General features: G+C 68.9%; 32 protein-coding genes and 1 pseudogene. 11 read left to right on the plus strand and 22 right to left on the minus strand.

Going from position 1 to position 41,076, the window contains the following annotated elements:
* Positions 1-353 precede the first annotated feature (353 nt).
* The 3 genes from ACIBAF_RS43660 to ACIBAF_RS43670 form a co-directional block, all read right to left on the minus strand.
* On the minus strand, positions 354-2,132 hold the full coding sequence (locus ACIBAF_RS43660; protein ID WP_399471416.1) for a cation:proton antiporter: 1,779 nt from the start codon (positions 2,130-2,132) through the stop codon (positions 354-356).
* A 121-nt stretch (positions 2,133-2,253) separates the two neighbouring features.
* On the minus strand, positions 2,254-3,174 hold the full coding sequence (locus tag ACIBAF_RS43665) for an aldose 1-epimerase family protein (protein WP_399471418.1): 921 nt from the start codon (positions 3,172-3,174) through the stop codon (positions 2,254-2,256).
* A 228-nt stretch (positions 3,175-3,402) separates the two neighbouring features.
* Complete coding sequence (locus tag ACIBAF_RS43670) at positions 3,403-4,356, minus strand: DUF389 domain-containing protein (protein ID WP_399471420.1); 954 nt, start codon at positions 4,354-4,356, stop codon at positions 3,403-3,405.
* A 370-nt stretch (positions 4,357-4,726) separates the two neighbouring features.
* Here ACIBAF_RS43670 and ACIBAF_RS43675 point away from each other — a divergent pair, with 370 nt between their 5' ends.
* The 3 genes from ACIBAF_RS43675 (at position 4,727) to ACIBAF_RS43685 (ending at position 9,245) form a co-directional block, all read left to right on the plus strand.
* A complete protein-coding gene (locus ACIBAF_RS43675; RefSeq protein WP_399471422.1) occupies positions 4,727-6,547 on the plus strand; it encodes a glycoside hydrolase family 15 protein in 1,821 nt (606 codons plus the stop codon).
* Between the two features lie 3 nt (positions 6,548-6,550).
* Positions 6,551-7,495 (plus strand): cyclase family protein, encoded by a 945-nt coding sequence (locus tag ACIBAF_RS43680; RefSeq protein WP_399471424.1) that lies wholly within the window; start codon positions 6,551-6,553, stop codon positions 7,493-7,495.
* 169 nt (positions 7,496-7,664) lie between these two features.
* The gene (locus tag ACIBAF_RS43685; protein WP_399471426.1) at positions 7,665-9,245 is read left to right on the plus strand and encodes a GMC oxidoreductase; all 1,581 of its coding nucleotides are present in this window, start codon (positions 7,665-7,667) and stop codon (positions 9,243-9,245) included.
* A 37-nt stretch (positions 9,246-9,282) separates the two neighbouring features.
* Here the strand turns inward: ACIBAF_RS43685 and ACIBAF_RS43690 are convergent, their stop codons facing one another.
* The 9 genes from ACIBAF_RS43690 to ACIBAF_RS43730 form a co-directional block, all read right to left on the minus strand.
* Positions 9,283-10,323: a cytochrome d ubiquinol oxidase subunit II gene (locus tag ACIBAF_RS43690; RefSeq protein WP_399471428.1), complete on the minus strand. Its 1,041-nt coding sequence runs from the start codon at positions 10,321-10,323 to the stop codon at positions 9,283-9,285.
* Positions 10,323-11,810 carry a cytochrome ubiquinol oxidase subunit I gene (locus ACIBAF_RS43695; RefSeq protein WP_399471430.1) on the minus strand — a complete coding sequence of 496 codons (1,488 nt, stop codon included), beginning with the start codon at positions 11,808-11,810 and terminating at the stop codon, positions 10,323-10,325. The genes ACIBAF_RS43690 and ACIBAF_RS43695 overlap by 1 nt, the downstream gene beginning before the upstream one ends.
* A 117-nt stretch (positions 11,811-11,927) precedes the next feature.
* The gene (locus tag ACIBAF_RS43700) at positions 11,928-13,268 is read right to left on the minus strand and encodes an NAD(P)/FAD-dependent oxidoreductase (RefSeq protein WP_399471432.1); all 1,341 of its coding nucleotides are present in this window, start codon (positions 13,266-13,268) and stop codon (positions 11,928-11,930) included.
* Between the two features lie 6 nt (positions 13,269-13,274).
* On the minus strand, positions 13,275-14,114 hold the full coding sequence (locus tag ACIBAF_RS43705; protein WP_399471478.1) for an SDR family oxidoreductase: 840 nt from the start codon (positions 14,112-14,114) through the stop codon (positions 13,275-13,277).
* A 192-nt stretch (positions 14,115-14,306) separates the two neighbouring features.
* Positions 14,307-14,546 (minus strand): hypothetical protein, encoded by a 240-nt coding sequence (locus tag ACIBAF_RS43710; RefSeq protein WP_399471433.1) that lies wholly within the window; start codon positions 14,544-14,546, stop codon positions 14,307-14,309.
* 259 nt (positions 14,547-14,805) lie between these two features.
* Positions 14,806-15,420, minus strand: coding sequence for a GTP-binding protein (locus tag ACIBAF_RS43715; protein ID WP_399471435.1), 615 nt, complete (start codon positions 15,418-15,420; stop codon positions 14,806-14,808).
* Entirely contained in the window at positions 15,368-15,808 is a 441-nt protein-coding gene (locus ACIBAF_RS43720) for a DUF742 domain-containing protein (RefSeq protein ID WP_399471436.1), read from the minus strand. The genes ACIBAF_RS43715 and ACIBAF_RS43720 overlap by 53 nt, the downstream gene beginning before the upstream one ends.
* 48 nt (positions 15,809-15,856) lie before the next feature.
* Entirely contained in the window at positions 15,857-16,312 is a 456-nt protein-coding gene (locus tag ACIBAF_RS43725; RefSeq protein ID WP_399471438.1) for a roadblock/LC7 domain-containing protein, read from the minus strand.
* A gap of 1 nt (position 16,313) precedes the next feature.
* On the minus strand, positions 16,314-18,827 hold the full coding sequence (locus ACIBAF_RS43730) for an ATP-binding protein (RefSeq protein ID WP_399471441.1): 2,514 nt from the start codon (positions 18,825-18,827) through the stop codon (positions 16,314-16,316).
* 417 nt (positions 18,828-19,244) lie between these two features.
* On the opposite strand from ACIBAF_RS43730, the gene ACIBAF_RS43735 reads away from it, so the two are divergent.
* Complete coding sequence (locus ACIBAF_RS43735) at positions 19,245-20,420, plus strand: substrate-binding domain-containing protein (RefSeq protein ID WP_399471443.1); 1,176 nt, start codon at positions 19,245-19,247, stop codon at positions 20,418-20,420.
* Between the two features lie 2,099 nt (positions 20,421-22,519).
* On the opposite strand, the gene ACIBAF_RS43740 is transcribed toward ACIBAF_RS43735, so the two are convergent.
* Positions 22,520-23,542, minus strand: coding sequence for an NAD(P)/FAD-dependent oxidoreductase (locus tag ACIBAF_RS43740; protein ID WP_399471445.1), 1,023 nt, complete (start codon positions 23,540-23,542; stop codon positions 22,520-22,522).
* A gap of 441 nt (positions 23,543-23,983) precedes the next feature.
* On the opposite strand from ACIBAF_RS43740, the pseudogene ACIBAF_RS43745 reads away from it, so the two are divergent.
* Positions 23,984-24,307: pseudogene (locus ACIBAF_RS43745) on the plus strand (phosphotransferase); the annotation flags it as partial.
* A gap of 9 nt (positions 24,308-24,316) precedes the next feature.
* On the opposite strand, the gene ACIBAF_RS43750 reads toward ACIBAF_RS43745, so the two are convergent.
* The gene (locus ACIBAF_RS43750; protein ID WP_399471447.1) at positions 24,317-24,745 is read right to left on the minus strand and encodes an HIT family protein; all 429 of its coding nucleotides are present in this window, start codon (positions 24,743-24,745) and stop codon (positions 24,317-24,319) included.
* Positions 24,746-24,859: 114 nt separating this feature from the next.
* On the opposite strand from ACIBAF_RS43750, the gene ACIBAF_RS43755 reads away from it, so the two are divergent.
* Positions 24,860-25,384, plus strand: coding sequence for a hypothetical protein (locus ACIBAF_RS43755; protein ID WP_399471449.1), 525 nt, complete (start codon positions 24,860-24,862; stop codon positions 25,382-25,384).
* Between the two features lie 374 nt (positions 25,385-25,758).
* On the opposite strand, the gene ACIBAF_RS43760 is transcribed toward ACIBAF_RS43755, so the two are convergent.
* The 3 genes from ACIBAF_RS43760 to ACIBAF_RS43770 all read right to left on the minus strand — a co-directional run bounded on the left by ACIBAF_RS43760 (position 25,759) and on the right by ACIBAF_RS43770 (position 30,227).
* Positions 25,759-26,682, minus strand: a complete 924-nt coding sequence (locus ACIBAF_RS43760; RefSeq protein ID WP_399471452.1) for an aminoglycoside phosphotransferase family protein — start codon at positions 26,680-26,682, stop codon at positions 25,759-25,761.
* A 100-nt stretch (positions 26,683-26,782) separates the two neighbouring features.
* Positions 26,783-27,694, minus strand: coding sequence for an aminoglycoside phosphotransferase family protein (locus tag ACIBAF_RS43765; protein WP_399471454.1), 912 nt, complete (start codon positions 27,692-27,694; stop codon positions 26,783-26,785).
* Between the two features lie 346 nt (positions 27,695-28,040).
* Positions 28,041-30,227 (minus strand): glycogen debranching N-terminal domain-containing protein, encoded by a 2,187-nt coding sequence (locus tag ACIBAF_RS43770; protein WP_399471456.1) that lies wholly within the window; start codon positions 30,225-30,227, stop codon positions 28,041-28,043.
* A gap of 210 nt (positions 30,228-30,437) precedes the next feature.
* On the opposite strand from ACIBAF_RS43770, the gene ACIBAF_RS43775 reads away from it, so the two are divergent.
* The 5 genes from ACIBAF_RS43775 (at position 30,438) to ACIBAF_RS43795 (ending at position 36,932) form a co-directional block, all read left to right on the plus strand.
* The gene (locus tag ACIBAF_RS43775) at positions 30,438-31,472 is read left to right on the plus strand and encodes a LacI family DNA-binding transcriptional regulator (RefSeq protein ID WP_399471458.1); all 1,035 of its coding nucleotides are present in this window, start codon (positions 30,438-30,440) and stop codon (positions 31,470-31,472) included.
* Between the two features lie 158 nt (positions 31,473-31,630).
* Complete coding sequence (locus ACIBAF_RS43780) at positions 31,631-32,881, plus strand: extracellular solute-binding protein (RefSeq protein WP_399471460.1); 1,251 nt, start codon at positions 31,631-31,633, stop codon at positions 32,879-32,881.
* 41 nt (positions 32,882-32,922) lie between these two features.
* Entirely contained in the window at positions 32,923-34,191 is a 1,269-nt protein-coding gene (locus ACIBAF_RS43785; protein WP_399471462.1) for an ABC transporter permease subunit, read from the plus strand.
* 100 nt (positions 34,192-34,291) lie between these two features.
* Positions 34,292-35,203, plus strand: a complete 912-nt coding sequence (locus ACIBAF_RS43790; protein ID WP_399471464.1) for a carbohydrate ABC transporter permease — start codon at positions 34,292-34,294, stop codon at positions 35,201-35,203.
* 67 nt (positions 35,204-35,270) lie between these two features.
* On the plus strand, positions 35,271-36,932 hold the full coding sequence (locus tag ACIBAF_RS43795; protein WP_399471466.1) for a glycoside hydrolase family 13 protein: 1,662 nt from the start codon (positions 35,271-35,273) through the stop codon (positions 36,930-36,932).
* A 1,058-nt stretch (positions 36,933-37,990) separates the two neighbouring features.
* Here ACIBAF_RS43795 and ACIBAF_RS43800 read toward each other — a convergent pair.
* From ACIBAF_RS43800 to ACIBAF_RS43820, 5 genes are all read right to left on the minus strand, one after another.
* Entirely contained in the window at positions 37,991-38,599 is a 609-nt protein-coding gene (locus tag ACIBAF_RS43800; protein WP_399471468.1) for a hypothetical protein, read from the minus strand.
* 357 nt (positions 38,600-38,956) lie between these two features.
* Positions 38,957-39,376 (minus strand): Imm1 family immunity protein, encoded by a 420-nt coding sequence (locus ACIBAF_RS43805; RefSeq protein WP_399471470.1) that lies wholly within the window; start codon positions 39,374-39,376, stop codon positions 38,957-38,959.
* Between the two features lie 161 nt (positions 39,377-39,537).
* On the minus strand, positions 39,538-39,921 hold the full coding sequence (locus ACIBAF_RS43810) for an SUKH-4 family immunity protein (RefSeq protein WP_399471472.1): 384 nt from the start codon (positions 39,919-39,921) through the stop codon (positions 39,538-39,540).
* A 46-nt stretch (positions 39,922-39,967) separates the two neighbouring features.
* Positions 39,968-40,510: a hypothetical protein gene (locus ACIBAF_RS43815; protein ID WP_399471474.1), complete on the minus strand. Its 543-nt coding sequence runs from the start codon at positions 40,508-40,510 to the stop codon at positions 39,968-39,970.
* Between the two features lie 45 nt (positions 40,511-40,555).
* Positions 40,556-40,981 (minus strand): hypothetical protein, encoded by a 426-nt coding sequence (locus ACIBAF_RS43820; protein ID WP_399471476.1) that lies wholly within the window; start codon positions 40,979-40,981, stop codon positions 40,556-40,558.
* Positions 40,982-41,076: the final 95 nt, after the last annotated feature.

Genomic DNA, 41,076 nt, shown 5'->3' on the forward strand with positions numbered 1-41,076 from the left:
CGGGCATCTTGCCGTCCTTCACCCACCGCCACGCGGTCTGGTAGCTCACGCCCTGCTGGCGTGCCCACTCCGAAAGCTTCACGAGACCACAGTATTCGAAATGGATGACTAGAGGTGACTATGAATGACTAGAAAATCTGTAGCAGCTTTCACCCCCACGCCCCTCCCCGGTTCGCCTGACTTGCGGAGTGAACGTGCTGCGTCGGCCCGAATGCCGGTGGGCGTCGTGCCCCTGGGACTGTCCATGCGGGTGACGTGCGCGGGCACCGCGAGTCGGGTCGTGTGAGCCGCGGTCCCAGGTACGGCTCGCCGGGAACAACGGGATTCGGGCGGGCGGGAGCCGACGGCCCGGTCTACTCCGCCGGACTCTCGGTCCCCTGTCGGCCCGGGGCCAGCAGGACGGCCGTGTCCCCGGGCCGGGGACACGGCGTGCCGCCTCCCGTGACCGGATCGAGGCGGCCGTCCCTCCGCACGAGGAACAGCAGATCGCTGCCGGGCCGCGGGGCGTCGCCGGCGGGCTGCCTCACCACGGCTGCCCCGTCCTGGTACCTGCGGGAGAACGTCGGCCAGGTCAGATCCGGGCCGAACAGAACCTCGCCGCCGATGAACGGCCCCAGCGCACCGTGGCTGTCGGCCGGTGCGGTGAGGCGGTGGACCGTTCCCTCCACGCTGCCTCGCAGAATCACCGCCGCCAGTGCGTTGAAGTCGTCCTCGGCCGTGAGGAAGTACACCGCCGTGATGCCCTCCAACTCGGCGGCCCCACCCGTGGCGGCGCCCAGCAGCTCACCGGGCGCAAGCTCGATCCCGGCCCGCCGGATGCGTTCACGCTGTTCCTCTTCCCCTGCCCACATCAACACCTCCAGCCCTGCTGCCTTCAGGGCCACGCCCAGGTCGACCACCCAGGGGTCGCCGCCGACCAGCAGGGGCCGTGAGCGGGACGAGCGCACGACGCCCAGGCGCCGGGCGACGGGCGAGGCGGTCAGACCGTAGAGCGTCACGGTCGCGACGATGACCACGAACGTGGCCGGAAGGATCTTCGACGCGCCTCCGATCCCCTCGGCCACCAGGCCGCCCGAGAAGGTCGAAGCGGTGGCGGCCGCGACGATGCCGCGCGGCGCCATCCAGCCGATGAGGCCCCGCTCGCCGCGTGTCAGGTCGGTGCCGAGGGTGGACACAACGGCGACCAGCGGCCGGACGGCCAGCACCAGAAGGGCGGCGAGCCCGAGTGCGGGCAGCCATACATGGCGCAGCGAGTGCGGGGTGACGGTGGCCGAGATCGAGATGAAGAGCAGGCCGAGGATCAGGCTGACCAGGGTCTCGAAGAACGGCCGACGCGCGGGTACGTCCATGCCGGGGAGGTTGGCGACGGCCAGGCCCATCACCACGGCGGCGATGAGTCCCGTGTCGTCGCGCAGGACATCGCACAGCGCCGTCACACCGATCACCGCGGCAAGCTGCGCTGTGGTGCCGAGGACCTCGCCGAGGCGCAGCACCCGGAACAGCGTCCACAGCAGAGCCGCCCCGACCGCTCCTCCGGCGGCTCCGATTCCCATGCTGGCCAGGAATTGCGCCGTCCCACTGCCGAGGTGGTGGCCCGAGCTCGCGACGACCGCGTGGAAGACCAGGGCTCCCAGGACACCGCCGACCGGGTCGATGAGGGAGCCTTCCCAGATCAGGATGCGCTGGAGCCGGTCCTTCGGTCGCACGAAGCCGAGCAGCGGTCCGACCACCGTCGGCCCCGAGACCACGAGGATCGCGCCGAGCATGAGCGCCGCCCGTGCGGACATGCCCAGCAGCGGTGCGGCGAGAAGCGTGCCGAGCAGCCCGGTGATCAGGACGCCGATCCAGATCAGCCGGACCACGACGCGGCGGGTGTGTCCCTTCAGCCTCGCCAGGTCCAGTCCGAGGCCGGCGTCGTAGAGGATCACGGCGACGGCGAGCGACACCAGCGGGGAGAACGCCGCCCCCAGCAGCCGTTCGGGGTCGACGTCGTCGATCAGCGCGCCGGCGGCGAAGCCGACCGGCAGCAGGACGATGAGGGCGGGGATGCGCAGGCGACTGGCCAGGATCTGCGACCCGACGGCCAGGACCACGATCAGGCCCACGCCGATGAGTACCTGGTTCGTCGTCACGAGCGGCCCTTTCGATGGGTGGTGGCGGGACGGGCCGGTGCTCCTGCCGGTTGGCTGCGCGGCCGGGCGGGTCGGACCTCCGCTGAGTGCCGCGGGAATGTCGGGGACCGTGGCGGCGCCGTCACTCTTCCCACGGCGTGATCCCCCAGCGGACGGTGTGCTGCTCGCCGGGGCCGAGGCTGATGAGCCCGGCGCCGCTGCGGAAGGCGTCCGGCGGGCAGGTCATCGGCTCGATGGCGACCGCGCGACGGCGCTCCCCCGGCGGGAGGGTGTCGCCGGTGTAGAGCTGCACGTAGTCGGCGCCTTCACCCAGCCACACGTCCGTGCCGAACGCACCCGACGGGTGGGCCAGGCGCACCAGGGCGCGACCGTCCGCCTCCCGGTCGAGGTCACCGAAGGGCGTGTCCAGCCGGAGCGCACCGACAGCTTGTGGTGTGCGCAGGTCGTACTCGGTTCCGGCGACCGGCTCGGCGCCCACCGGCAGGCCGCGCTCATCGGTGCGCAGCCAGGTCCGTGCGGGGACGGTCAGCACCGCCTGGTCGACGACCGCGGTGCCCGCGGTGACGTAGGGGTGCTGGCCGAAGCCGTAGGGTGCGGCGCTCGCGTCCAGGTTGCGCGCGGTGACGGCGACGTGGAGCCCGCTCTCGCTCAGCGCGTACTCGGCGCGGACGTGGAGGTGGAACGGGTAGCCCGGCTGCGGCCACAGCGGAACCTCCAGGACGGCGCGGCTGTCGCTCGCCTCCACGACCCGCCACGCGACCCACCGGAGCAGCCCGTGGATGGCGTTGCCGCCGGCCGGTTCGGTGAGCGGCAGCTGCAGATCCTGTCCGTCCCACGGGTATCGGCCGTCGCGGATCCGGTTGGGCCACGGCACCAGGATCTGGCCACGCCCGCCGGTGATCCGGTCCTGTTCGGCGAATCCGTCGATCACGGTGCGCTCACCGGCCACGTATGACCGAAGAGCCGCGCCCAGTTCGACGATGACGGCACGGTGCGTGCCGTGACGGAGGGTCAGTTGCCGTCCGGTGCGGCTCTCCTGCACGCGTGGCCTCCTTGCGTCCCGTCCGGCGTCCTCGGACGCCGACGCGGTGGTGGCCTGCGGTGTCGGCCCCCTCGTGGGGAGCGTGTGACCCCGCATCGACCCGGTCAAGCGCAACACGTTCCCGCCGGCGGAATCGCCGGGCAGGTTCGCCTGCTGGGGCCACAGGCCGTAGCAGGCGACGGTCGGCGCACGGGCGCTCGTGATGTCTCCCGGACGGGGACGGCGGCGTCACCCGCTGCCCGAGCGCGCGCCGCGATTGCCGATGTACCGCCAGACAGCCCGTTGGAACCTGATCATCAGTACGCCCACCAGGATCAACAGCACGATGTTGAGCAGGAGTTGGACCAGGGATCCGCGCGCCTCGCTCCAGCTGGAGAACGCGCAGGAGACGCCGATGTCGGCGGCGGCCGGGATGGTGGTGACCGAGATGAAGACGCCGAGCAGCGCGCTCGTCCTGGCCTGGGTCAGGGACATGATCCCGACGATGCCGGCCAGCACCGCGACGACGACGGAGAAGACGTTGGGGGCGTCGATGAGCGTGGAGACCGGCCTGATGCCCAGCTCGAATGCCCTGGGTTGAAAGTCGAGAGCCCGGATCGCCCACGAGAACAGGAAGGTCACCAGGACGGCCAGCAGGAATCCCACGGTCAGCGCGAGCAGTCCCTGCCGGATCCTGGCGCCGTTGCCGCGGTCGATGCCCAGCGCGACGCTGGTAATGGCGCCGTACTCCGGTCCGACGACCATCGCCGCGACGATGAGGATCTGGGAGTTGGTGATGATGCCCACCGCTCCGATGACGCCTGCGATGGCCAGGTAGACGTAGAAGCTCGGCAGGTAGGTGCCCTCGGCGCGAATGCGCGCTTCGACCTCCTCCCAGACCGGCGCGTGCGCGAGCGCCCCGAGTTGCCGCCGCTCGGCTTCGGCCGCGGTGCCGGAGAAGGCCATCTCCACCGGCTCGATGACGATGGATCCACGGTGGTCGAGTTCCAGCTCGCGCAGACCGCGCAGCACGGTGTTGGCCGCACCCGCCAGGATGTCGCACTCGATCGCGTTGCCGTCGGGGTTGTGCGCCAGTTCGGCAAGGACGACCAGGTTGAAGACATAGCGGTCGTCGGTCAGCAGCCCGATCGTCCGGGGGGTGAGATCCGGGGGGCTCACCAGCCGGACGTGGATCATCTCCATGCACAACCTCCATCGCTCGGCCGACGGACCCACCCAGCCGCCACGGCGCCCGAGCGCCGGGCCCTCTCGTCTGTGACCGACCGACTCCGTTCAGTAACTCCCGATGGGCTGGGGTCGGCAAGCCGGGTGCGGTACTCGACTCCAGCGCCTCCGGTCGCCTCGATCGCCCGGCCGGGCCAGGACCCACGGCTGCGGCGGGCCTGTGACAGGTCACCGTCGCGCCGAAAGAGCGCTGGCGCCGGCCGGCGGACTGTCGTCACCGGCTGCCGTGGGCGAGCCGTCGTCGACCGCTTCCGACGAGCAAGGGCCACCCGGGTGGCCGATAGTGGAAGCAGGGGGCTCTTCCACTTCCCGAGGCTTCGGAGCTGCCATGGACCGCTACCCTCCCATCGCCGAACACGGTTTGGTGGGCGACCTGCAGACCGCCGCGCTCGTCTCGTCGCAGGGGGTCGTGGACTGGTTGGCGGCTCCCCGGTTCGACTCGCCCAGCGTCTTCGCCGCGCTGCTCGACCACGACGGCGGCGGGTACCTGCGGCTGGCCCCCGAGCACCCCGACGCGACCTGCAAGCAGCTCTACTACCCCGACACGGCCATTCTGGTGACCCGGTTCATGTCACCGGACGGGGTGGGCGAGGTGGTCGACTTCATGCCTCCGGACCGAACCCGCACCGCCACCGACCGGCACACCCTGATACGCCTCGTGCGTGCCGTGCGGGGGACCGTCGACTTCACGCTCGAGTGCCGGCCGCGCTTCGACTACGGCCGGGCCGAGCACCGGCTGGAGCTCGGCGAGAACACCGGCCTGTTCCGGTCCCCGGGCATGGACGCGCATCTGCAGGCCTCCTTCCCGCTGGAGAGGGACGGCCAGGACGTACGCGGCAGGGTGACGCTGCGGGCCGGCGAGTCGGGCGGCGCCGTGTTCACCGTCTGCGCGTCCGGCGGCGAGGCGCCTGCAGCCCTCACGGTCGACGGGCTCACCGCACAGCTCGACGACACCGGACTCTTCTGGCAGAACTGGTTGCGCCAGTCCCGCTATCGCGGACGCTGGCCCGAACTGGTGCACCGTTCGGTCATCACCCTCAAGCTCCTCACCTACGCCCCCACCGGCGCCCTCGTCGCGGCGGCCACCATGGGCCTGCCCGAGCAGATCGGCGGAGAGCGCAACTGGGACTACCGGTTCACCTGGGTACGCGACGGCGCGCTGTCCGTGCGGGCCATGCTGGACCTCGGCTTCGTCGAGGAGGCCACCGCCTTCGTCCACTGGCTCGTCGACAGGCTGCAGGAGCGCGAGGGCAAGGAGGGAGAGCCGCTCCAGACGATGTACCGGGTCGACGGCAACGCCGACCTGCCGGAGGAGACACTCGAACACTTCGAGGGCTACCGCGGCTCCTCCCCTGTCCGCATCGGCAACGGAGCCGCCGATCAGCTCCAGCTGGACATCTACGGCGAGGCCATCTACGCCGTGTCCCAGGGCCGCGAGATCGCGCAGCAGAACACGTACCGGGGATGGAAGACGACGGCCAGGCTGCTGGACTGGCTCGCCGACCACTGGGACCGGCCGGACGAGGGCATCTGGGAGACCCGAGGCGGCCGCCAGGACTTCACCTACAGCCGCGTGATGGGCTGGGTCGCCTTCGACCACGGGCTGAGCCTGGCCGAGGACTTCCGCAGGCCCGCCGACGTGGTGAAGTGGCGCAGCGCCAGGGACGCCGTCTTCGAACAGGTCATGGAACGCGGCTGGAGCGAGCGGGAGGGCGCCTTCGTCCAGCACTACGGCGGCGACGTCCTGGACGCTTCCCTGCTGCTCATGCCGAGGGTCCGGTTCATCGCCCCCAGGGACCCGGCCTGGCTCTCCACGCTCGACGCGATGGACCGCAAGCTGGTCTCCGACAGTCTCGTCTACCGCTACGACCCGGCGGCGTCGCCGGACGGGCTGCGCGGCTCGGAGGGCACCTTCAGTCTGTGCACCTTCCTCTACGTCGACGCGCTGGCCCGGGCGGGACGGCTGTCCCAGGCCCGCTACACCTTCGAGAAGATGCAGACCTACGCCAACCACGTCGGGCTCTTCGCCGAGGAGGTCGGTCCGACCGGGGAGCAACTGGGCAACTTCCCGCAGGCGTTCACCCATCTGTCACTCATCATGGCGGCCACCACCCTCGACGAGGCACTCGACGCGGAGAACGGGCGCTGACCCATGGTCACGCATGCCCGTCCGGCAGAACCGCCACGGCTGACCGAGGACGAGTTCGGCGTGCTGTACCGGCGTCTGCACTCGCGCTCCGCCTGGGCCGCGGGCGCCCGGGGCGCTCTGGACGCCCTCACACCCGCCCGGGTGCTGGCCGCCGCCCGCGAGGTGCGGACCGGCCGGACGGTGACGCTCGCCGCGCCGGTGGAGACGCGCGCCGGGCCGGACAATCCGGAGCCCGCGAAGCACCGGATGAGGGGGCAGCCGGGCGAAGTCGCCTCCAGCGGGCTCCACTTCGCGATGGACAGCTTCACGATGAACGTGCACGGTGACGCCGACAGTCACATCGACGCCCTGTGCCACGTGATCTACGACGGCGCCCTGCACGGCGGCGTGCCCGCGAGCAGCGTCACGGTGGACGGGGCCACGACGCTCTCCATCGAGGCGGCTCACGACGGGATCGTCGGACGCGGGGTGCTGCTGGACATCCCGCGGTTGCGTGGCGTGCCGTGGCTCGAACCGGGTGATCACGTGATGGCCGACGACCTCGCCGCGGCCGAGACGGCCCAGCACCTCCGCGTGAGCGAGGGCGACCTCCTCCTCGTCCGCGTCGGCCACCGCCGACGCCGCGCCGAACTCGGACCGTGGCAGGCGGCACGGGAGCGCGCCGGGCTCCACCCGTCCGCGCTGGAGTTCCTCGCCGACCGGCGGGTCTGCGTGCTGGGCGGCGACGGGAACAACGACACGGCCCCGAGTTCCACGGAGGGCGTCGACTTCCCCGTGCATGTCCTGGCGGTCCACGCGATGGGCCTTCACCTGCTGGACTACCTGCAGTTCGAGGATCTGGCGCCGGTCTGTGAGGCGGAGGGACGCTGGTCCTTCCTCTGCGTGATCGCTCCGCTGAGGCTGCCGGACGCCACCGGCTCGCCGGTCAACCCGATCGCCGTCCTGTGACCCCGGCGCCCGTGTTCGACTTGATCGGATCGCCGTCACACGACCCACCAGATAGTTTGGTAATTGGTGCCGAATGCCCCGATTGTCCGTCCGGAGCGGCACAGCCCGGCGGACCCCGGACGGACGTTACGGCCAGAACAGCCGACGACTCCTAGAACGGGACCCTCTCATGGCCGACGATCAGCACTACGACGTCATCGTCATCGGCACGGGTGCGGGCGGCGGTACGCTCGCCCACCGACTGGCCCCCAGCGGCAAGCGGGTCCTGATCCTGGAACGCGGCGGCTACCTGCCACGGGAGCGGGACAACTGGGACTCCACCGCCGTCTTCGTCAAGGGCAAATACCGTGCCCCGGAGTTCTGGTACGACAAGCACGGCAAACAGTTCCCGCCGGAGGTGAACTACTACGTCGGGGGGAACACCAAGTTCTACGGCGCCGCGCTCTTCCGGCTCCGGCCCGAGGACTTCGGCGAACTACGCCACCACGACGGCGTCTCCCCGGCCTGGCCGATCCGCTACGAGGACCTGGAGCCGTACTACACCCAGGCCGAACACCTCTATCTGGTGCACGGCCGGCACGGCGAGGACCCCACCGCAGGACCGACCAGCGCCCAGTACGCATACCCGCCGGTCGAGCACGAGGCGCGCATCCAGCAGCTCAGCGACGATCTGGGGAAGGCCGGCCTGCATCCCTTCCACCTGCCGATCGGCGTGAACCTCGCCCAGGACGAGCACGGCCGGGCCACCCATGACAGCGCCTGCATCCGCTGCGACCGGGTCGACGGCTTCCCCTGCCTGGTGGGCGCGAAGTCCGACGCACAGGTGATCTGCGTCGACCCGGCGCTCACGTACGACAACGTCACGATGGTGACCGACGCCCATGTGCGGCGCCTGGAGACCGACCCGACCGGACGCACCGTCACCAGGGTCGTCGCCGAGCTCAAGAACGGAGCGACCGAGGGATTCAGCGCCGACATCGTGGTGGTCGCCGCCGGCGCGGTCAACTCCGCCGTCCTGCTGCTGCGTTCGGCCAACGACAGGCACCCAGGGGGCCTCGCCAACAGCTCGGACGTGGTGGGTCGCCACTACATGCGTCACAACAACCTGGCGCTGATGGCGGTGTCGAAGGAACCCAACCCCACCAAGTTCCAGAAGACCCTGGCACTGAACGACTGGTACCTGGGCGCGGACGACTGGGAGTATCCGCTCGGCGGCATCCAGATGCTCGGCAAGTCGGACTCCGACCAGATCCACGGCGAGGCGCCGCGCTGGGCCGGCGCCGTCATGCCCGACATGCCCTTCGAGGTACTGGCGCACCACGCCGTCGACTTCTGGCTGTGCGGGGAGGACCTTCCGCTGCCCGAGAGCCGGGTCACCCTCGACAAGGACGACGCCATCCACCTGACCCTCGACGAGAAGAACAACATCGCCGGGCTGAAGCGCCTCCAGCACCAACTGAGGGGGATGCTCGGGCACCTGGGCATGCACGAGCACCACCTGCTGGATCACAGCATCTACCTGCACAAGGGCATGCCGATCGGCGCCACCGCGCACCAGGCAGGCACCGTGCGGTTCGGCGACGACCCGCGGAGTTCGGCCCTCGACGTCAACTGCAAGGCGCACGACCTCGACAACCTCTACGTCGTGGACACCAGCTTCTTCCCCAGCATCGGCGCCGTGAACCCGTCACTGACCGCCATCGCCAACGCCCTGCGGGTCGGCGACCACATCTCCGACCGGCTGAGGTGACGGGGACACCGTCGCCGCGCACAACGGCTGAACGCCGCTACAGGTTGTCGCCGGGCGTTCTGGCAGCCCGCGTGTCGGCGTCGGTGAGCTCCTCCAGCTCCCCCATCGTGTCGAGCCGGTAGAGCAGCACCAGTGCCGGGCCGACCAGGACGATCGCGATGGCCGTGACGATCACCAGCCAGCGCAGGGTGTGCGTGGCGCCGGCCGCTTCGGCCACCGTCAGCGAGGTGGGCAGCAGGTAGGGCCGCTGCGCGCAGCCCCAGGCGCCGACGACCAGGGCGACGCTCGCCACCGAGGTGTAGCGGGTCCAGCCGTGGGACCGGCGCAGCAGAAGCAGCACCGTGGCCAGTCCGCAGACTGCCGCCAGGATGATCAGCAGCAGGCCGAGGCCCCCGGTGAGGCCGTCCCAGACGTACCGGGCGTCGTTGTGGGTGACGGGCAGAGCGATGAGTGCGAGGACGACGATCGCGGCGAGGGCGATCAGCGCCCGCAGGCGGAAGTAGTCGGCGAGGTCGTCGGCGCCGTACCGCAGGGCGTCGGAGCAGAGGAAGACCGCCCCGAGGAACGCGGTGGCGGCGATGGCCAGCAGACCCACGAGGACGGAGGTTCCATTGGCCCAGACGTCCGCGGAGGCGGTCGTGCCGACCTTGACCCGCCCGGAGGCGATGCCGCCGAGCACGGCCCCGAGGAAGAACGGCGTGAGCAGCGACGAGACGGCGAACACCGCGCCGTAGATCCGTCGTTGGGCCAGGCGGCGGGTCGGCCTGCGCAGGGCGAACCCGGCGCCGCGGAGGACCAGGCCGACGGCGGCGAGGGCGAGCGGCAGCCACATCGCGGAGAAGACGGCCTGGAACATCGTCGGGAAACCGGTCCACATGACGACCAGGACGAAGATCAACCAGACGTTGTTGACCTCCCAGACCGGCGCCATGGCCTGGTCGATCAGCCAGCGGGGCCGCTTGCCACGCTCCGCACCGCCGGCCACCAGGTCCCAGAAGCCCGCGCCGTAGTCGGTGCCTCCGGCGCAGGCATAGGCGGCGATCGCGATCACCAGCACCCATGCGACGAAGTCGGCCATTACGACGCACCTCCGGGGGTGTGGCCGGACCCGCCACGGGGCGCGGACCCGGTGGCTGCAGGCTCGGGCTCGCTCGTGGGCCCGTAGGGGGTGTCGGCCTCCGGGGGCAGATCGCGGCGCGCTGTGAGCATGCCCTCGTCGGCGATGCGCCAGCGGGTGCGCATCTTCAGCACGACCGCGAGGAACGCGCCGAAGACGGCCACGTACACGGCCATGACGATGCCGAGCATCGCCCACAGCGATCCGGCGCGCGTGCTGGTCACCGCCTCCGAGACCTTCATGTGGTGGTAGACGATCCAGGGTTGGCGGCCGACCTCCGTGGTGATCCACCCGCACTCGACGGTGACCAGGCACGCGACTCCGGCGAGCGCGGCGCAGCGGTAGAACCAGCGGCTGCCGGGGTTGTCGCGATGCCGCCACCAGGACCAGGCGTACCAGAGCGCGAGCAGGATCAGCACGCTGCCGATGGTGACCATGATGTCGAAGGCCCAGTGCGCGATCGTGGCCTGGACGACGGTGGGGCGGTCGGAGGCCGGCACCGACGTCAGCCCGGTCACCTGGGTGCTGGGCTTGAAGCCGGCGAGGATCGAGTCCAGTTGGGGGATCTTCAGTCCGCCGGAGATCGTCCCGTCACTGTTCAGCCGTCCGAACATGTACTCCGGTACGTGGGTGTCGGTCTTCCAGACGATCTCCATGGCGGCGAACTTGATCGGCTGCTTGTGGAAGACGGCGCGGGCGGCGGAGTCGCCGAGCATGAACTGGACCGGAGTGAGGACCGCGGCAACCGTGAACGGCACGGTGAAGCCCAGCCGGTGGTAGCGGTCGCGGCGCCCACGCAGCCAGCCGACCGCGTACACGCCGGCGACCACGTAGCCGGCGGTCAGGAGCATCGCGACCACGAAATGCCAGTACTCCGGGCCGAACATCGGTGTGAAGATCGCCTGTTGCACGTCGACGTCGCCGGGTTTGCCCTGGGCGTCCAGGCTGAACCCCTGCGGTGTGTTCATCCAGGAGTTGGCCGCGATGATGCCGAACGCTCCCATCAGGGCGGCCAGCGGCAGCGGTACGGCGAGCCAGAAGTGGGTCCAGGGCTTGAGCCGGCGCCAACCGTAGAGGTAGATCGCGATCAGGACGGCCTCAAGGAAGAACGCCCACGCCTCGACGCCGAACCCGAGGCCGAAGACGTCTCCCCAGCGGCCCATCATGCCGGGCCACAGCAGGCCGAACTCGAAGGACAGCACGGTGCCGGTGACGATGCCGATGGCGAACTGGACGGCCATCACCGCCGACCAGCGCCGGGCGAGCTGAAGGGCGACGGGGTCGTCGCGGCGGAGCGCCCGGTGGTGCATGAGCAGCGTGATGAACGGCAGTGCGACGCCGAACGGGACCAGCAGAATGTGCGAGGCCAGGGTGAAGGCCATCAGCTCGCGCGCGGGCAGGAGTTGGGTGGGGGTGCTGTTCGCCAGAAGGGCAGCGGTGCTGAGCATGTGCGCCTCGAGAATCTGCCCTGCGCGCGGGGGTGGCGGGGCTGAGGAGGGACAGAATGCGGACGGGACAGGATGCGGAGGGACGCCCGTGGAAGGTCGGCCGACCGAGGCCCGTCCTCAGGGAGGCGGCGCGGGCGCCTTCGGCGCGGGCCCCCGGCCGGCCGGAGCAGCTGTGTCGGACAGGGCGAAGGCGCGTTCGCGGCGCGAGCTGGTGGCGAAGGCGACGGACCAGCTGAGCACCGCTCCCAGCCTGCTGCGGAAGCCGGTGAGGAAGGCCAGGTGGATGAAGAGCCAGGCCAGCCAGCCGGTGAAGCCCGACAGATGCAGCGGGCCGGCCTTGACGACGGCCCGGCCGCGGGCGATGTAGGCGGCGCTGCCGAGATCCACGTACTTGAAGGGCTTCGGCGCCTTCGTCCTGCCTTCCACGACATGGCGCACACTCCGGCCCGCGTACGCACCCGACTGCATGGCGACCTCGGCCAGGCCCGGGAGCCGGTTCAGGCTCATCACGTCACCGGTGACGCGGATCTCCGGATGGCCGGGGACGGTGAGGTCGGGTTCGACGAGGATGCGACCGGCCCGGTCCTGTTCGGCGCCGGTTGCCCGGGCCAGCGCGCCGGCGATCGGCGGGGCCTCGACGCCCGCCGTCCACAGCACGGTGCGTGCGCCGAACCGGGTGGTCCTGCCGTCCTGGTCTTGTACCGTCAGGCCGTGCGCGTCGATGTCGGTGACCATCGTGCCCAGGTGGAGCTCGACACCGAGGTGCTGCAGGGTCCGGACCGCACGGTGCGCCAGCCGAGGGCCGAACGCACCCAGTACCGCGTCGGACCCCTCGAAAAGCAGCACCCGGGCCTTGGCGGAATCAATCTGCTGAAACTCCCGGTCGAGCGTGTGTCCGGCGATCTCCCGAATCTGTCCGGCGAGTTCGACACCGGTCGGCCCGCCGCCGACGAGCGCGAAGGTGAGCCACTGCTGCCGTTCCCGGTCGTTCGCCGCCGTTTCGGCCATCTCGAACGCCCGGTAGATCCGTCGGCGGATGTCCAGCGCGTCGTCCAGGGTCTTCATGCCGGGGGCGTGCGCGGCGAACTCGTCGTGCCCGAAGTAGGACTGGCGCATGCCCACCGCGACGATCAGATCGTCGTAGGGCAGCTGGACGATTCCGCCCCCGGGCCGCCGGGCGTGCACCAACCGGGCGCCGGCATCCACGTCGGTGGCCTCGGCGAGCACACACCTCACGTTGCGGTGGCGCCGAAGGACCCCGCGCAGCGGTTGCGCGATCTGCCCCTCGGACAGGATCCCGGACGCGCACTGATACAGCAGCGGTTGGAAGAGGTGGTGGGCACGGCGGTCGACCACGGTCACCGCCACCGGTGACCGCCGCAGCGCACGGGCGGCGAACAGCCCCGCGAACCCCCCGCCGAGGATCACCACCCGGCGGGGCGTGACATGGTCCTGCATCGGAGATCAGCCTCCGGTTGCGAAGCCGGGGAAGAGCGTCATTCCGCCGTCGACGTAGAGGGTGGCGCCGACGACGTAGTCGAGCAGGTCGGATGCCATGGCGACGACGGCGTTGGCGATGTCGTCCGGGTCGCCCACGCGGCGGTACGGGATCAGCCGCAGGAGGTCGGCCTCGGCCTCGGGGGTGGACCAGGCGTCGCGGTTGATCGGCGTGCGGATGGCGCCGGGCGCGACGGCGTTGACCCTGATCCGCTGGGGCGCCAGCTCCTGGGCGAGGGTCTGCATCAGCATGCCCACCCCGCCCTTGGAGGAGGCGTAGTTCACGTGGCCCGACCACGGGACGATCTGGTGGACCGAGCTCATGCAGATGATCTTTCCCGCCGAACGGGAGACCTCCTCCACCACGCCGCGCCGGACGAACTCCTTGGCTGCCTCCCGCGCGCACAGGAACTGGCCGGTCAGGTTGACGTCGATGACCTTCTGCCACTGGGCGAGCGTCATCTCCGTCACGGCTGCGTCCCGCTGGAGGCCGGCGTTGGCCACCATGATGTCGATGGTGCCGAACTCCTCGACCATCCGCGCGACCATGGCGGTCACCTGGTCCTCGTCGGACACGTCGGCCTCGTGGGCGTAGGCGCGGACCCCGAAGCTCTCGATCTCCTTCACGACGTTCTCTGCCTCGTGCGCGCCGACGACGTAGTTCACCACGACGTCCGCTCCGGCCCGGCCCAGGGCAACGGCGGTCGCCAGGCCGATGCCCGAGTTGGCACCGGTCACCAGCGCCTTCTGACCTCTGAGAAGCTGCGCGGACACCACTCCGCGGTTCTCGTTGACGTTTCCTGCCACCACGATCTCTCCTTCTGCGTTTCGGACGGCCGCCCTCGGCATCCGGACGACGCGCAGGAGAGGGTCCGGACGTCGGCCGGCTCGCCAGGACAGACACAGGAGCCGTCGCACACCCGGCCCCCAGACGAAAGCACCCTGCGCCGCGGGTGAGACGGACCGGCGCGCAACCCAGCCGTACTTCGGCCGGGCACGTCACACCGTCGGGCTACGACCCGCCCCGCGGCGCGCATCATCACCGAAGCCGCCGTAGATCTCGGTGCGCTTGGCGGCGTCCTCCAAGGCCGCCTGGTCCGGGTACTGGTGGAGCTTCAGCGAGATCTGCTCCTGGACGGCAGGGGTCAGCGGCGAGCTGCCGGTCACGCCCCACGGAAGATCGCGGGCGCCCACGGCGTGCTGCGACGACACGCAGGTCGTGATCATGATGGTGGCCATCACCAGGGCGATCAGCAGGCCACCGACCAGCGCCCGTCAGGACGGCGGCTTCGGTCCCTGATCGGTCCCCTGGACGCGGCGCCTCCCCCGCCCGGCCCGTCCGGCCCCGGGGACGGCGGGTGTGGGGCAGCAGACAGAACCACGCCGCAGGTCACAGGCGGATGATGACCAGCGCCGTGTCGTCGGTGTTGCCGGTGGACGGGAGGAGGTCGGCCAGCCCGCGCGGCTGGGGCGGGCACGGCAGACCGGCCTTCCGCCGTCAGGGCAGCGCGGCGGCTTCCGCGCGGGACACGGCGACCTGCAGAGCGGCCAGCAGCGCGTCGCGGACCGAGCCCGTCTTCCGCGCGTCGAAGACGATCAGCGGTACGTGTTCGGCGATGTCCAGCGCCCACCGCACCTCCTCGAGGCGGTGCTCGACCTTCCCGTCGAAAGCGTTCACGGCGACCGCGAAGGGGACGTCTCGGTGCTCGAAGTAGTCCACCGCCGCGTAGCAGTCGTCGAGTCGACGGGTGTCCACGATCACCAGGCTGGCGAGGGCGCCCTCCACCAGGTCGTCCCACATGAAGCCGAACCGGTCCTGGCCCGGGGTGCCGAACAGGTACAGCTTCAGTGTCGGGTCGATGGTCACGCGGCCGAAGTCCATGGCGACCGTGGTGGTGGTCTTGCCCGGGGTGTGGGTGAGGTCGTCCACTCCCGCCGCGACCTCGGTGATCGCGGCCTCCGTGGTCAGCGGTCGTATCTCGGATATCGAGGCCACGGCCGTGGTCTTGCCCACCCCGAAGCCGCCGGCGATGACCAGCTTGACCGGTGTCGGAGGCTGTTCAGCTGGTGTCACGGACTGTTTCCCGTGAGTCGGGAACGGCACGGAGACCATCGATAACCCTTCGCAGCACGGAGAGATCCTGGGCGATCGCGGCGTTCGGCCGATGGACCGAGAGGTGCCCGGCGGCACGCAGGTCCTCGACCAGCACGCGCACGACGTTGAGGTGCAGTCGCAGTCCGGCGGCGAGTTCCGCCACCGACAGCGGTCGTCGGCCCGCCGCGACGATGTCGTGGTGTTCGAAAGTGAGCGTGTGAAGGGCCAGGAGCCCGGCCGAGGTCGACACGATCTGGGTCTCCACCGGCATCGGCGGGGAGTCGCCGCCTGCCGACACCCGGCCGGTGGTCAGGAGGAACGGCCGGATCGCGGGGGCGCGGCGCCGCGGCGCCGCCGGGTCCTCGGGATTCCCTGCCGCCTCGTGCGATGGTCCGACGACGGACATCACGATCCCTTCACGATGTGCCTGCACCCGTGCTCGGCCCGGGAAAGGTCAGTGGGCCGACGCCGCGCCGACACTGTTCTTCAGCTCCAGCACCAGTTGGGGGGTGAGCGCGGCCCCGGCCCGTTTGGCGAAGAGGGTCATCGCGTAGGCGATGTTGCCCAGCTTCGCGGCCTCGGAGGTCACGATGCCGAGGACGGCGCCGGCTCCGATGGCCGACACCAGCACATGGCCGTGCTCCAGGTCGAGGATGACCTTGTTGAGGCCGCCGAGACCGTAGTTTCCGGACGCGCCCGCGGCGAGACTCGTCAGACCGGCCACGATCGCGGCGAGCCGTTCGGAGTCGGCCTGCTCACGCAGCCGGGAGGCGGCGATCAGCAGACCGTCCGACGACACCGCGATGGCGTCGGACACGCCGACGGTGTCTGCGGCGAAACGTTCGAGCAACCAGGTGAAATCGGCCGCGGCGGTCCGCAGGTCGGTCGGTTCCGGCTTCTCGGAACTCATGTCAGCTGTCGACGTGGGCACTGCCCGGCTCCTTCTGGGATTCCTGGTGCTGAGATGGTGCAGAGCCCGTCGGAGCATGGTCGTAGTCCTGCTCCGCCCGGAGTACCGCGGCTTCGAACGCGTCGAGTTCCGAACGGACGGCCTCGGCGTCCAGGGGCTGCCGTGCGGCCGACGGTGTCCGGTCGACCGGGGAGGCGGTCCGGGCGAGTGTCGCTCCCCGCTCCCGCCGACGCAGTGGCCTGGCGGTACGCGGTGATGACGGTGTGTCCGGTGCGGCGTTTCGCTCCGCGTCGGTCCGCGCGACGGTCTGTTCCACGGTGGTCGGCCCCGCGTCGGCGGGGGGCCTGACGCGCCGGGGCAGCTCACCGCTCGGCGACGGAGCCCCCTGCCGGTGCGGGCGGACGGCGGAAACAGCGGCCGGCGGGGGCGACGGCGCCCGCCCGGTGGTCTCCTTCTCCGACCTCGCCGGGAACCGCGTCACGTTCGCGGCCGGGCCCGCGGTCACGGGCTCCGGGAGGTTTACGGGGCTCATGGCCGACAGGAGCGCGGCGGGGACCCACACGGTGGCGGTGACGCCGCCGCCCGGCGTACGGTTCAGGGCCACCCGCACACCCCAGCGCCGGGCGAGGCTCCCGACCACGAAGAGACCGAGTACCTCGGTCGGTGCGAGATCGAGCCGTTCCCGGCGGATCAGCCGGGCGTTCTCCTCCGCGAGGCGTCCGGGGTCCATGCCGAGGCCGTGGTCGATGATCTCGATCAGAGCCCCGCCGTCCTCGGTGATGTCGGCGCCGGGGCGGACCACCACCTCGACGGGAGTGTCGGAGGGGGAGAACGCGACCGCGTTCTCCAGCAGTTCGGCGAACATCAGGGTCAGGTCGCCGATGACGTCAGGCACGACGGCGGACTCCGTCCCGGACCGCAGGGACACCCGCTCATAGCCCTCGATCTGGGCGAGCGACGCCCGGACGACGTCGGCCAGCGGGATCGGCCGGGACTCGAAGCCGCTCTCCCGGACGCCGGCGAGCAGCATCAGGCTGTCGGCGTTGCGCTGGAGGCGTACGGCGATGTGGTCGATGCGGTACAGCTGTTCGAGGAGTTGGAGGTCGGTCTCCTCGCTCTCCATCGCATCGATCAGAAACAGCTGGCGGGTCGTCAGGATGCTCACTCTGCGGCCGACGTTGCCGAACATCTCGGCCACGTTGCGGCGGCTCAGTACCTGTCGCTCCAGCAACTGGGAGGCGGCCACCTGTACCTGGTTGAACACCTCGGCCAGTCCGCCGATCTCGTCGCGCACCGGGACGGGGATAGGCCGCGGCTGCAACCGGGTGATGTCGTCGGACTCGTCGTCCGCGACCCGGGCCAGTTCCTCGCCCGCCACGTCGACCACCTGCTGGGCGGCGTCGGTCAGGGCCACCAGGGGACGTACGACCGAGCGCCGGACCAGAACGGAGAAGGTCAGCCAGGCGACAAAGCCGAGCACGGCCAGACCGACCAGGTACAGCGCGCCTCGCAGGGCGCCCGCGGAGGCGCTGTCGGCCTCGGCGGCGGTCTGCTCGATCAGCGACCGGGTGATGCCGAGGCGGGTCCCGGACTGGCGCGTCCCGTCGGCGATCGCGCTGCGCAGCTGCGCCGGGGTCTTGCCCTGCAGGGCACCGGGATCGATCTGCAACTGCGCGAACTCAGCCTCGATGCCGTTCTGTTCGGCGCCGCGCTCGATGCCGTCCATGGCCAGCGCCTGAGCGGGTGTGGCGATCCGCCGGAACCGGCGGGACTGCTGGTCGTAGAGGGCGCGGGAGGCGACCGCGCGGCTGTACTCGTCGAGGGCGTTGGCGTCCCGGGTCTGCGCGGAGAACACCGCGCTCTCGAAGGACGCGTGGGCGGCGTCGGCGCGCAGCACCGTGTCGAGAAGCTCCGTGACCGTGGACGACGAGGTGCCGGAGTAACGGTCCAGACCGATGCCGTCGATCAGGTAGTCGACAGCGGAGGCGTAGGCGGGGTCGATGTCGGCGACGGCGACATAGCCGCGTTCGAGCCTGGCGCGCAGGACGCCGAGGCCGCGGATGTAGTCGAGCGCCTGCACCTCCTCGCGCGGCAGGCCCGCGGCGAACGCCGAACGCACGGCGGTGACCTGCGCATCGGTGTTCCGCTCCGCCCGGCGGTAGTCGACGGTCGACGACAGGGGGGCTCCGGGGCGGGCCGTTTCGTACTGCACGGAGAGCAGGAGCGCCTGCCGGTGTTCGGCCTGTACCTCGTTGATGAGCCGCGCGACCTGTTCGCTGTCGCGCACCAGGTCCGCTATTCGGCCCGCGTCCCGGGCCTGCCGGGCCTGGCCGTAGGCGCCGATTCCGAGAAGCACACCGACGGCCGCGATCGGCGCGATCACCAGGACGTTGAGCTTGCGGCGGAAGGGCCACCGATCGAGGACGTTCGCCGCCTTCCGACGCGACCACGGATGCCGGTCGGCCGTCCCTGGTGGTTCGGGGGCGAGCGGCGGGTTCCGTCTGCTGGTGGACACCCGGGCCTCCTTCGACGATGAAATCACGCCAGTGTCTGAAACCTGCGGCGTGAGCGTATCTGTACGCACAGCGACATCACAGGCTTGCGATCATCAAAAATTGATTACGGATTTTTCATGTCCGATCGACACACCGTGACAACCCATCCATGATGTCCGTCGTGGCACCGCGCGCCGCCGACGGATGTACTGCGCCGGGCGGGGGAATTGACGCGATCCCACCGATTGCGCATGATCCTCGGCAGCAAGCGTGCCGCCGCCCCTCCCACCCCGGGCCACCGCTCGGGATCGCCGCCACGCCGTGGTCCCGCAGACCTGTCCGTACGAGGCGAAGCGGGCCCTTGTGACGGTGCCGCGCGCCGGAGCTGTCGCCTGCCCCGAAGTCCCTCCCTCCTCGCCCAGCCTCACCGCACCCTCATGCCCCATGTTGGAGATCCCGTGCACCCCACCCGCAGGGCAGCCCTGACGGCGACCGCCCTCCTGGCCACCGTCACACTCGTCGCCGGCTGCGACAGCGGCACCGAGACCGCCGGATCCGTCGCCGCGACCTCCGGTGACTCGGCCAAACCCGACTGCCCCGCCGCCCTCACCCGGGCCAAGCAGGAGGTCAAGGCGGCCGAGGACGTCGACGCGCCCTGGTCCGGACCGACCAGCGGACCCGCGGTCGTCCCGGACCGGACCATCGTCTACATCGCCCAGACGCTGACCAATCCCGGTGTCGAGGGCGTCGCCAAGGGCGTCCAGGAAGCCGCCGGCATCATCGGCTGGCACGTCCGCACCATCAACGGCCAGGGCACGCCGGCAGGGCTCAAGAACGCCTTCGACCAGGCCCTCGCCCTCAGACCCGACGGCATAGTCATCGGCGGCTTCGATCCTTCCTCCACCGCCGAGCATGTGGCGCGGGCGGACGCCGCCCGCATCCCGCTGATCGGCTGGCACGCCGTCACCGCCCCCGGCCCCAGCGCGAACCCGAAGCTGTTCACCAACATCACCACAAGGGTCGAGGACGTGGCGAGGCTCAGCGCCGACTGGATCATCGCGCGGTCCAACGGCCGTGCGGGCGTCGTGCTGTTCACCGACGCCACGATCCCGTTCGCGAAGCACAAGTCCGACCTGATCAAGCAGGAACTCGCCACCTGCTCCGGCGTGACGCTGCTGAGCTACGAGAACATCCCGATCCCCCGGGCCAACAGCCTCACCATCGACCGGGTCTCCTCCCTTGCCGCCCGCTTCGGCAACAGATGGACCTACTCCGCCGCCATCAACGACCTGTACTTCGGCTATGCGGGCTCCGCCCTGCGTGCGGCCGGAAAGGACGGTGCGGGAGCCCCGTTCAATATCGGGGCCGGTGACGGCGACCCGTCGGCGTTCGAGCGCATCAACGGCAAGGAGTTCCAGGCCGCCACCGTCCCCGAACCGCTGTCCGAGCAGGGCTGGCAGATCATCGACGAGTTCAACCGCGCCTTCGCGGGCAAGCCGTCCAGCGGGTACGTCGCCCCCGTCCACATCACCACCGCGGCCAACAGCGGCGGTGCGCCGTCCTGGGACTCCGAGGGCTACCGCGAGGCCTACCGCAAGATGTGGGACAAGTAGCCGCGCGTCGAAATCCGTCACCGCCTCCGGCAATACCGCTCCGACGCGTACAGAGCAGCGGGTCAAGTCGAAGACGCCGGCGCGGGCGGTCGCGCGGTCGGGCCAGAAGCGGGTGCCGATCTCCTCTTTGAGTACAGCCCAGAAGCTCTCCGCGGCGGCGTTGTCGAAGCAGCTGCCGGTCCGTCCCAGTCTCGATCACGGGCAGCGGAGCACACTCGCAGCTGGTCGGCGAGCCGGGTGAAGTACCTCACCGAGCTCCTCAACTCCGCGCGCGGGCAAGGGCGTCCGGTGGTACTGGTGTCCGACCACGGGCATGTGCATGTGCATGTGCTATGAGTCCTTTGAGGATCTTGGCGGCCCTTGTCGATCAACGCCGATCTGTAACGTTTTCGCAGGTCAAGTGGTCTGATCGATGTCAGCCCTGTCCGGTCCTTGTCGATCCGTTCCTGTCCTTGTGGCCCCTGTATGACCCCTGTATGGCCCCTGAGCATCTTTGAGGGCTGTTCAGGACCCGCGGCAGCCGGCATCCGACCAGCTCGGGGAAAGGGGCGAACCTTCGCGCAGCGGATCCCCATTCCAAAGCGCAGAGGCTCCGCCCAGCACTTGGGACGGAACCTCTGTGGCCGGTGCCGCAGGCCATGACGTCCGCCCACAGCATAAAACGTTCGGACAAGCAGGCTGGCGACTCCTTGTGAATCAAACGCCCCATCCAAGGACATCGCAGCGTGGTCCAATACGAGAGCGCGATGAGGGTCGGGGGCAGTGCGTGAGTGGAACGAATTTCTCAAGGTCGGACGCTGGCGGTAGTGCTGGAGCTGGCGGCTTTGATTACCAGCATCGAGTGACAACGTGGTTCTGCACCCATGCTCTGGCAGGTACGGCTGCGGCTCCCGTTCGGCGCGTGTGGACGGGTGAGGTACAACGCGTCGCGTGCGAGACGGGTCAACCTGTTGACGACTGTTTCATCAGCACGACGGACGGGATCGTCTTGGCAGTGCAGGCGAAACGCTCGATCGATCTCTCTCAGGGCGAGTCGAGCGAGCTCGCTAAGACTGTCGAGCACTTCGTCCGGCAGCACCACCAACCTGGGCACGGTGAAGACCGTCTAGTCCTGGCCACGTCTCCCGCCGCGTCCGGGAAGGTCCGGATTGACCTGCCGAGGGTCCTGGACCGCTTCCGTGCTGCCGATCCTTCCCAGACTGTGGGTGATCTGGTCTTGAACGCAGACCAGACGTCCGCCTACGAGGTATTCACGACCCATGTGGAGCGTGCGTGGGAGGGAGTTACGGGCGCTGGTCCTTCTGCGGCGGAACTTCGGGCCTTCCTCGCCTGTTGCTACGTATTGGTATTGGACGTCGAGCCGGACGGGTCGGACGAACGGGAAGCCCGTGGGCTGCTGCGGTCGGTGGCGGTTGCCGCACCACAGGCAGATGCTTCGTGGGATTTGCTGCTGCGGGTCTGCGCGACCGCGAACTCCGCGCCCACCGTCGAGTCGCTGGAGTACCTGATCCAGCTCCAGAAGGAGGGCATCTCACCCAAGCCGGACGTCGGCGGCGGCTTCCACAGGTCACAGCCCTGCACTGGTGGGGCGGGTGGGACTCGAACCCACGGCCGACGGATTATGAGTCCATTGGGGATCTTGGCGGCCCCTGCCGATCCATGCTCATCTTGGCCGTTTTCCCAGGTCAGGCGCGGTTTGGCGCCCCACTCTTCCTCTGCCCTTGTCAGTCCATTCCGATCCTTGTGTCCAACCAGCGTCCAGAACGCGTCCCGGATGGCCAAAGTCTCGCTGCCACAGCGGGCGTCCTCCCAGCTGGGAGAGGCACTCAAAAACCGAGAGCAGCGGATTTACCTTCCACCAGGCGGAGGCTCTGCCCCATGCTCGGGGCAGAGCCTCTGCGGCGTCGCTCGGGAAGGCCTCTCGAGGACCGTCATGCCCTCGACGCTGGTACAAACGCTTCTCAGAAGTGTCCAGCACCGGCCCTTGAGTGAGAACAAGTTCTGCGAAAGGAATCGGCACTTCGCGACCCCCGTGCCGCTCCTTTTGATCTTGCGCGGCCAGGACCGTTCGTCAGAGTCGCTCACCCGCATCGGGATCGTCAGAAGCGATCGGGGCAGCATCCTGACAGAGCTGACTCAACGGTTCCGTCGACCAACTCCCGTGCGACCAGGCGTCCCACGGCCGCGGCGAGCGTGACCGCCGAGTGCATCACTGCCAAGTAGAGGCCGGGGACCTCGGCGACTGGGCCAACGATCGGCTCACCGTCGGCCGGCATCGGGCGCACTCCGAGTCGGGTGTTGAGCAGTTCGACGCTCCCGGCGCCATGGAAAGTGGACCGGACGGCGGCAAGGGCCCGTTCGGGCGAGTCCGCGGCGGCGATCAGCCGGTCCGCGGCGACCTGCCGAAGATCGAAGTCCTCGGTGTTGACCACTGTGCGGACCAGACCATCTGGGGCGCAGAGCCGGAACAGCGGGCACGGCGACGGTTCGACCGGGACGCGCATGCCGAGCGATGCACCCAGCGCGGCCGTAGCAACTCCGGCCGCCAGTACCACCGTCGAACCGGAGAGGGGCCCTGCTGCCGTTTCTACCCCGGCGATCCGGCCCGCCGTGTCCCGGCGGACCGCGGTAACCGGCGTGTCCAGATGCACCTGGGCTCCGTGGGTACGAGCGCCCTCGACCAGCCGCTCGGTCACGCCCACCGAGTCGACAGCGCCGTCACCCGGCGCCCAGACAGCCCACTCCGGAGGCTGCCGAAGAGCGGGCTCGAGCTTCGCCACAGTAGCCGCGTCCACGATCGTCTGCCCGGGCCCGGCGTCCGGCGCGCTGTCCTGCCTGTTCCAGCTCAGCGAGCCGGACCAGGTCACCGGGAGTCCCGGCAACTCGGCCCCGAGCCGGTGGTACTCCGCCGTTGCGGTGGCCCGCAACCTGGCGGCCGGACCTTCCCGCACGCCAGAAGCTCCGACCCAAGCGAACGAATCCGCCGTCACGCCGGCGCCTGGCCGCCCGGCGTCGACCAACGTCACGGTGGCACCCGCTCTGGCGGCGTGATAGGCCACCGATGCGCCGACAATGCCGGAGCCGACGACGATCAAGTTCTGACTGGCCAGGGGGTTCAACACGTTCGCGACGTTAACCTCCGCAGCGTCCGCCCGTAAACGAGATTTGCCGCAGCAGGGTGGATCGGATCCCATACACCACACGTGGCACCCAGTGGACCTGGTCGTCGGCAGGGAGAACGAGATGGGGTGAAGAAACGGAACGGTGAGGGCACGGTGTCGGGCGGCGGGCAGTCGCGCGTCGCCGAGTTGAACGCCGACCAGACCACGAGCATGACACGGTTTTCGAGGACGAGGACTACGCGGCCCCTCCTCGACAGGTGGCCTACTCTGGCCGGGTTCCACGTGCTGACGGCGGAGAACGGCGTTTGCCTATGAGTCCCCGAATGAGTCCCGAAGAATCCTCCGAGATGGCCGCGTGCATCCGTGAACGCATCGACGCCCATGGCTGGTTCCGGGCGTGAGGACGAGCGTGCAGGACGCGAGCGGCGATACGCCGGGGGAGGCGACGACGTGATGAGCCACTGCGACTTGATTCCGGGCAACGTTCTGGTCGACGGCGACCGGCTCATCGGCGTACTCGACGCCGGCGGCTTCGGCCCGGCCGACCCCGCGCTGGACCTGGTCAGCGCATGGCACCTGCTGCGGCGGGGACCGCGTGATGTGATGCGACGGACCCTGGGCTGCGACGACCTGGAGTGGGAGCGGGGAAAGGCATGGGCTTTCCTCCAGGCAATGGGTCTTGTGTGGTACTACGTCGAGAGCAATCCGACAATGAGCAGGATGGGGCGGCGGACGCTCGACCGCATTCTGGAGTCGACGAAGTGATGTCACCCCTTACAGAGCAGTGATTCCTCGGCGCACCGCCACCGCCGTCTCGTCGAGCAGACGACGCTCGTGCACGCTCCAGTCCGCCTCGATACGGAACGGATCCCCTTTGAACCGGGGGAAGACATGAAGGTGCACATGGAAGACCTCCTGGAAGGCCGCCTCGCCATCGGCCAGAAAGAGATTGACTCCCTCGCACCGCAGACCGGACAACCGTAGAGCGCGTCCGAGGCGATGCGCCACCGTCCAGACCCGTACGCCGATGTCCTCCTGCAAATCCTCCAGCCCTTGCGCATGTGACTTCGGAACGACGAGCAGGTGCCCCGGGGTCACCGGTTGGAGGTCCATGAACGCGATGACCCAGTCGTCCTCGAAAACGACGCTCGCTTCAGCCTCGCCTCGCGCGATCGAGCAGAAAACACATCCGTCGCCCGGCAACCCGCCACCCCGCTTCGTCGATGCCTCGCGCCTGCTACGACACCACATATGACCAGCCGCGCGCAGAGAAATACCGTCGACGAGACAGTTCCGGCTCTGCCAGGCTGACCCGCCATGACCGCTTACGAATTGCTGCTCATCGGTGGTGGGGCGGGCGTCGGCAAGACGACCGTCGGATGGGAGATATCCGCGGTGCTGCAAGGGAGGGGAACGGCGCACTGCCTGATCGAGGGCGACTACATGGACCAGATCCATCCAGCCCCGGACGACGACCCTCACCGGGCGGCGATCACGGAACGGAACACCGCGGCAGTCTGGTCGAACTACGCCGCTCTCGGCCAGCGTCGCCTCATCTACACGAACACGGTGAGCGTCCTGGAAGAGCCGGTGATCATCCGGGCCATGGGCGGAGATGAGATCAGATCCACCTGCGTTCTGCTCACGGCTGAGGAGGCCACCGTGCGGGAACGGCTCGCTCAACGTGAGATCGGCTCGCAGCTCACCGCGCACATCGAGCGGAGCCTGCGGGCGGCACAGGAACTGGACGAGAAGGCTCCGGCCGGCACGGTCCGTATCCCGACCGACGGCCTGACGGTCCAGGACATCGCGGTACGAGTGATCGAGGCGGCGGCTTGGTAGCCGCAGCTGTCCTCCGTGCCGCGCCGCCTCGCCGCCCGTGCGTTCGGCGAGGCACATAGTGCGGTCGGCGGCGTCGGCGTTGATGGCTCGGTCAGGTCGATCGCGCCTTCGAGGCGCTCGTACAAGCGGCGGCTGCTCGCGCCAGCTCCTCGGTCATACCGGGGGTGACGGCATAGCCGCCGGTCACAGCAAAGGCGGAGGGGGCGTCGGCGGGTTTCGGCTTTTCGACCAGGCCCGGTGATGCGCGGCAGTCCGTCGGCCCGGTCCTCCGCCTCGCTGGACGCAGTCGCCGACCCCGAGCACGGCCCCAAGCTCCGCCGCTCGCTGGAGGCGGCGGGGCCCCTGGTGCAGGTGGCCGGATCCCTGCCCCCCATTCAGGCTTCCTGCGCGAAATTCTCGGCCAGCTCAGCGAGGGTCTGCTCCGCCAGCGACCGTGCCTCCGGCGTGCTGTCCACCCCGGCGAGGGTGATCGCGGCCTTCCAAGCCGCCCAGCCCTGGGCGCGGTGCCAGGTGTCCTGGTCCAGACCGGCCGCGCGGACGAACAGCGGACGCGTCTCGCGGTCGAACGTCGTCCACGCGGCCACCAGGTCGCAGGCGGGGTCCCCGACGGCGGCGCAGCCGAAGTCGATGACCGCCGAGAGCCGTCCCTCGCTCAGCAACAGGTTTCCGGGCGCGATGTCGCCGTGCAGCCACACCGGTGCGTCGGTCCACGAAGACTCCGTGGCGCGGCGGACGCACCGCTCGCCCACCTCCCGCATCGCGGGCGCGAGTCCGGCGAGAGCCGGGATGGCCTCGTCGGCGTACACCGTGAATTCGGCGCCACGCGAGCCGTTGTGCGTCCCCGGCTGTGGAGCGTCCCGTGCCGGCGCGGCGCGCAGGGCCGTCAGGAACTCGCCCAGGCCCACCGCGACGGCGGCCAGATCGGCTTCCCCGGCACCGGCGCGGTTCAGCGTCTGACCGGGGTGCCAGCCGTAGACCGACCACGGACCGTCGAACAGCGGGCCCGGCGCGCCCTTGGCGACCGGCTTCGGGATCGGCAGAGGCAGCATCTCGGCGAGCACCGGCAGCCAGCGGTGCTCCTTCTCGACCTGGGCGTCGTAACCCGGCGCGCTGGGGATCCGGACCGAGAGGTCGGAGCCAAGGCGGAATGTGCGGTTGTCCCAGCCTTGCGGCTCCACCGTGCGAAGCGACAGCTCGGCCCACTGGGGGAACTGCTCGCGGACGAGCCGGCGCGCAAGGTCGAGGTCGGGCACCGCCCGCTCGGCGGTGGGCAAGGAACGTTCCTGGCTGGCGCTCACGGCGGGGTCTCCTGCGGAGGTGTCAGTCACGGTCGATCACTGGGCGCGGGTTGCGTGCTGGTCACAGTCGGTCAGTAGTAGCTGTACGAGAACAGGGCCGTCACATGAGAACCTCCACGATGCGTTGGCATCGCACGGGGTCCTCGGTGAAGTCGGCTTTCAGACCCCAGAGCCTGTACTCGACGGCTCGCAGAAGCGCCCGCTTGCGCGCGCGGTCGCGGTCGCGGTCCGCGGTGTCGGCCAGCGTGTCGATGCACCACTCGACGCGTGACGAGCCGAGTTCGTCGAACCGGCTCCACAGCAGCGGGCCCACCTGGAATTCGAGAACGCCGCTGACGATCAGCGGGTCTACGACTGCCCAGTCCCCGTCCCGGGTGCGCAGAACCTGCTCGTAGTGCAGGTCGCTGTTGACCAGGACGGAGTATGCGTCGCTGGACAGTTCCGCGGCCAGTTCCAGCCCGCGGTCGAGGGTGCGCCGGGACATCGGACGGCCGAGGTCTTCCCAGTGGCCGGCGAGCTCCTTCCGGTGCTGCGCGGCGATGGCGCCGGTGCTGCGCAGACCGGCGGGCGGTTCGACGGCCAGGCGCCGCAGGAGTGACCCGATCACGGGGACCGCTTCCTCTAGCGGGACCTCCCTCAGCGCGCGGCTGTGGTTCAGCCGCCGCATCAGCAGGACGCCGACCGCGGTGTCGGCGTCGACGAGCCGGACCGCGCCGTGGCCGTCCCACAGGCGCAGCGCCAGTACCTGCTCCTCCAGTTGACGGTCGGGCCAGGTCACCTTCAGCGCCAGCGGCTCGCTGTCCCGCCGGACGGGCACAACGAGGCTGTTGTAGCCGTGCATGGGCCGACCGTCGACCTCCAGGCTCCACCGGTCGCACCACTCGCCGACGGTGTCAGGCAGGGCTGCCAGCCACCGGCTGCCCGCCTCACCTTGGTGCTGCCAGCGCCCGAAGCCCCGAAGCGACTCGGGCGCCTCCACCGGATGGGGCCCTTGCGGTCTCCCAGCAGTCACAGCATCTCCCTGCCGTTCGTACCCGTCCCGCTCGCCGGGCGCTGAGTCCCTGTCACAGAGATCGAGTGGTCGCGGCCGATGGCCGAGCGGCTGCGAACCAGGGCGGACGAAGCGACGATTCCGTCGATCAGGCAGTCGTTCCCGCGGGGTCTGCCAGTGCGACGAACCGCGCCCGCTTGCCATTGCTGACGGGCCTGGTGACGTTGCCCTCGGTTGCCCAGCCCGAATTGCGTGGATCCTCGCTGCTCAGGCTGAGCAACTGGGATACACCGTTGGCGACAGGGCCGCCAACGAGTCGCCGCGGTTCCGGCGAACCGGTCATGGCACCGGCCGACTGGCATGATCCTCAGGATCGCGGCACCGTGTGTTCCTCCACGATCAGTCCCGGGGGCGCCGTAACCGATGCGATGCGGCCGTCGGTGCCGATGGTGACGTCGAGCCGCTCTCCCGCGAGGGTGAGTCCTGTGACGGTGAGGGCTCCGACCGGGAGTGGGCCTGTCGGGCGAAGGCGCAGGCGTCCTGCGGGAACGTCCGGATCCAATCCGGTCAGTGCGCTCATGAGGGCGATGGCTGCTGCGGCCGACCAGGCCTGTGGCCGGCAGGCGGCCGGGTAGGGGACGGGGGCGGGGGTGTCGGTGCGGGCGTCGCCGCCCCACAGTTCCGGCAGCCGGTAGGCGAAGGCCGGTGCTGCGGCGAGGATGCCCTCGATGAGCCGGGCTGCGGCTTCGGGGTGCCCGGTGCGGGCGAGGCCGGTGACGGCGATGGCGGTGTCGTGCGGCCAGACGGTGCCGCAGTGGTAGCGCAGCGGGCCGAAGCCGCCGGACCGGGACGACATCGTGCGCAGCCCGTAGGCGTCGGACATGTCGGGGGCTGCGAGCCGTGCGGCGACGGCGGCGCTCTCGTCGGCGTTGAGTATGCCGGTGGCCAGGAGGTGGCCCATGTTGCTCGTCACGGAGTCCACAGGGCGGCCCGAGCCGTCAAGTGCCATGGCCGGGTAGGGACCTTGCTGGTCGGAGACCCAGAACCGGGCGCGGAACCGGTCGGCGAGGCCGGACGCGAAGGTACGCCAGCGTTCACCGTCGGGCAGGGCGAACGCGTCGAGCAGTGCGGCCCCGGCGAGGGCCGCCTCGTAGGCGTAGCCCTGTACCTCGGCGAGGGCGAGGGGTGCTTCGGCGAGGCGGCCGTCGGCGTACCGGGCGGCGTCCCCGGAGTCCTTCCAGCCCTGGTTGGCCAGTCCGGTGCCGGTGCGGTCGATGTAGGACAGGAACCCGTCTCCGGCCTGGGCGGCGGTGTCGATCCAGCCGAGCGCCGCTTTGAGCGCGGGCAGCAGCGGTTCGATGTCGGCGGCGGGCAGGCCCCAGCGCCAGGCGTCGTGAAGCAGGCAGATCCACAGGGGGGTCGCGTCGACCGTGCCGTAGTAGACGGGTGGCAGGCGCAGGCCCTGGCCGTCGTCGAAGAGTGCGCGCCGGACCTCGTGGAGGATCTTGCCGGGTTCTTCCTCGGCCGCCGGATGGGTGCGGGTGCCCTGCCGGGCGGCCAGGGTGCGCAGGGTGCCCAGGGCGAGGTCGGTGCCCAGGGGCAGGAGCATGCGTGCGGCCCACAGGCTGTCGCGGCCGAAGAGGGTGAAGAACCAGGGGATGCCCGCGGCGAGGAAGGTGTCGCCGGGTGATTCGGCCGTGGCCATGCGCAGTGAGTGGAGGTCGTCAAGGCTCTGCCCGACGAGGGCGGGCAGCCGGCGGTCGTCGGCGGTGACTTCCGGGCGCTGCCAGGTGGGCTTGAGGTCGGCGGCCGTGACGACCGCGGCCGTGTCGGAGACCTCGACGGCCAGGTGCAGGTCGACGTTCTCGCCGGGCTTGAGGTTGAGGGTCCAGGTCAGGGTGGAACGCTCGGCGTCGGGTGTCGCGCCGGGGGCGCTGACGGTGACGGCGACTGCCTGGTCGCCCCAGCGCAACACGCCTGCGCCAGAAAGCAGTTCGCCTGTCGGCTCGGCAGGAGAGCGGGGCGGCAGACCCGCCTTGGTGTGTTCCAGCGTCACGAGGTCTCCTGCGATCTCGACGCGGACGGCGAGATGCACCGGGGTCGTCGCGGTGGAGCGGACGGTCAGCTGTTCGGCGAGCCGGCCGGGCGTGACGGTGCGCTGTCGGTCGACGCGGACGGTCGGGTCCGGGATGGCGTCACCGAGTGCCTGGACCAGGCCGACGAAGCGGCTGCGGCCGGGTCCGTCCGTCGCGTTCATGACCGCGACAGCTGGGAGCCAGTCCTCGCCCGTGGCCCCGGCCTCTCCTTCATTCTCACGGTCCCCGCCGCCGGCGGGAGGCGCCTTCCCCGCGTGCTCGCCGGACGGTGCGTGGTCGGGGCGCAGCGTCACGCGCAGCAGACTCAGCGCCCGTATGTCGGCGTGGAAGAGCCCGTGTACGCCGGCCCCGGGAGCGGCTGCGTCGAGGTCACCGTCCGGCCGGGACAGCATCACGGTCGGGGCGGAGAGGGTGACCGCGAGATCGTGCAGGAGCGGCTGCCGCTGGGGTGAAGTCATGGAAGCTCCGTCCGGTGCCCTCGTGTCTCGTGGGCGGTGGTGGGGGGCGGTTTGTGACTACGCCGACTATTGACAGGCCGGGCAGCGATCGTCACAGTAACCGATTGGAACGCTAAATTTAACGTTCAAATCGAAGTGGACGGCAACACACTGCGACGCCACAACGGCGGATACGCTGCGGCGCAGTGGACTGATGGAGGTGGCTTCGCGATGGCGCGAGTAACACTCGAAAGCGTGGCGCGGCATGCCTCCGTGTCGACACAGACCGTGTCCAACGTCATCAACGCGCCGCACCGGGTCCGGCCGGAGACCCTGGCCCGCGTGCAGGCCGCCATCAAGGAGCTCAACTACCGCCCGAATCAGGCTTCCCGGACGCTGCGGACCCGGCGTTCACGTCTGATCGGCGCCCGCATCGAGCCGGTGCGCGACGGCGTCAACGGCGCCATTCTCGCCCAGTTCCTGCAGTCGCTGACCGCCCGGACCCAGGAGGCCGGCTACCGGATCGTGGTGTTCACGGCCAGCGACGACGATCACGAGTGCTCTCTGTACGAGCAGTTGCTCGATGACCACGACCTCGACGCCTTCGTCCTGCACGCCACACACGCCGGCGACCGCCGGACGGCATGGCTCAGCGAGCGCAAGGTGCCATTCGTGACCTTCGGTCGGCCCTGGGGGGCTGACCCCGAGGCCACCGAGCGGCATGGCTGGGTCGATGTCGACGGCGCGCAAGGGACCCTTGCCGCGACCCGGCACCTCATCGACAGCGGCCACCAGCGGATCGCGTTCCTCGGCTGGCCGGAAGGACCCAATGGATCAGAGGTCGGCGACGACCGACGCAGCGGCTGGTCCGCGCTGCTTGCCGTGTCGGGGATCGACGTCCCAACCGGTTACGACGTTGGCGTCCCTGACGGGCTCGATACCGGCCGCACGGCCGCCGCGGCGATGCTCGACCTGCCCAGTCCGCCGACGGCGATCGTCTGCGCGAGCGACTCGCTGGCGCTGGGGGCCTGGACCGAGATCACCGCGCGGGGGCTGCGGCCCGGGGCCGATGTCGCGGTGGTCGGTTTCGACGACTCCCCGACTGCGGCGGTCGTCGGCCTGAGCAGCGTGGCGCAGCCCTACGACGAGGCCGCCGCCGCCTGCCTGCGAATGCTCCAGGAACTGCTGGCGACTCCCGAACCACCGGCTGTCCCGCCCACCCCGATCCTGCTGCCGCCCCGGCTCGTCGTCCGCGCCAGCGGCTGAGCCGCCCCGCGGCACCCGCACCCCATTCACCCCGCCGAGCGGCTCCGACAGCCCCTCGGCCAACCCCCGCGATCCCGCTGACGGCCGCAGTGCGGCGGACGGGACGCGGCCCCTTCTACCACCGGCTCATCAGGTCGGCCTGCGCAAGGAGATTTATCATGAGAAGTCAGCGTACGCGCTGGGCAGTTGGCGGTATCGCGCTGCTGTCGCTCAGCCTGACGGCCTGTGGTGGCAGCGGGTTCGACGACACCGACAAGACGGACAGTCAGGCGTCGTCCGGCCCCGCCTCGATCAAGGTCCTCATCGCCTCCAGCGGCGACGCCGAGACGAAGGCCGTCACGGACGCCTCCACCGCATGGGCGGCGAAGTCCGGCAACAAGGCGACCGTCACCCAGGCGCAGGACATCGGCCAGCAGCTCGGCCAGGGCTTCGCCTCGAACAACCCGCCGGACGTCTTCTACGTCGACGCCGCCCGCTTCGCCACGTACGCGAGCGCGGGCAGCCTCGAACCCTACGGCGACAGCTTCCCGGGCAAGGACGACTTCTACCCCGCTCTGCGCCAAGCCTTCACCTACGACGGCAAGCTCTACTGCGTCCCCAAGGACTTCTCCACGCTCGGCCTGCAGATCAACACCACGGCATGGTCGAAGGCCGGCCTGACCGACGCCGACATCCCCACCACCTGGCCACAGCTGGCGTCCGTGGCGAAGAAGCTGACCACGGGCAAGCAGGTCGGCCTCGCCCTCGGCGACACCCGCGACCGGATCGGTGCCTTCATGGTCGAGGCCGGCGGATGGGTGACGAACAAGGACGCCACCAAGGTCACCGCGGACTCGCCCGAGAACCTCAAGGCCCTGAAGTTCGTCCAGTCGCTGCTCGCCGACGGAACGGCCAAGTACCCCAAGCAGCTCGACTCCGGCTGGCCGGGCGAAGCCTTCGGCAAGCAGAAGGCCGCCATGACGATCGAGGGCAACTGGATCGCCGGCGCCATGAAGAGCGACTACCCGGACGTCAAGTACAAGACGGTCCCGCTGCCCGCCGGCCCTACGGGCAAGAAGGGCACGCTCGCCTTCACCCAGTGCTGGGGCATCGCGGCGAAGAGCAAGCACAAGGCCGCCGCCATCGACTTCGTCAAGGCCATGACCGCCAAGGACAACCAGCTGACCTTCGCCAAGGCGATCGGCGTGATGCCCTCACGGCAGTCCGCTCAGGCCGACTACGTCGCCCAGTTCCCGCAGGACAAGGCATTCATCGACGGCGCCGCGTATGCCCAGGCCCCGGTGAACGTCGCGAAGATCGACCAGGTGCTCGCCGACTTCGACACCGGCCTTCAGTCACTGCCGGGGGCCGACCCGGAAGAGATCCTCAAGCGGCTCCAGACGAACGCTCAGGCGGTCGTGGGCCAGTAACCCGGACGTCCGGACACGAGTAGAACGAGAGTGAACCTGCGATGAGTGAACCGAATCCCGGGCCCGCCAAGGGCCCGGGCAGCGGCCCGGCCCCGGCCCGGACAGCAGGCACCGCAACAGCCCCCGCCTCATCCTCCGCACCGCACAGTCCGCGCAAACCAACCGGTCCGCACGGCGCCGACGCGGCCGGTGGAGGCCGCCGCACCCGGGCCCCCCGCGGCGGTATCCGAGGCCGGGAAGGGCTCGCCGGCTGGCTGTTCGTCTCACCCGTCATCGTCGTGCTCGGGCTCTTCCTGGTCGTGCCCATCGTCATGGCGCTCTGGGTGAGCCTGTCCGACTGGAAGGGCCAGGGCAGCCCCTTCTCGTCAGGCGTGCACTTCGCCGGCGCACAGAACTACGAGCAGATCGTCACCAAACCCGGCCTGGCGCAGAGCGACTTCATGACAAGCCTGCGCAACAACGCCTACTACGTCCTGTTCGTGGTTCCGTTGCAGACCGCGCTCGCCCTGGGCCTGGCTCTCCTGGTCAACGGCAGACGCCTCAAAGGCAAGGGCTTCTTCCGCACCGCGTACTACTTCCCGTCGGTGACGAGCTCGGTCGCGATCTCGGTCGTCTTCCTGTTCATCTTCTCCTCCAGCGGCGTGGTCAACTCTCTGCTGGCGAAGATCGGAGTCGACGGACCGTCCTGGTTCGCCGATCCCCGCGGCGTCATCCATCTCGCCCTCGGCGCACTCGGCGTGAACACCGACTCGCCGCCCTCCGCACTCGCCGACACCACCGTCGGCGGCCTGTCCCTGTGGGACTGGGTCTCCGGTCCCAGTGTGGCCATGTGCGCGATCATCACCCTGGTCGTGTGGACGACGGCGGGCACGTTCATGCTCATGTTCCTCGCCGCACTCCAGGACATCCCCGTCGAGGTCGAGGAAGCCGCCGAGATCGACGGCACCGGGCGCTGGCAGCGGTTCCGCCACGTCACGCTGCCCATGCTCAAGCCGACCCTCTTCCTCGTCCTGACCCTCGGACTCATCGGCACCTGGCAGGTCTTCGACCAGATCTACGTCATGAGCAAGGGCGCACCGGCGAAGACGACACTCACCCCCGCGTTCCTCTCCTACCAGTCCTCGTTCACCGACAACGAGTGGGGACAGGGCAGCGCCATCGCCTTCATCCTCTTCGCGATCATCGTCGCGATGACGCTGCTGCAGCGGTTCGTGCTGCGCGACAAGGACGAGGCCCGTGCCAGGGCCGCCACCCGGCGCGCGGCAAAAGCCGCCCGCTCCGGATCCGGCCCGACCACCGGGACCGTCTGATGCCCCGCACCCCCGCAACGGCCCCCTGGCGACAACCAGGAACCGACGCGACCGCGCCCACCACCCCAGCAGCCATCCCCGACGTCCACAGAGGCACGCGATGAGCACACATCCCAAGCTTGCCGACACAGACACAGACACCGCAGCCGGCCCGCACGCGACCCGTGGGAAAGGCAACCGCACACGGCGAGGCGGCCTCACCCGCGCGCTCGGCTACACGGCCCTCGTCGTCGTCGCGATGCTGTACATCTACCCGTTCCTCATCCAGGTCGCGACGAGCTTCAAAACCGATGCGGACGCCACCAACAACCCGCTGTCGCTGTGGCCGCAGCACTTCACGACCGCCGCCTTCAGCCGGCTCGCCGAAGCGGACTACCCGCGCTGGTTCGCGAACTCCGTCGTCGTCGCAGTCCTCGTCACCGCAGGCCGCGTCTTCTTCGACTCCCTCGCCGGATACGCACTGGCCCGGCTGCGCTTCCCCGGCCGGGGCGCACTGTTCGCCGCCGTCATCGCGGTCATGGCCGTGCCCGGCGTCGTCCTGCTCATCCCGAAATTCCTCGTCCTCAACCAGATCGGGATCTACGACTCCTACGCGGGCATGATCGTCCCGCTTCTCGCCGACGCCGCCGGCGTGTTCATCATGAAGCAGTTCTTCGAGTCGATCCCCGTCAGCGTCGAGGAAGCGGCCCGCATCGACGGCGCAAGCACCTTCAGGACTTTCTGGTCCATCGTGCTGCCCATGGCCCGGCCCGCACTTCTCACCCTGACCATCCTGTCGTTCCAGGGATCATGGAACGAACTGGGCCACTTCATCGTGTCCCGCCAGAGCCCGGACCTGAACACCCTCACCACCGGGGTCGCCTCCCTCGTCTCCGGCCAGCTCGGCTCGGGCAACCAGTACCCGCTCAAGCTCGCGGCGACCCTGCTCATGACCATCCCCGTGGCCCTGGTGTTCTTCGCCTTCCAGCGGCACTTCGTCCGCGGCGGCACCTCCGGCGCGACCAAGGGCTAGCCAGGCCCACGCCTCCAGTGATCACCGTCAGCACCCGCGTCTGCGTACTCCGACAGGACCGAGCCCCATGAGCAACCTGACCCCCAACGACGTCACACACGACGCCGCGAACGATTCCTGGTGGCGCTCCGCGGTCATCTACCAGGTGTACATACGCAGCTTCGCCGACGGTGACGGCGACGGAACCGGCGACATCTCCGGCCTCCGCTCCCGCCTGCAGTACCTCGCCTACCTCGGCGTGGACGCAATCTGGATCAACCCCTGGTATCCGTCCCCGCTGGCCGACGGCGGCTACGACGTCTCCGACTACCGCGACATCCATCCCACCTACGGCACCCTCGACCAGGCCCGGAAGCTGATCACCGAGGCACATGAGCTGGGCCTGCGGGTGATCCTCGACATCGTCCCCAACCACGCCTCCGACCAGCACCCCTGGTTTCAGGAGGCGTTGGCGGCAACGGCCGGCTCCCCGGCACGGGAGCGGTTCATCTTCCGCGAGGGGAAGGGAGCGGACGGCACAGAGCCGCCCAACGACTGGCACGCGGCCTTCGGCGGCCCCGCCTGGACCCGCACACCGGACGGCCAGTGGTACCTCCACCTCTTCGCCCCCGAACAGCCCGACCTCAACTGGGACAACAGCGAGGTCCGGGCCGAGTTCGAGTCGGTCCTGCGTTTCTGGTTCGACCTGGGCGTCGACGGCTTCCGTATCGACGTCGCCCACGGCATGGTCAAGGACCCGGCCCTCCCGGACCTCGGCCTGCCGGAGTTCTCCGTCATCGCCGGCGAGGACCAGGAGAACCACCCGCACTGGGACCGCGACGGCGTCCACGACATCTTCCGCACCTGGCGCGCCATCGCCGACAGCTACCCCGAGCCCCGCGTCTTCGTCGCCGAGGCCCACGTCCGCCCCGGCCGCCTCGCCGCCTACCTCCGCCCCGGCGAACTCCACACCGCCTTCAACTTCGACTTCCTCAAATGCGTTCTGGAAGCAGACAAGTTGAGAGAGGTGATCGACCGCACGATCACCGATCTGGCGAAGGTCGGCGCCCCCGCCACCTGGGTCCTCTCCAACCACGACGAGACCCGCCACGTCACCCGCTACGGCCGCGCCCACACCGGCGTCACCCCGATGCGCGACCAGGGCCACCCCACCGACCTCACCCTCGGCACCCGCCGAGCCCGGGCGGCCACCCTGCTGATGCTGGCCCTGCCCGGCGGCGCGTACATCTACCAGGGCGAGGAACTCGGCCTGTACGAGGTCGAAGACCTCCCCGAGTCCTCCCTCCAGGACCCCATCTGGGAACGCTCCGGCCACACGATCCGAGGCCGCGACGGCTGCCGCGTCCCCCTCCCCTGGACCGGCGACACTCCGCCCTACGGCTTCAGCACGTCAGTGTCCGCCACGCCCTGGCTGCCCCAGCCCGACGGCTGGAAGTCCTACACCGCCGAAGCCAAACAGGCCGACCGCACGTCCATGCTCCAGCTCTACCGCTCCGCCTTGCACCTGCGCCGCACCAACCCCCACCTGCGCGGCGAACAGTTCCACTGGCTGGACAGCCCGCCCGACACCCTCCTGTTCGAACGCGGCAACAGCCTGCTGTGCGCGATCAACCTCTCCGACCAGCCGATCCCTCTCCCCCACAGCGCCGTCTCCCTCCTCGCCTCAGGACCACTGGACAAGGACGGGATGCTGCCACCGGACACCACTGTCCTGCTGAACCGAAGCTGAGGAACGGCGAAGGAAGCATCCCGGCCGAACCTCCCCCGCGCGCCCAGCGCGCTCACATACTCCAGGGCCTGTCCGGTGTTCACTCCCCGCCGATCGGACAGGCCCTGGTCCATCGGTAGAAACCCGCCTACAGAGGCCCCGCTGGAGCTACCGGTTATCGTCACCGCGTCGGCAAGGCATGTCGGCATTGCGGTTGACCTGCGCTGTTGAGGGTCCGGTATCGAATGCGCTGGTCACGGCGGCTCATGGAGGTCGCTACCACCGGTTCGATACCGACCAGTAACCGGCCGTACTTCGCGCCCCTGGCCTGAACCTCGACGCGACTCATCGAGGACTTTCCTGGGCCGTATTCAGTACGGGCAGTTTCCCCTCACTTGGGTCGGCCACAGTGGCGGCTCTGTGATCCCGGGAACACAGGCCTCAGCCGCCAGCCACGACGCCTGCCCGCCCCCGGGCGTCACCGACGCAGCAACTGCGGAAAACCACTTCCGTTCCCCTGCGTCCAGCCAGCGTCCAGAATCCGGCACCCAACCGGTCCCGAGAGCCCACGCACGACGGGATCGACGTCCGCGGGCCGGAACATACACGCAGGTCAGCGAGATTCGAACTGTCAGTACTGCCAACGATGTCGCACTCACGAGCAGCGGATTCAGCCCCGTGGACCAACGCCCTGAATCCGTCCCCTGATGAGACGTTTCCGCAGGTCACAGGCGTGCATGGTGGGGCGGGTGGGACTCGAACCCACGGCCGACGGATTATGAGTCCTTTGAGGATCTTGGCGGTTCTTGCCGATCAACGCTCATCCTTGACGTTTTCGCAGGTCAGATCGGGTTATCCATGTGGATGCTCCTCAGCCCTTGTCACTCTGTTCCTGTCCTTGCGGCCTCAATGAGGCCCGACAGGATCGCGCTGAAGAGACAGAGGACGATCGCGCCAGCTCAGGACTGGAATCGAACTCGCGCGCAGCGGATTCCCCTTCCAACGCACGGCGCTCCGGAGGCTACGCCGGGTCAGTGCACGAGGCTCAGAGCTCTTTCGGCCCTGTGGCCTCCGACGCGTTATCCCCCGCCTTCCACTACGGTCAGGGTCAGCCGGAAGAGCATCTTCTCCGCCGTGACGCCAAGTTGCTCGGCGACAACACTCGGGGGCGCGGACCTGGCTCGGGCCCATGCGGGCGGCGCTGCGTGGCTGCGCACCGTCGGAGGCCTGGCGGCGGCATCCTTCGGCGGGTCGTACGGCTGGGCACGGTTCCGCTGCCGCTCGGCGTCGTCCTCAGCCGCCATGTCCATGGACGCCTCGGCGGCGTTCAGCATCCGCCTCAGCGGCCAGGTGTGCAGCTCGACCACCCATTCCAGAAGCTCCACGATCACGCGGGTGGGCAGGGGAAGCGCGTCGACCACGCGGGTGCCCTCGTGTTGGGCGACGTGCTCCTCGGCCTGGTCGAGATCATGGAATGTCTTCAGCGTCTCGTCGCCCTTGACTACGTTCGGCAGCAGAAAGAGGTCCACCGACTCGTCGAGCATCTGCCGGACGAGGAACAGGCGCAGCGCGCGGGCAGTGCGGCGGACGTCCTTCGGGTCGGCGTCAGCGAGGTTGTCGAGGTCGACGCCCTTCGCTTTCTGCGCGTCGCGCAGCTCGGCATAGGCGTCTATGAACTCGTCGCCCATCACCTCGGGTTGGAAATCCAGCTCGTTCCCGCCGATATCGGCGACGTGCGGTTCGGTGTGAAGGGCAAGGACTTACGCACAGGTCTTCCCCTGGGGTCCGCTCCTCGCCCGGCCCACAACCAGCGACGTACCGGAAGAGTAAGTGAGCTGCTTGTCGCGGGCTTCGAAGACACCACCGCCGGAGGCCACGTCGAGCGCGAAGGGCAAAACAACATGTCGTTACGACTGTTCCTAAAATCGCCTACACGAAGACGGTCGGGACGGCGAGGGCCCCGAGGCCGGGGGCCGGCAAGCTCCCAAGGGGGACCGTATGCGCGGCGCAGCACTTGTAGTGCCGCGCATACGAGACAGAGCAAATCACCACGACTCTGACTCTTGCCATTGAACACACGTTGGACGCTGCCCACGGGAGGACAGGAACTCCTTAACAGCCTGTCGCACAAGAGTAATAGGGATTTCCGAGCAATTCGAAAATTCAGTTGCGTTTCCCATGATGGAGTAGGAGATCTCTCCTCGTCCCTTCGCAGAATCGAGCGAAACAAAATTTCCGTCGTCCATGAAGCCGAGGACTCCGACCTGAAGGTCTCCGTCAGCGCCAGCCAGCAACTCGTGGTCAGGAACCCCTGCCGGCATGAGCGGACGTTCCAAGCTGTGCAGCGCGGCCAAGTTTTCCGATGGTCGGCTCAAAAGGAGCTCGTCGATCAAAGCGTCAACATCACTTGCGCTTTGCAGCAAAACCGGGTTATCCCCATGCTCGCGCCGATAGTACGCTTGCACCCGACCGTGCCTCACTTCACACCACCATAGACCTGCTGCTCAAAACCGTCGTCGGTGGCGGTCCATGCTTGAACGTCCTCGTCGCGGAGACCACCTGGGGCCCGCCTAACCGCCAACCACACACGAGGCCGTCAGGGCCTCCCACCTCCCGCCGACACCTATCAGTCTCTGAAGTTCCCGATCGCGACACTCCATCTCACTTCATACCAGAAGCTGCTTTCAGCGTACACCTGCCTATCGATCCGACAGATTTCTTCTTCAACCTCACGGGCAACCCTGTTATCCCTTTCCTCAGCCTCATCTGCATCTTCAATCTCGGCGAGTGGAAATTTTGCCGAGAACGCCGCCAGGCAACGATTAAATGAATCAAGCGAGGTATTTACGAGACTCAGACTAGAGTCGCCCTCAACTTTCTCCATCACGCACCCAGAGGACAGATCAAGCAACAGACTTCCAAGAGCTCCAGTGAATCCGAATACGATTAGATTGCATCCGCCAATAGTGACGCGCTCGAAATCACCGGAGGGCACATAGACGTTATACACAGACTCTGCAGGAATAAAGAATCTTCCCCCCTAGGCCAGACTGAGGTCAGCCGGCACTTCGGTCATCTCCATCTTCCCCTTGCCCATCTCCCCCTTCAGTAGGGCCCTTGTAATAACGTTGCCGTTCCCTAACCTCGCCGAGTAGCAGGTCGCCTGCATACGTCCGGAACTTTTTCCAGTTTTCCGGGTATCCCAGCAGATGGTCGGTGATCCTGATGCTTACCATTTCGTGGATGGAGTCACGTCCGCTGCCCAGGAGGCGCTCCAAGAAGTACGCGCACCGCTGCGCCAATTCCCCGTCCAGAGCAGGCTCCGACGCCAGAAGTGGAGTCAGGACCCCTTGCACGAAGACCTCGCTGGCGAGTGTGTACGCACCCACCTCCACCGGTCCGTAATCGCCCGGGGTCGCATACTCCTGCTCTTCTTCCTCCAGCGCGAGTACTGCATCCCTCTGCTCCGGGAAGTACTCCCACAACATTTTCCGGACCAGAGCGGAATCCGTGATGGGCCGACCTTCTGGGTCCATATTTCCCAAGATCTCTACCACTGAGTAACGTCCCTTCGAGAAGCGCAGCACGGAAGTGCGCATCGAGGATTCTACCCCGATGCACACTTCCGCCTTTGCGGTTACATACTAGCTGTAGTCCGGCACAGGACAGGTTCCCGTAACGTCACACGCCTGGTCACCACCCATAATGGACTTCACCCCCTCCCAGATGAACAACAGGTCGCCGAGGGCACCCGCGCCATTCATCAGCTTGGGAAGCTTCAGCTCGCCCCGCAGGCGCGGCACACCACGCGGGTTCGGGTCGAATTCTGCACCCGTTATTGATTTCATTGACGGCGCCCACCACATGCGCTCTCCTGCAGATTTCACCGAGTTATAGGCTTCGGAATTCTCCGTTATCAGTTTCGTGACTGCGCCGGCGTCGTCCGTAGTATTCAAGGCTTTCCAGATTTCGTCTGCCTCAGCCAGGGCTACAGCGCGGTCCGCCTCCGAGAGGGTCACGTTCTTGTCCGGCTTTCGGTCGTCTTCGAGAAGCTTCACCAACCGGGTCAACTAGTACTCCAGCAGTACTTCGTGGCTTGACCTGGGGAAACGTCGAGCGGTGGGAGTGTAGCGGGCAGTTGGCCGTCACGGGCGGGTTCTGCCCG

Source organism: Streptomyces sp. NPDC051677, from assembly GCF_044453465.1.
Classification (GTDB): Bacteria; Actinomycetota; Actinomycetes; order Streptomycetales; family Streptomycetaceae; genus Streptomyces.

What these genes read in the sequence shown, in the direction of transcription:
- ACIBAF_RS43670 (WP_399471420.1), bottom strand. Translation starts at nt 4,356, where the DNA reads ATGGAGATGATCCACGTCCGGCTGGTGAGCCCCCCGGATCTCACCCCC.
- ACIBAF_RS43675 (WP_399471422.1), top strand. Translation starts at nt 4,727, where the DNA reads ATGGACCGCTACCCTCCCATCGCCGAACACGGTTTGGTGGGCGACCTG.
- ACIBAF_RS43680 (WP_399471424.1), top strand. Translation starts at nt 6,551, where the DNA reads ATGGTCACGCATGCCCGTCCGGCAGAACCGCCACGGCTGACCGAGGAC.
- ACIBAF_RS43685 (WP_399471426.1), top strand. Translation starts at nt 7,665, where the DNA reads ATGGCCGACGATCAGCACTACGACGTCATCGTCATCGGCACGGGTGCG.
- ACIBAF_RS43690 (WP_399471428.1), bottom strand. Translation starts at nt 10,323, where the DNA reads ATGGCCGACTTCGTCGCATGGGTGCTGGTGATCGCGATCGCCGCCTAT.
- ACIBAF_RS43695 (WP_399471430.1), bottom strand. Translation starts at nt 11,810, where the DNA reads ATGCTCAGCACCGCTGCCCTTCTGGCGAACAGCACCCCCACCCAACTC.
- ACIBAF_RS43700 (WP_399471432.1), bottom strand. Translation starts at nt 13,268, where the DNA reads ATGCAGGACCATGTCACGCCCCGCCGGGTGGTGATCCTCGGCGGGGGG.
- ACIBAF_RS43710 (WP_399471433.1), bottom strand. Translation starts at nt 14,546, where the DNA reads ATGGCCACCATCATGATCACGACCTGCGTGTCGTCGCAGCACGCCGTG.
- ACIBAF_RS43715 (WP_399471435.1), bottom strand. Translation starts at nt 15,420, where the DNA reads ATGGTCTCCGTGCCGTTCCCGACTCACGGGAAACAGTCCGTGACACCA.
- ACIBAF_RS43720 (WP_399471436.1), bottom strand. Translation starts at nt 15,808, where the DNA reads ATGTCCGTCGTCGGACCATCGCACGAGGCGGCAGGGAATCCCGAGGAC.
- ACIBAF_RS43725 (WP_399471438.1), bottom strand. Translation starts at nt 16,312, where the DNA reads ATGAGTTCCGAGAAGCCGGAACCGACCGACCTGCGGACCGCCGCGGCC.
- ACIBAF_RS43735 (WP_399471443.1), top strand. Translation starts at nt 19,245, where the DNA reads ATGCCCCATGTTGGAGATCCCGTGCACCCCACCCGCAGGGCAGCCCTG.
- ACIBAF_RS43755 (WP_399471449.1), top strand. Translation starts at nt 24,860, where the DNA reads ATGACCGCTTACGAATTGCTGCTCATCGGTGGTGGGGCGGGCGTCGGC.
- ACIBAF_RS43770 (WP_399471456.1), bottom strand. Translation starts at nt 30,227, where the DNA reads ATGACTTCACCCCAGCGGCAGCCGCTCCTGCACGATCTCGCGGTCACC.
- ACIBAF_RS43775 (WP_399471458.1), top strand. Translation starts at nt 30,438, where the DNA reads ATGGCGCGAGTAACACTCGAAAGCGTGGCGCGGCATGCCTCCGTGTCG.
- ACIBAF_RS43780 (WP_399471460.1), top strand. Translation starts at nt 31,631, where the DNA reads ATGAGAAGTCAGCGTACGCGCTGGGCAGTTGGCGGTATCGCGCTGCTG.
- ACIBAF_RS43785 (WP_399471462.1), top strand. Translation starts at nt 32,923, where the DNA reads ATGAGTGAACCGAATCCCGGGCCCGCCAAGGGCCCGGGCAGCGGCCCG.
- ACIBAF_RS43790 (WP_399471464.1), top strand. Translation starts at nt 34,292, where the DNA reads ATGAGCACACATCCCAAGCTTGCCGACACAGACACAGACACCGCAGCC.
- ACIBAF_RS43795 (WP_399471466.1), top strand. Translation starts at nt 35,271, where the DNA reads ATGAGCAACCTGACCCCCAACGACGTCACACACGACGCCGCGAACGAT.
- ACIBAF_RS43800 (WP_399471468.1), bottom strand. Translation starts at nt 38,599, where the DNA reads ATGGGCGACGAGTTCATAGACGCCTATGCCGAGCTGCGCGACGCGCAG.
- ACIBAF_RS43815 (WP_399471474.1), bottom strand. Translation starts at nt 40,510, where the DNA reads ATGCGCACTTCCGTGCTGCGCTTCTCGAAGGGACGTTACTCAGTGGTA.